This window comes from Exiguobacterium sibiricum 7-3 (genome assembly GCF_000620865.1).
GTDB lineage: Bacteria > Bacillota > Bacilli > Exiguobacteriales > Exiguobacteriaceae > Exiguobacterium_A > Exiguobacterium_A sibiricum_A.
Window position 1 is genome coordinate 954,026 of sequence record NZ_KK211190.1, and the last position, 57,671, is coordinate 1,011,696.

The following is a 57,671-nucleotide window of genomic DNA, read 5'->3' on the forward strand; positions in this document are numbered from 1 at the left end:
CAGCGAGTGTCTGACGAAGGATGAAGCGAAAGCTCTTTACGGGGAACGAACATTTCATTACTTTGGCGGCACGGCCCGAAGTGGGCATGTCGTAGATGTCGAAGGGTCGATCGTCGTCATTGGCGACATCAATCCGGGAGCCGTCGTTCACGCAACCGGCAGCATTTATTGTCTCGGTGCGTTACGGGGGACCGTTCATGCAGGAAAAGGCGGGAACGAACAGGCTGTAATTGCGGCAAGTATCCTGCAGCCGAAATGGATTTCGATTTCCGATTTCGTCCATGAAGATCCGGATGATGCGCCGATCAAGGCGTTAGACATGGGTTGTGCTTTTGTAGGGGAAACAGGAGTCGAATTTTCTCGTCTTCAAACCGTTCCGCTTGCGCGGATGGATCAATTTGCGATTGATAGTGAAAGAGGGTGACAGATATGGAACAAGTGAAAGAACAGGTACATAAAGATGCGAAAACGCATGTAGGACGTGCCATCGTCGTCACATCTGGTAAAGGTGGAGTCGGTAAGACGACGACGACTGCAAACATCGGGACAGCACTTGCGCTGATGGGGAATTCGGTTTGTCTCGTCGATACAGATATCGGTCTTCGGAATCTGGATATCGTACTTGGCCTCGACAACCGGAGTATCTATAATATCGTTGACGTCGTAACCGGACAATGTAAACTGCATCAAGCCCTCGTCCGTGATAAACGTTTTGAAGAAATGTATCTGTTACCTGCTGCTCAGTCTAAGGATAAATCATCCGTCACACCGGAACAGGTAAAAGGCATCATTGACTCATTAAAATTAGAGTATGACTTTGTTTTGATTGACTGCCCGGCAGGAATCGAACAAGGCTTCATGAATGCGATTGCCGGTGCAGACGAAGCCATTATTGTCACGACACCGGAAAAAGCTGCGGTTCAGGATGCAGACCGAATCATCGGGATGCTGGAGCGTTCGGAGCGTCAAATCGTGCCGAAGCTCGTCGTTAACCGTGTCCGCTCGCATATGATGGCGGCTGGAGATATGCTCGATATCGACGAAATCATGCGTATCTTGTCGATCGATCTGCTTGGTTTGATCGTCGATGATGAAGAAGTCATCGCAGCGTCTCACCGCGGTGTGCCCGTGACGATGAATCCGGATAATCGGGCTGGTCTCGGCTACCGGAACATCACGCGACGGATTCTCGGAGAGTCCGTTCCGTTGCTCGACATCATGGAACAGCCGCAAAAAGGATTTTTCGTGAAACTGAAAAAAATGCTTGGCATGAAATAAGATGGGGAAAAATAGACTAGAAGGGTTTTATGCTTCTAGTCTATTTTTCATGGAGGAATGAAGATGAAATGGATTAGTGAACAGACTCCGTCTCTGGAACGGGTCGCGTTGGTCGAAGGGGGGCGCGTCGTCGAATACCACGAACGAATGCGGGATGAACTTCGTGTCGGCACCTTGCTGCATGCGAAAGTTGACAGGTTGCACCCGACGCTCGAAGCGGCATTTTTGATTGCGACGGACGGGACGCCGCTTTATTTACCGATCAATGAAACGCTGGAGACGTTACGCCGTTATCCGGAAGTTCCGACGATCGGGCAAGCTGTTCAAGTCGGTCAGACCGTACTCGTACAGGTCGTAAAAGAAGGGGCAGCCCCGAAACAGCATAAAGTGACACAAAACATCACGTATGGTGGACGGTTCCTCGTCTATTTCCCATACGGACGCCGCGTGCGTTTCAGCCGGAAGCTGGATTTGGTCGTTCAACAGCAACTGGCTAAAGTGATTCCGGTGGCGGAAGAGGAAGGGATTTTATACCGGACAGAAGCGGCGCAAGCCGAGGTCGGGGTGTTGATGGCGGAATTGAAGCAACTGCGGGCACGTCATCAACATATGTTACAGCAGACGACACTTGAACAGGATGAGCCCTTGATCATTCAAGAAGCGAAGCGGTTGAGTCATGTCACAGAAGCGCTCGTCACGAACAGAATGGAGAAAGAACGGCTGGAGCAGATGGGGTTTCAGGTCGAACGTCCCGTCATCAAAGGCCGCCTGCCGATCATGGAACAGGTGGACCGGGCGATTGAGAAGGCGCTGGACCGGGTCGTTTGGCTCGACGGTGGGGCTTATCTGCTGATTGAAGAAGTCGAAACGATGACCGTGATTGATGTCAACAGTGGGAAAACAGTTTCCGTCAAGGAACAAAAACGGACGTTTGATCAAATCAATGAAGCGGCAGCAGTTGAAATCATGCGTCAGCTCCGTCTGCGAAATATCAGCGGGATGATTGCCGTCGATTTTTTGAGGGGGTCCAGTAAAGGACAGACACGGGTGACACAACTGTTGAAGGAACGGGCAGCGCACGAGTCGAAACAGATCGAAGTATACGGTTTTACGAAAATGGGCTTATGTGAACTGACACGTCAGCGACACGGGAAGTCCCTGTTCGAACGGTCACAGGATCATGGTCAGTTGTCCCGGGTCGCGATCCACCGTCAACTCGAGCCACGGTTGATGGAACTCGCGACACACGCGGAAGCAGCGGTCGTTCGCGCTCCGCTCGCTCTGCTCAGTCCATTGCTTCTCGCCGAAAGTCCTCTTGAATTACTTCTGATAGAAGGTGAACCGGGCATTCTGTTTACCGGTACGAAAGCCGACTGTGACAATTTTGTCAAAAGACATTGAGAATCCGGCAGAACGTTATTGACAACAGTCAACTTCGTTTGGTATTCTGAATAACGTTAGTTCGTTTGGAAAGCACCCAAATGACTACAACCGCACAGACCGGGTTTTAAAGCATCCGCTGCCCGTGATGGCGAGTCTGAGTTCCTAAGAGGAGGTGCACGTAATGTACGCAATTATTAAAACTGGTGGTAAACAAGTTAAAGTCGAAGCTGGCCAAGAGATCTACGTTGAGAAATTAAACGCAGACGTCGACAGCACAGTAGAATTCGGCGAAGTCTTGATCCTTGGTGGTGACGATGTTAAAGTCGGCGCTCCACTCGTAGAAGGTGCGAAGGTCGTAGCAACGGTCATCAAACACGCTCGCGCGAAAAAGATCACAGTCTTCAAAATGAAAGCTAAAAAGAACTACCGTCGTAAGCAAGGTCACCGTCAACCTTACACGAAGGTCCGCATCGAGAAAATCGAAGCGTAAGCCATGATACGTGTCAAGATTCGACGAGATGAAGCGGAGTTGATCCGTTCCATCGAAGTGACAGGACATGCCGAGTTCGCTGAGCCTGGTTTGGATTTAGTCTGTGCCGGCACATCAAGTGTGATCTTCGGGGCATACAATGCCATCGAATCACTGCTCGGGCAGGTCCTGCTCCTTGAAATGGCAGAACAACAAGAAGGTGGCTACTTTTATGTAGAACCGTATGCTGACTTAGCACCGGATGTCAGTGAACGCACCCAATTGTTACTGGAAGCGATGTTGGTCCAGCTTGGAACCATCGCTGAAAGTTACGGTGAGTTTATCCAACTTGAACAAATATAGGAGGTGGATTCCACATGTTGAAACTTAATCTTCAGTTCTTCGCATCGAAAAAAGGGGTAGGTTCGACAAAGAACGGTCGTGACTCGCAATCGAAACGCCTTGGGGCGAAACGTGCAGACGGTCAAACTGTTTCTGCTGGTTCAATCCTCTACCGCCAACGCGGTACGAAGATTCACCCAGGTATGAACGTCGGACGTGGTGGCGATGATACACTTTTCGCAACTGCAACTGGTGTCGTTCGTTTCGAACGTCTCGGACGCGACAAAAAACAAGTCAGCGTTTACCCAGCATAAGTGATCGATGAAGCAGACTCTAGCCACTTTCAGGGGTTAGGGTCTGTTTTTTTTAGGAGGGAACGGACTGATGAAGGATGAGCAGGTACTGGATCTTTTGAAGTCACTTCGTCACGAATGGTTGAATCGATTATAACTTGTTCGTTCATATAGCGCGATGGGTGACGAGGCGGCTGTTGAATCGATTTGTTCAATGTATCGGGAACAAGCGTCACGAGAAGGACGACTTTCCCTGATCGGACTACCGAAAACGGCACTCGCACTGCAACGAGCAGATTGGACAGGCCTAACTGTCGAATATGATGTAATCGAAACACCAAAGCAGATCGAGGATTCACGCGTAGCGTCTATTCTTGAAGCTGCGCTTGACATGATAGAAGTGGGGAATGGAGAAGTATCCGTGACCTTCCATGAGGGCGTGACCATCGAGATCTATCGGGATCTACTAGATATGTCGCGCCTTAAAGATCTAGTGACGCCGATGGAGATCGAGTCACAGACAGAGTATGAGTGTGTGATTGAAATCGAAAGTCTTCCTGCAGAGGAAGAAAAGTAATAGGAGGGATCTGACATGTTTGTCGATCAGGTAAATATTTATGTAAAAGCAGGAGATGGAGGACGCGGGCAAGTGGCGTTCCGTCGCGAGAAATACGTTCCAGACGGCGGTCCAGCCGGAGGAGATGGTGGGCATGGTGCTCACGTCGTTCTCGAAGTGGATGAAGGACTCCGGACGTTGATGGACTTCCGTTACAAACGTCACTTTAAAGCAGTTCAAGGTGAAAACGGAATGTCGAAAGGGATGCACGGACGTAAAGCCGAGCACCTCGTCGTCAAAGTCCCACCCGGCACTGTCGTCTATGATGATGATACGGATGCCGTCATCGCTGACCTTGTCCATCACGGACAACAGGCAATCGTTGCTAAAGGTGGACGCGGCGGACGTGGGAACTCACGTTTCGCAACACCGGCAAACCCAGCTCCGGAACACGCAGAGAATGGTGAACCGGGTGAAGAGAAGTATTTGAAACTTGAATTGAAAATGCTCGCAGATGTCGGACTCGTCGGTTTCCCGAGTGTCGGGAAATCAACGATGCTGTCGATCGTCTCAGCAGCTCGCCCGAAAATCGGGGCATACCACTTCACGACGATTACACCGAACATCGGTGTCGTTGAAACGGAAGACAGCCGCAGCTTCGTCATGGCCGATTTACCGGGTCTGATTGAAGGGGCAAGCGAAGGTGTTGGTCTTGGTCACCAGTTCCTCCGTCACGTCGAGCGGACGAAAGTCATCGTTCATGTCATCGATATGAGTGGCATGGAAGGACGCGATCCGATTGAAGATTACAATATCATCAATAAAGAGCTTGCGGACTATAACCTTCGTTTGACAGAGCGACCACAAGTCGTTGTCGCAAACAAAATGGATATGCCAGATGCGGAAGCGAATCTCGAAGCGTTCAAAGAAGCGTTCCCGGGTCTTGAAGTGTTTGCCATCTCGGCAGCTACACGTCAAGGATTACGTGACCTCTTATTCCGCATTGCTGATCTTGTTGATGCGACGCCAGAATTCGGTCTCGAAGAACTTGAAGAAAAAACAGCGACACCACGTGTCGTTTACGGATATGAAGCACCGGAAGCCGGATTTACGGTTTCGAAAGATGAAGATGATTGCTTCGTCATCAAAGGACCACGGATCGAGAAGCTATTCACGATGACGAACTTCATGCGTGAAGAGTCAATCAAACGTTTTGCCCGGACGTTGCGTCAAATGGGTGTCGACGAAGAGCTTCGTAAGATGGGTGCGATTGACGGTGACGTCGTTCGAATCCGCGACTTCGAATTCGAATTCATCGAGTCTTCGTTCTAAGAAAAAACAAGTTCATTTGAGAAATGGAGTGTGAGAGCATCGTGGACCCACTTCCCGCGATTCAGTTCATCTGGTTTTTCGTCTTGCTTGTCATCTCGTCATTTTTCTCATCGTCCGAAACCGCCTTGTCGAGCGCGAACCGGTTACGGATTTTGCATCAGTCGGAAGAGGGAAGCCGTCGTGCGACCCAAGCACACCGTCTGTTGCAACGGTATGAGGAAACGCTGACAGCCATCTTAATCGGAAATACCCTGTCCAATTTAGGTGTAGCGATGATTGGGGGGTGGTTGGCGATGACGGTATCAACGGATTTATTGGTTCAAATCGGTATTGTCTTCCTGACGTTTCTGTTCATTCTGTTATTTGGGGAGCTTATTCCTAAATCCTATGCCCGGGAACATGCGGAAACCTATGTGTTTTGGATCAGTGGTCCGCTTCATGTCTGTCTGATACTCTTCAAGCCGGCGATCTTCTTGTTTCTGAAATTACGACAGGTTGCGTTGATGCTGATCGGGGCCGATCCGAAAGGACCGCTTGTCACCGAACAGGAATTACGGGCTCTTGTCGACATCAGTGAAGAAGAGGGTGTTATGGACGAGGCGGGAGCGGAAATCGTGCACCGGGCGGTTGACTTTAAGAATGTCACCGTCGAAGAGGCATTGACACCGCGAACGAACATTCAGGCAATTGACATCGATGCCGGTTTTGATGAAATTTTACGTGAAGTGCAAAAAGGCGGATTTTCGCGATTGCCGGTCTATAAAGATTCGATTGATCATATCATCGGTGTTTTATCAGAACGTGACTTTTTAAGGGAATTCGTCAAGCACGGACGTGTGGAGATTCGTGAATTGATTCGTCCGGTCTCATTTGTTGTTCCACAAACACATATCATCGATTTGTTGCCGGAATTAAAGGTTAAACAGTCGCATATGGCTGTTGTGCTGGATGAGTTTGGCGGGACAGCCGGTTTGATTACACTCGAGGATATTCTTGAGGAACTGGTCGGGGAGATTTGGGATGAACACGATGAATCGCTCGAATATACGAAACAAGTCAGTCCGAACCGGTATGAATGTTTGGCTGAGTACGACATTGAAGATTTTTGTCATCAATTTGACTTGGCAATGCCGGAAACGGAAGCCCAGTCACTCGGAGGATGGATCATGGAAGATGTCGGTCATATTCCGGAAGTGGGGACTCAGATGGTGTATGGACCGGTGACCTTAACCGTCCTGCATGTCGAAAACCGACGTGTTCAAACCGTCTCAGCTGTGTTCTCGCAAAATGAACGATCAGAAGGATCGGACGATACAACCGTCTGATTCCGATTACACAAAAAGGTCCATTCCGTTAAAACGGGATGGACCTTTTTGGCATGAAAGGATGTACTGAAAAGGAGTATTCAGGGCTAGACATCAAGTTCTGAAACAAGAATCCCTAACCGGTCGAGGGCATCGATTGCGGCATGTAATGCCTCTTCATTATCGGCTTCCAGCGTATGAATATGGACACCATCTGTCAAAGTAGATAAAGGTGTCGCCTGTGTTTCTTCCAGTTGTTCAATCAGGGCTCGAACATCGCGGCGGCTTTTCAGCATCAATTCCCCAGTCAAAAATCCATAGACGGGATGTTCGACGATGACATCACGGATAATGACACCTTCGTCGACGACTGCATCACACTCTGCCTTCAATTGATCACTGCCATGCCGACAGACGACTTTTCTGATATGGCGGGATCCGTCAAGCTCGGGGTGATTTAACAAATATCCCCGGGCCGTCGCGACGACAGGATGTCCTTTTGCTTTTAGCAACGATAAGTCTTGTACGATGACTTGGCGGCTGACACCTGCCTGTTTCGCTAACTTCGTACCTGTGACGGGTCGATCGCTTTGTTGAATCATCTCTAATAACTCTTGCCGGCGTTCTTCCCCGGACTGTCTTCTTCCCATGACCATTCCTACCTTTCTAGTTCATCTGATTCCTCCAACGAACAAAGGACATCGATACATCGCTCTACTTCCTCAGCTGTCGTCATCCGACCAAAACTGAGTCGAATCAATCCGTGAGCCGCTGCTTCATCAAAACCAATCGTACGTAAAGTCGAGTTGGGTCCGTTTTCACCTGCACGACAAGCACTTCCCGCCGAGACGGCAATTCCGGCACGATTCAGGGCGAGGAGGACGAATTGACCATCCCGTTGTTTCGTATGAATGGCACAAATCGAGTTAAGTTGCTGAGGTGATTCGATGATTTGATAACATGCAGCAGAGAGCCTTTTTTTTAGCATACCACGAAATCTTTTACTCGATGTCTGGATATGCTGATTTTCCTCAAGATAACGATGACATGCCATCAGGAAAGCCGCGATACCGGGAACATCAACGGTTCCCGGCCGAATCCCGAATTCATGGTGTGCCTCATAATAGGGACTGAACAGGGGACGGCGCAAATAGACGGCACCGAGTCCTTTCGGTCCATACACTTTATGGCTGCTGATTGTATATGCCTCGACGTCTTTCAAATCCACCGGATCTTTCAAAAATCCTTGGATTCCGTCGCAGTGAAACAGAATTCCTTTTTTTCGGCAAAAGGCAGCGATGGCGGCAACCGGAAAGATAAATCCTGTTTCTGAATTGACTTGCTGGATCGAGACGACGCCTATTTCTTCTGTGCACGCTTTTTCGAACAGGTTCCAATCAAATTCACCTGTCGTTTGTAAATCGATGGCCTGCCAGTTCGTCTTCCATCGCTTCAAGGGCAACAAGACAGAATCGTGTTCTGACTTTAGTGTCAAGACAGTTGTCTTATTGGTTTGACGGAGGAGATGGCTTAAAGCAATGTAATTGGCTTCGGATCCACTGCCTGTAAACACAATCGTTCCTTCCGTCACACCAAGCCATTCCATTAATTTATTCCGTGCCTGCTCTAACAATCGGAGAGCGGCATCTCCCGTGTCATGAAGCGAAGAACTGTTGCCGTAGACCTGTTCTGCTGTATATCGATACTGTTCAAGGGCGTCGGGGTGCATGGCTGTTGTTGCCGCATGATCTAAATAAATCATTCATTATCGTATCCTTTCGTCTTGTCACTCAGCTAAAAATATGCCAAACTTATTGTCAAGTCAATAGTAAATATTTAAGTATAGAGGTGTTTATCATATGTCTTTACATATTGTGGAGGAAGTTGATGTCTTAATCATCGGTACAGGATTAGCGGCCGCTTCGGTTGCGCTCCATCTCCCGAGTAATCTGAACGTCGTCCTTGTCTCAAAAGGGACAAGGACAGAAACGAATTCGATGCGGGCACAAGGCGGGATTGCGTCGGCATATCTGGAGGAGAACCATTTCAGTCATCAAGTTGACACGGAGCAGGCCGCGAAGGGGCGGACAGATGAAACGATGATTTCATTTATCACCGCGACCGGAAGGCAGGTCATTCAAGAACTCGAAGCGTTTGGTGTCATGTTTGATCGTGAAGTGACGGGAGCATATGCCTTGGGTCAAGAAGGGGCACACTCGAGACCACGTATTTTTCACAGTGGAGGAGACCGAACGGGCGAACGTATCATGACGCAACTGCTTCAGCAACTCGTTCATCCCGTCATCGAGGATACCGTCATTACAGAATTGTTGACGAACAGACAACAGGTCGTCGGCGCACGGGGATATCGGGGTCAAAAGCCGGTCGTCTTTTCAGCCCGGGCTGTCATCCTGGCGACAGGCGGAATCGGCGGATTGTTCACGGCCTCGACGAATGAACCAAACCTGACAGGTGACGGTCTGGCACTCGCTGCTCAAGTCGGAGCCCGTTTGTCGGATTTAGGTTACATCCAGCATCATCCGACAGTACTGTTGCACGACGGTGTCAGTCAGGGCTTGATCACAGAAGCATTACGGGGAGCGGGTGCTTTTTTGATGACAGCAGACGGTCGTCGTGTGATGGCGGATCATCCGCAAGGGGACTTGGCTGCCCGGGATGAAGTCGCAACGAGAATTACGACGGTACGTGAACGGGAACCCGTTTATCTTAATACGACTTTTGTCGAACAAATTCAAACACGCTTTCCGACGTTTGTTAAAAAATGTGAAACATTGAACATATCACCTGATGTCGTCGAAGTGACGACCGGTGTTCACTTTTTAATGGGCGGGATTAAAACGGATCGTCTCGGACGGACGACTGTTCCGGGACTGTATGCAGTTGGAGAGACGGCATCAACGGGATTGCATGGGAAAAATCGATTGGCCTCCAACTCACTCCTTGAATGTTTCGTGATGGGCAAAGAATTGGCATTACGGCTTCAGTTGCCAACACGTCAGCCGTTACCTGAAGTAGACATCACACAAGAGGGAGAGCAGCGGCCGCTCGATTCATCTTGGACAGAAGCGTTAAGCGTTAAGCTTGATGAAATCATACTGAAACAAACACTGGAAACCTTCAAAAATCAACCGGATGAACAAGGATCCGGACGGGACGCTGAACTGAGGCGCCTGCATCTGATGACGGCTAAGCTGTTACTTGAAGGAGCAATTCAACGACTAAAAGGAGAACAACCACATGAACAGATGGTACCTACGACGACAGCTTGAAGATTTTTTAGTGGAGGATATCGGTCATCAGGATGTGACGAGTGAAGTTTGTCTGACTGGCGCTGAACACGGAACCGGTCAATTCATGGCAAAAGAGTCCGGTATTTTTTGCGGCGAAGCTGTATTGGTCGAATTAGCGCGACTGCTCGAGGTCGAACACGAAACAATCGTCCGGGATGGACAACCAATTTCCCGCGGACAAGTGGTCGCAAAATGGTCCGGCCGCCTACAAGCGATTTTGACGGGAGAGCGCGTCGCTTTAAATCTCATTCAACGAACGTCAGGAATTGCGACATTGACGCACCAGGCCGTTAGTCTCGTCAGTGGGAAAGTCCGGATTGCTGATACCCGAAAAACAACACCGGGACTAAGGATGCTGGAAAAACATGCGGTTCGAGTCGGAGGCGGATTTAATCACCGCGGTCGACTCGATGATGCCGTCATGATTAAAGATAACCACATTACCGTCGCCGGTTCGATTACAGCGGCAGTCAATCGAGCGAAGGCGCAAGTCGGTCATACGACACCGATTGAGGTGGAAGTCGAGACCGGTGAAGAGGTAAAGGAAGCGGTCGCAGCCGGTGTCGACATCATCATGCTTGATAACCGGACACCGGAAGAAATCAAGCTGTTCCGGTCATGGATCCCTCAATCGATTACGGTTGAATTGTCGGGTGGCATCACGCTTGATACGTTACCGGCATATTGTGAATGCGGGGCAGATTATATCTCGCTTGGTGCATTGACCCATTCGGCACCAGCGTTAGACATCAGTATGAAAATTGCGGGAGGAAAAAAAGATGAGTCTTAATTTATTTACAGAGCAGGGGATTCCAAGAACATATTTAGAAAAAACAGATGCAGAATTAGTGTCAATCATCGAAGGTGTCAAACAGCGGATGGGGCCGCGGTTATTTTTACCGGCGCATCATTATCAAAAAGATGAGGTTGTTCAGTTTGCCGATGCAACAGGAGATTCGCTCCAACTCGCCCAATTGGCGAAACAGATGACCGATGCGGACTATACCGTTTTTTGTGGTGTCCACTTCATGGCGGAGACAGCAGATATGCTGACGGATCAAAATCATACGGTCGTCTTACCGGATATGCGGGCCGGCTGTTCAATGGCTGATATGGCGAACGGCTTTCAGACGGAACGGGCATATGACGTGTTGACGAACCGGCTGGGACGATCGATTCTCCCGTTGACGTATGTCAATTCAACGGCTGAAATCAAAGCGTTTGTCGGTCGTCACGGTGGAGCGACCGTCACGTCATCAAATGCTGTTCAAATGGTCGAGTGGGCACTTGCAGAGCGCGAGATTCTCTTTTTCCTGCCCGATCAGCATCTCGGGCGAAATACGGCACATGCCTTGGGGATTCCGCTCGAACAGATGGCTGTCTGGGATCCGATTGCGGATCAGTTGGTGTTTGACGGAGCGGATGAGGACATCCGGGTCGTATTATGGAAGGGACACTGCTCCGTTCATGAGAAGTTCACGGTCGGACAGATTGAGCAGTTCCGTCAAGCAGATCCCGAACGGAAAATCCTCGTTCATCCGGAGTGTTCCTTTGAAGTCGTCGCAGCGTCAGATTTGAATGGTTCGACAGCGTATATCATTGATCAAATCAGACAGGCGGAACCGGGAACGAAATGGGCAATCGGAACAGAAATGAACTTAGTCCAACGACTGGCGAAAGATTATCCGGAACTCGACATCGTGTCCTTGAATCCATTCATGTGTCCGTGTCTGACGATGAACCGGATTGATTTATCACATCTCGCCTGGTCACTGGAACAAATTGAATCCGGTCAGCCGGTCAATGTCATCACCGTCGATCCGGAAACGACCCGGTATGCGGTCCTCGCGCTCGAACGGATGCTGGAACGTTCATAAAGGTAAAGTTGAATCAAATAATAGATACACAACGAAACAGGGCGACGGAATGCGACATCCGTTGCCCTGTTTCGTTTTTTTGAGGGAAGGAGAGTTCTTAAATTTCCACCATGACCGTCTTGGATATGAAGAATTACGTTTTGAAGAGCCTCCTCGTTATATGCTACAATAACACGAGAGTTTGTTAATGGATGGGAGCGTTCTAAAGTGATAGAATTCGTACGCGGCGAAGTCGCTTATGTCTGTGCGGAATTCGTGACGATCGAGGTCGGGGGGATTGGCTACAAAATCGTAGCACCGAACCCGTTTTTTTATCGGACCGGAGACGAACAGGTTATCGTATATACGTATCATTATGTCAGAGAAGACCAGGAAGTCTTGTTCGGATTCCGTTCAAGACGTGAACGGGCGCTGTTTACGAAATTGCTTGGCGTAACAGGGATTGGTCCTAAAGGATCACTTGCCATCGTGGCGTCAGGAGATGTCGATGCGCTTGTTGAAGCAATCGAGCAGGAGAAGGAAAGTTATTTGATTAAATTCCCGGGTGTCGGTAAAAAGACAGCGAAGCAGATGACGCTTGATTTAAAAGGCAAGTTGGCTGAACTCGCACCGGATTATATTCCGAGCGAAGGGTTATTTGCCCAAGGAAATGCGGAATTGAATGAAGCATGTGAAGCCTTGACGGCACTTGGTTACAGCGACCGGGAAGTCGAGAAAGTCAAAAAAGCACTTCAAGGTGAAGTGTTGTCGACGGATCAATACGTGAAGCGGGCGTTGCAGTTGTTATTGAATGTGAGGTGAGAACGTGGAAGAACGGATTTTGTCAGAATCCGCACATGCGGAAGATCAAGAAGAGTGGAGTTTACGTCCTCAGACACTGGAACAATACATTGGTCAGGAAAAGGCGAAAGGCAACTTGAGCGTCTTTATTCAAGCGGCAAAAATCCGTCAAGAAACACTGGATCATGTGCTTTTATACGGTCCGCCCGGTCTTGGTAAGACGACACTTGCGACGATCATTGCCAACGAGATGGGCGTCGGCATCAAGACGACAGCCGGCCCGGCGATTGAACGGCCGGGGGATCTCGCGGCAATTTTGTCTTCGCTCGAACCGGGAGACGTCTTGTTCATTGACGAAATTCACCGGTTGAGCCGATCGATTGAGGAGATTCTTTATCCGGCGATGGAAGACTATTGTCTTGATATCGTCATCGGTCAAGGTGAACTGGCGCGTAGCGTACGGATTGATTTGCCACCGTTTACGCTAGTCGGTGCCACGACACGGGCAGGTATGTTGTCGGCACCTCTCCGTGACCGCTTTGGTGTGACGCTGAAACTGGAGTACTATACGATGCCGGAACTGTCGGCGATTGTCACACGGACATCCCGTTTGTTTGGCTTTGAAGCAGACCGGATGGCAGCAGAAGCGATTGCGCTTCGTTCCCGCGGGACACCACGGGTTGCCAACCGGTTGTTACGACGTGTCCGTGATTTTGCACAAGTCGCGCATCAGACCGCAATCGACGCGACACTTGCGACGAGTGCCCTCGATCGTTTACATGTCGATGCGCTTGGACTGGATGATGTCGATCACCGTCTGTTACGTTCGCTTGCCGAACGTTTTGCCGGTGGACCGGTGGGTCTCGAGACGATTGCGGCGACGATCGGCGAAGATGCTCAGACGATTGAAGACGTCTATGAACCTTATCTGCTTCAACAAGGTTTTTTACAACGGACACCACGAGGTCGTGTCTTGACGCCGTTTGCGCGGCAACATTTAGGATTGAAAGAAGGAAACTAAAGATGGATGTAAATTTATTTGATTTTCATTTACCGGAAGAACAGATTGCCCAAGTGCCATTGCTCGATCGGACAAGTTCGAAATTGATGGTCGTCAATCGGGAAACAGGCGCCCTTCGTCATAAAAAGTTTCATGATATCGTCTCGTATTTTAATGCGGGGGATACGCTCGTCATCAATGACACGAAGGTTTTACCGGCACGTCTGTTTGGTGTCAAAGAAGAGACCGGCGGTAAGATTGAACTGTTGTTGCTCAAACAGACAAGCGAAGATGTCTGGGAAACGCTCGCTAAACCGGCGAAACGCGTTAAACCGGGAACTGTGATGTCATTTGGTGACGGGTTACTCCGCGCGGAATGTGTCGAAGCACTCGACGATGGCGGACGGATTTTGAAGTTCTCGTACACCGGGATTTTTTATGAAGTACTCGATCAACTCGGGACGATGCCATTACCGCCTTATATCCACGAGCAACTCGAGGATCAGGACCGTTACCAGACCGTCTACGCCCGGGAACGGGGAAGCGCGGCAGCTCCGACGGCAGGTCTGCATTTTACACCGGAACTGTTGCAAGCATTGACGGATAAAGGTGTTCAGCTTGCACCGTTGACGTTACACGTCGGACTCGGGACATTCCGTCCGGTCTCCGTTGATGACGTAGACAGCCACAAAATGCATAGTGAGTACTACGAATTACCGGAGTCCTCTGCGAAGATTTTGCGTGAGACGCGTAAAAACGGCGGACGGATCATTGCCGTCGGAACAACTTCGACACGGACGCTTGAGACCGTCATCCGGGATCACGGTGATTTCGTCGAAGCATCCGGTTGGACAGATATCTTTATCTACCCGGGTCAGGAAATCAAAGGAATCGACGGCTTGATCACGAACTTCCACTTGCCGAAGTCGACCTTGATCATGCTCGTATCCGCTTTATCAACCCGTGAACATATCTTACATGCCTATGAAGAAGCTGTTGCGCAAAATTACCGATTCTTTAGTTTCGGAGACGCAATGTTCTTAACGAGAGAGGAATTAAACCGATGACAAAACATGCAGTAACGTACGAACATATTAAAACGTGTAAACAATCTGGTGCGCGGTTAGGAATCGTCCATACGCCGCACGGCAGCTTCGAGACACCTGTTTTCATGCCGGTCGGCACACAAGCGACCGTTAAGACGATGGCACCAGAACAGATTAAAGACATGAATGCGAACATCATTTTGTCCAATACCTATCATCTGTGGGTCCGTCCGGGCCATGATGTCATTAAAGAAGCCGGCGGTCTGCATAAATTCATGAACTGGGACGGCGCGATCTTAACCGATTCTGGCGGATTCCAAGTCTTTTCACTCGCTGATTTGCGTAATATCACAGAAGAAGGCGTCAATTTCCGGAACCACTTGAACGGGGATAAACTATTCCTGTCACCGGAAAAAGCGATGGAAATTCAAAATGCCCTTGGATCTGATATCATGATGGCGTTTGATGAGTGTCCACCGTTCCCGGCTTCTCATGAATATATGAAGGCTTCGGTCGAGCGGACAAGCCGCTGGGCGGAACGTTGCCTCGAGGCGCATGAACGGCCGCAGGATCAAGCATTGTTCGGTATCATTCAAGGCGGCGAGTACGAAGATTTACGTCGCCAAAGTGCGCGTGATCTCGCATCACTTGATTTCCCGGGTTACGCGGTCGGCGGTCTGTCAGTCGGAGAACCGAAAGATGTCATGTATCGTGCCCTTGATTTTACGACACCGCTCATGCCGGAAGACAAGCCCCGTTATTTGATGGGCGTCGGTTCACCGGATGCCTTGATTGAAGGTGCGATTCGCGGAATCGACATGTTTGACTGTGTTCTGCCGACGCGGATTGCGCGAAACGGTACGTTGATGACATCAAGTGGACGTCTCGTCGTCCGGAATGCCAAATATGCCCGTGATTTCCGTCCACTTGATGAGAAATGTGATTGCTATGCATGTAAGAATTACTCGCGTGCTTATATCCATCACTTGATCCGGGCGCAGGAAACATTTGGTCTTCACCTCTGTTCGACACACAATCTTCACTTCCTCGTCAAGTTGATGGAAGGCGTCCGTCAGGCGATTCGTGAAGATCGTTTGCTTGATTTCAAAGACGAATTCTTCGAAGAATACGGCTATAATTTGCCGAACGCAAAGAATTTCTGATAAATGGTCTGACAATTCCATTCTTTTTACGGTATAATGAACGTGATTTGAATGAAAAGGAGCTGACTCAGATGCAACAACTATTGACTTTCCTCCCGATGATCTTGATCTTCGTGGTGTTTTATTTCTTGTTGATTCGTCCACAGAACAAACGCCAGAAGCAAGTGCGTGAGATGCAAACCCAGTTATCACGCGGTGACTCGATCGTAACGATCGGTGGCCTTCATGGGGTCGTACAAAAAGTAGATGAGACAACCGTCACATTGAAGTCGGGTAACGCGCAATTGACGTTCAACCGTAGTGCGGTCGCAGAAGTTACGAAAAAAACTACGACTGTCATGGACGACGAAATCGTCGAATAAGGCTCAAAAAAGACGCTTTCCGAATTCGGAAGCGTCTTTTCTGTTTATATATGAGAAAAACGATTGCTAAGATTACCAATTCTTATGTAAGCTAGGATAGGATAAGAAAGTTGTCTGAAAATATACTGGGTTTGAGAGAAAGGACAATGTAGCATGATTAAGAAGGGAAAACTGGCCACGTTCTTCATCATCGTTGCCGCGCTGCTCGTTTTGATTGGCACGACATCGAATTGGCTCTTAAAAGACACAAAACTCGGTCTGGACTTAAAAGGCGGATTTGAAGTCTTGTATGAAGTACAACCACTGAAAGAAGGCGACGTCATCGATGCCAATGCGATGAGCGCGACGCTGACGGCAATCGAAAACCGGGTGAACGTACTTGGTGTTTCGGAACCGGACATCCGCATTGAAGGAGACAACCGGATTCGTGTCCAACTGGCTGGCGTCAAAAATCAGAGTGAAGCCCGTCAGATTTTATCTTCGACGGCCGAACTGTCATTCCGAGACATCAACGACAAGGTGTTACTTGATGGATCAGATTTAAAGGCAAAAGGAGCGAAAGTCGGATACGATCCGCAAACGAACGCACCGCTCGTCGAACTGACGATGAAATCAAAAGAAAAATTTTATGAAGTGACACAACAAGTGTCTAAAATGCAACCTCCTGCAAATCGTCTTGTCATCTGGCTCGACTATGAAAAAGGGGATACGTACGAAAAAGAGATTCAAAAAGAAAATTCGAAAATCGTCTCCGATGCTTCGGTCCAACAGCCGATCAACTCGGATAAAGCCATCATCTCTGGTGGTGACATCACAGCAGAATACGGGAAGCAATTATCGTCGATCCTGAATGCCGGAGCATTACCGGTCAAACTGGATGAAATCTATTCGACGTCTGTCTCGGCCGCGTTTGGTCAAGATGCCCTCGATCAGACTTTGTTTGCTTCAATGATCGGTGTTGCAGCCGTCTTCCTCTTCATGTTGCTGTTTTACCGGGTATCTGGTTTAGTGTCGATCATTACATTGTTGTTCTACATCTATCTCGTCATGATCTTCTTTAACGGAATTAATGCAGTCTTAACGTTGCCGGGTATCGCCGCTCTTGTACTTGGTGTAGGGATGGCAGTTGATGCGAACATCATCACGGCAGAACGGATTAAAGATGAACTCCGAAGTGGGAAATCCGTCTTGTCCGCTTTTAAAGCCGGTAACCGCCGCTCATTTGGTACGATTCTTGATGCCAACTTGACGACGTTGATTTCAGCAGGCGTGTTGTATTACTTCGGAACAAGTACCGTCAAAGGATTTGCCATCATGCTGATGGTCTCGATTGCCGTTACGTTCATCACGAATGTTTTTATCTCACGTTACTTGATGCAACTTCTCGTCAGCAGCCGCTGGTTTGATAAGAAAAAAACCTGGTTTGGCGTAAAGGAGGATGAAATTCGTGAACTTTAATCCAACGAAATTTGATTATGTCAAACATCGGAAAGTTTATTTTGCAATCACGATTGCGCTTTTAGTGATTTCGATTTTATTGTTGGCTTTCCGCGGATTGAACCTTGGAATCGACTTTACAGAAGGAACACGCGTTGAAATTTCTTCAACGAACACGATTAAGGAATCAGAGGTCCGTTCTGTTATTGAAGAGGCTGGAATTGATGCGGCTGAAATCAACGGCGTTCAATTTGCGCAAGGCGGAAAGCTCGCGAACGTGACGTTCGTCGGAGAATTCAGCCAGGAACAAATCTCGAAAATGAAACAAACGATTGAAGCGAAGTATAAGAAAGAACCAAGTATTTCGACGGTATCGGCGCAAGTCGGTCAGGAAATTGCCCGTAACGCGATTTATGCTGTCTTGCTAGCTTCACTCGGAATCGTCATTTACGTCTCGTTCCGATTCCAACCGCTTTACGGAATCGCGACAGTACTTGCTTTACTCCATGATGCGTTGATGATCATCGCCTTCTTCTCGTTGTTCCAGATTGAAGTTAATCTGTACTTCATCGCAGCGATTTTGACCATCATCGGTTATTCCGTCAACGATACGATCGTAACATTCGACCGGATTCGGGAAAACTTGGGTCTTGCTGAAAAAGGTGGCCGTCAAGTGACATTCAGTGAATTGTCGCATATCGTCAATGAATCGATTCAACAGACAATCATTCGTTCGATCAACACGGTCGTCACAGTCATCATGACGGCAGCGGCACTATACATCTTTGGTAGTGAAGCCATCCGTGGATTCAGTCTTGCCTTGCTTGTTGGTCTATTCATGGGCATGTATTCTTCGATCTTCATCGCAGCTCAACTGTGGCTCGTCATGAAAGGTCGAACTTTAAAATCAACTAAACAAGCCTCATGACCTGACCCGTGTTAGCTATCGCTAACGCGGGTTTTGTTTTATAATGATGAAGTTGATTGGAGGGATTAGATGTATCATTCAAAGAAAACATGGATCGATAAGGAAGTCGATTCCGTTAAAATAGACGAATTAGCCGGCCAGGTGGACGTTTCCCGGCAAGTCGCACACTTGCTCGTTCAGCGTGGCTTTGAGACAGCAGATCAAGCCAAAGCATTTTTGGAAACCGATCAAATGGCGTTTCATGATCCGTTTTTGTTCCAGGACATGAACAAAGTGATTACCCGGATCCAGCAAGCAGCCGACGAAGGTGAAATGATTTTGATTTACGGAGACTATGATGTCGACGGCGTCAGTTCCGCTGCGATTTTATGGCATGCGTTGATTGAAATCGGTGCGATGGCGGAATGCTACATTCCGAATCGTTTTACAGAAGGTTACGGACCGAACGAGGCAGCGTTCCGCTGGGCAGCGGAAGAGGGCTTTGGTCTCGTCATCACGGTCGACTGTGGAATTTCCGGTATCGAGGAAGCGGCCGTCTTAAAAGAACTGGGAGTCGACTTAATCATTACCGATCACCATGAAGCAAAAGACGTCTTGCCGGACGCTTTCGCGATGATTCATCCGGGTGTTGATTCCAATTACCCGTATTCGAAGCTTGCCGGTGCCGGTGTTGCCTTTAAGGTCGCCCATGCGTTACTGGGACGTGTGCCGGAAGAATTGCTTGATTTGGCTGTACTCGGAACGATTGCCGACTTAGTCCCGCTCGTCGGTGAAAACCGTTTGCTTGCAGCGAAAGGGATTGAAGCGCTAAATGCCAGTGAACGACCGGGCATCCTGGCGTTACGGAAAGTCTGCAGTCTCGTCGAAGACGAGTTGACGGAAGAGTCGGTCGGATTTGCCTTTGGTCCCCGGATCAATGCGGCAGGGCGACTCGACTCAGCGATGCCAGCACTTGAGATGCTACTCGCGGAAACGATTGAAGAAGCCAGTCTGCTTGCAGAACAACTCGACCAACAAAATAAGCAACGGCAGGATATCGTCAAGAAAATTGCCGAAGAAGCGACTGATCTCGTAGAACAGCATTATTTATCGGACCGAGTCTTAGTTGTCGACTCAAATCAATGGAATCCCGGCGTCGTCGGAATTGTGGCGTCCCGGCTCGTTGAAAAATATCATCGACCGGTCATTCTATTGTGTCATGACGCAGAAAAAGGCACCGCCAAAGGATCGGGGCGCTCGATTGCAGCGTTTGACCTCTTTGCTGAGTTAAATCAGTCGGCTGATATCTTACCGCACTTCGGAGGACATCCGGCGGCTGCCGGGATGACATTGTCATCCGAAAACGTTAAGGTCCTACGGGAACGATTGAATGCCCAAGCGGCAAGTTTACCGGAGGAAGCGTTCATCGCGACGACGGAAATTGATTTACGCTTAAATGTCTCGGATGTGTCGATCGGCTTGATCGAAGAGATGGGACGGCTGGCCCCGTTCGGTATGGGGAATCCGTCGCCGCGAGTTGTCGTCGAAGGCGCAAACATTCGTGACTTGAAACGGATTGGTCGTGATTTGACGCACTTGAAGGTTCTTGTGACCGACGGGAAGACCGAACTGGATGGAATCGGATTTGGGTTCGGAGACGCAGTCGATGAAGTATCGTCACTCGCAGAAGTTTCATTGATGGGAAGTCTGAACATCAATGAATGGAACGGATTCCGTAAACCGCAACTGATGATTCAGGATTTGGCGGTCGTTGATTATCAACTGTTTGATTATCGTGGTGGTAAAAAACCGCTGACAGATGTGTTTGAACTTCCGCATGATACGACGACGTTTGTTGCGTTTTCTGAAGAAACAAAGTCCAAATATGCCGAGCGTCCGCTGAACGGAGAAGCGAAGGCAAATGTTGTCTTTTTGGATATACCGGAAGAAGAAGCGGCTTTCTTGCCGTATTTAAAAGATTCCGAACGAATTTATTGTGCGTTTAAAGACGAAGGGTATTATTTCGAGACGATTCCGTCCCGGGAAGAGTTTAAACATTATTTCAATTACTTTGCGAAATGTCCCCGTGACGAGCTTCGAATTGGGCTCGTTCGTTTGTCGAAATCCCGAAAATGGTCGAAACGTTCGATTAACTTTATGCATTCAGTGTTTTCGGAACTGGATTTTCTTGTTACAATGGAGGACGGGCTGCCGGGTGTGAACCCGAACGCTGAAAAACGAGACTTGACGGAAGCTGCGACGTACAAGCGTCATGAGGAACGTCAACGTCTTGAGCAACAATACATTTATTCGTCACTCGCTCAGTTGAAAGAGCGTTTTGATACTTTGGTAGAAGCGGCGAAGCAGGAGGAAATGACATGGAGTTCAAACAGCATATAAAAGAGGTCGAAAACTGGCCGAAAGAAGGAATCAGCTTTAAAGATATTACATCCCTGATGCAAAACGGTCCTGCTTATAAGCAGTCGGTCGATGCCTTGATCGATTATGCCCGTAAACAAGGCGCAGATGTTATCGCCGGACCGGAAGCACGCGGATTTGTCGTCGGATGCCCAGCCGCATACGCGATGGAAATCGGATTCGTACCTGTCCGTAAAGAAGGGAAATTACCACGTGAGACGGTCCGTGTCGAGTATGGTCTTGAGTACGGAAAAGACGTCTTGACGATGCACCACGATGCGATCCAACCAGGACAACGCGTCGTCATTCTCGATGACCTACTGGCAACAGGCGGAACAATCGAAGCGACAATCAAAATGATCGAGCAACTTGGCGGAACGGTTGCCGGAATCGGATTCTTGATTGAACTTGATGGCTTGGGTGGACGTGAAAAATTAGAAGGATACGACATTCTATCCTTAATTCGTTACGCAGATTAATGAATCGCAAGTACCTTCTCGACAGTGGTCGGGGGGGTATTTCTTTTTATTTTGACATATTATCAAAATTTCACGATAATAGAGGATATATATTAGGGATTCAGCGTAATCAATCCCGGGGACTGGGTGAGGATAAGGGATGACAAATAAACAAATCGTAAATGTAGAAGACCTTCTCGCTCGATGTGCGGAGTACATGACAGAGGCAGAAGTCAAAGATATCGAACGTGCCTATCAATTCGCAAAAGACGAGCATGACGGACAATTTCGTCGATCGGGTGAACCTTACATCATTCATCCCGTTCAAGTAGCGGGGATACTAGTGGATATCGGTTTGGACGCGACAACGATCGTTGCCGCACTTCTTCACGATGTCGTCGAGGACACCGATATTACGCTGGAAGAACTGACAGAACAGTTTGGAGCAGATGTCACGATGCTCGTCGATGGTGTGACGAAGCTTGGTAAAATCAAATACAAATCAAAGCGTGAAGAACTGGCTGAGAATCATCGGAAGATGTTCATCGCGATGGCAGAAGATATTCGAGTCATCTTGATTAAGCTGGCCGACCGTTTGCACAATATGCGGACTTTGCAACATATGGTCAAAGAGAAGCAAGTTCAAAAAGCGGAAGAGACGCTCGAAATCTTTGCACCACTTGCCCATCGTCTCGGGATTTCGACGATCAAATGGGAACTTGAAGACATCAGTCTGCGTTACATCAATCCACAACAGTACTACCGGATTGTCTCGATGATGAAACAAAAACGGACGGAACGGGAAGCGCTCGTCACGTCTGTCATCGATGAAGTGAATGAGGTCCTCGAAGAAGTCGAGATTGCGGCTGAGGTTGATGGTCGTCCGAAACATATCTATTCCATCTACAACAAGATGCAGAACTCGAAAAAAGAGTTCAGTGAGATTTATGACTTGATGGCTGTCCGAATCATCGTCGACTCCATCAAGGATTGTTATGCGGTACTCGGGATCATTCATACGCAATATAAACCGATGCCTGGCCGCTTCAAGGATTATATTGCGATGCCTAAACCAAACATGTACCAGTCGTTGCATACAACGGTCATCGGGCCGAAGGGTGAACCGCTTGAAGTGCAAATTCGGACACGCGATATGCATTTCATCGCCGAGTACGGAATTGCCGCGCACTGGGCTTACAAAGAAGGTAAAGAGCAGGAAGCAAAATCAGGTTTTGAAGATAAGATTGCCCATTTCCGTGAAATCTTAGAATTACAAAAAGATACGGCGGATGCGGAAGAATTCATGGAATCGGTTAAAGTCGATTTCTTCAGCGATATGTTATACGTTTTCACACCAAAAGGGGACGTCATCGAGTTGCCGAAAGGTTCGGTCCCGATTGATTATGCGTACCGGATTCATACGGAAATCGGACACCGCACGATTGGCGCGAAAGTCAACGGACGGATGGTTCCGATCGATTATAAGCTCAAGACCGGTGACATCATCGAAATCGTGACATCGAAGCACAGTTACGGTCCAAGTAAGGACTGGCTGAAGATTTGTGTATCGAGCCAGGCGAAAAACAAAATCCGTCAATGGTTCAAACGCCAGCAACGGGAAGAAAACGTCTCGAAAGGCCGCGAATTGATTGAGGCGGAAGTCAAAAAACTTGGTTTTGAACCAAAAGAAGTCATCAACGAAAAAACACTTGAAGATGTGACGCGGAAGTTCAATTTTTCTCAAGAGGAAGATATGTATGCGGCAGTCGGCTATCATGGATTGACCGCGGCTCAAGTCGCTCATAAATTGACGGAAAAATTGCGCAAAGATAAAGAGTCTAAAAATCTTGAGTTGAACGAAGCCATCAGCGAGATGAAGACGTTTGACCGTCCGAAGAAACAAAATCCGGAAGGCGTTCGTGTCAAAGGCATCGACAATATGCTGGTTCGCATGAGCCGTTGCTGTAACCCGGTTCCGGGTGATGATATCGTCGGGTACATTACCCGCGGCCGCGGTGTTTCGATTCACCGGTCGGATTGTCTGAACGTCATTCATGAACAGAATCCGGAACGGTTGCTTGAAGTCGAGTGGGAACACGAAGGAAAAACAGTGAAGAGTTATAACGTCGAAATCGAAATTTCCGGTTTTGACCGGGCAGGTCTGTTAAATGATGTCCTCCAATCGGTGTCCGCGATGAATACGAATATCGTAGCTGTCAGCGGTAAAGGGGACGACAGCAAACAGGCGAAGATTTCGATGACGATTGCAATCGATAACGTCAATCACCTGCAAAAGGTCGTCGATCGGATTAAACAGATATCAGACGTATATGCTGTGCATCGCGTCATGATGACATAAGGAGCGGATATAAATGCGAGTCGTATTACAACGGGTCAAAGAAGCAAGCGTGACGGTCGAAGGGACAGTTACCGGTCAAATCGATCAAGGATTTCTTTTACTCGTCGGGGTCACGCATGACGATACGCTGGAGCAAGTCAACTGGTTGGCGGACAAGATTGCCGGTTTACGTGTGTTCGAGGATGAAGAAGAACGGATGAACCTCTCGCTTCAGGATGTCGAAGGAAAGATTTTATCGGTGTCCCAGTTCACCTTATACGGAGACGTCAAAAAAGGCCGTCGTCCTGCCTTTACGGAAGCGGCAAAACCGGATCTTGCCAATGAGCTGTATGAAGCGTTTAACGCGCGTTTACGTCAGCAAGGAATTGTCGTAGAGACAGGGCAGTTCGGAGCGATGATGGACGTTGCACTGGTCAATGATGGACCGGTCACGTTGATTCTTGAAAAGTGATTAAAGTCTTGACAGGATCTTTTGAACGAGGCAATATAAAGGATAACAGAACGAATTAAGAACCGATGACGAAGAAGAGTAATTTAGATCTCGGCTGCATAGAGAGTCGCCCCTAGGCTGAAAGGGTGATCAGACGAACTAGATGAAAGACCCTTTTGAGGTATTTTCCTGAAACGAACAGAGTAGGGGAAATCGTAGGCAGGCGTTAACTGCACCGAGTGGCTGAGAATTTTCAGCAACCAGGGTGGTACCACGGGATCTTCAAGTTCTCGTCCCTTTGCGGACGAGGACTTTTTTTGTATTCAAAAAGGAGGAATTAGGATGAAATTACCACGCGGAACGTTTGATGTACTTCCGGGTACAGTGGAACGTTGGCAGTATATTGAAAACCAATTGCGGGAGATCAGTAAACGGTACAACTATAAAGAAATCCGGACACCGATCTTTGAAGAAACAGAGTTGTTCAAACGGGGTGTCGGTGAAACGACGGACATCGTTCAAAAAGAGATGTTCATGCTTGAAAAACGTGGGAAGGAACAATTTACGCTTCGTCCGGAAGGGACAGCAGCCGTCGTACGGTCATTCGTGACGAATAAACTCTACGGCGCCGCCAATCAGCCCGTCAAACTTTTTTATATCGGACCGATGTTCCGCTATGAACGTCCGCAAGCCGGACGATTCCGCCAGTTGCACCAATACGGTGTCGAGGCACTCGGCAGTGAAGAACCGGCAATCGATGCAGAAGTGATCAGTCTTGCGATGAGCATTTACCGCTCGTTTGGTCTGAAAAAACTGAAACTCGTCATCAACTCACTCGGAGACAGCGAAAGCCGTGCCGCGCACAGAGAAGCACTGGTCAATCACTTCAAGCCGGTCGCCCACGAGTTATGCCAGGATTGTCAAAATCGTCTAGAAGCGAATCCGCTCCGTGTACTCGATTGTAAAGTCGACCGCAATCACCCGAGTATGGCGACAGCACCGTCAATCCTCGACTTCTTGAACCCGGCTTCAAAAGAATACTTCGATCAAGTCTTGTTACACTTGGATGCACTCGGGGTCGAATACGTGATTGATCCGACACTTGTCCGAGGGCTGGATTATTACAATCACACGTCGTTTGAGATCATGTCGGAAGCAGAAGGTTTCGGAGCCATCACGACGCTTTGCGGCGGTGGACGCTATAACGGACTCGTCGAACAAATCGGCGGACCGGCAACACCGGGAATCGGATTTGGAATTGGGATTGAACGTCTGTTGATGGCACTTGAAAATGAAGGTGTCCTGCCAGAAATCGATGATACGATTGATGTCTTTATCGTCGCTCAAGGGAATGAAGAAGTCGAAAAAACGGCGACACGCCTGTTGCAACTGATGCGTCTGGAAGGACTTGCCGCTGACCGTGATTATCTCGGACGGAAGTTCAAAGGACAATTCAAAGCAGCCGATCGGCTGAAAGCCCGCTTCACCGTCATTCTAGGAGACGAAGAAGTCGAACGTGGAGCAGCTGCATTAAAAGACATGTCGACTGGTGAACAGATTGATGTGCCATTATCAGCTGTCGCCGATACGATTGTCGCGAAATTAAAGGAGGAAGCATAATGATCGGACGTACACACATGAACGGAACCGTAACAGAAGAAACAATCGGCCAAGCCGTTCAATTAAAAGGATGGGTTCAAAAACGACGTGACCTTGGAGGATTGATTTTCCTCGACTTACGTGACCGGACCGGTATCGTCCAAGTCGTCTTCCAACCGGAAAACGAACAGGCGCATCGCCTGGCGGAATCGATTCGTTCGGAATACGTGCTCGACATCAAAGGGACAGTCATCAAGCGTGAAAATCCGAACCCGAACATTCCGACCGGACAAGTGGAAGTCGTCGCAGACGAAGTCATCATCTTGAATGCTTCGAAAATGACGCCGTTCCCGATCAGTGAAGAAGCGGAACAGACGTCAGAAGATCTTCGTCTGAAATACCGTTACCTCGATCTTCGCCGTCCGTCGTTACAAGAGACATTCCGTTTGCGTTCGAAAGCCTCGAACATCATGCGGAACTTCCTCGACGAACAGGACTTCCTCGAAGTCGAGACACCGATTTTAACAAAATCGACACCGGAAGGCGCACGGGATTATTTGGTTCCGAGTCGTGTCCATCCGGGTGAATTCTATGCATTGCCACAATCACCGCAGTTGTTTAAGCAATTGCTGATGGTCTCGGGCTTTGAGCGGTACTTCCAAATTGCCCGTTGTTTCCGTGACGAAGACTTACGGGCCGACCGTCAGCCGGAATTCACACAAGTCGATATCGAAACGAGTTTCATGGACGTGGAAGACTTGTATGCGATGATGGAGTCGATGATGACACGTGTCATGAAAGAGACGCTCGGAAAAGATATTACGACACCGTTCCCGCGGATGCCGTATGCAGAAGCGATGAACCGGTTCGGTTCAGATAAACCGGATACTCGTTTTGGTCTTGAATTGATCGATGTCGCAGAAGCAGTCACGGGAGCCGGATTTAAAGTCTTTGATATGGCACTTGAATCAGGCGGCGAAGTTAAAGCATTGAACGTCAAAGGGGTAGCAGATCAGTTCTCCCGTAAAGACATCGATAAATTACAAGAATTCACAGCGATTTATGGAGCGAAAGGTCTCGCTTGGGTCAAAGTAACGGCAGACGGACTGAACGGTCCAATCGCGAAGTTCTTTGATGAGACAGCGACAGCACGACTCGTTGAAGCGACGGCAGCGGAAGCCGGTGACTTACTTGTTTTCGTAGCAGCAAAAGCATCTATCGTTGCTGACAGCCTCGGTGCTCTGCGCCAAAAACTCGGTAAAGAACTCGGCTTGATTGACGAAACGGTCTTCAACTTCCTTTGGGTAACGGACTTCCCACTCGTGACGTTCGAAGAAGCAGACGGTCGCTTTTATGCGAACCACCATCCGTTCACGATGCCACGCCGGGAAGATCTCGACAAACTCGAGACAGACCCGGGCAGCGTCCTTGCCGTAGCCTATGACCTCGTCTTGAACGGGTATGAGCTCGGTGGCGGATCACAACGGATTTACGAACGTGATATTCAAGAGCGGATGTTTAAACTGCTTGGCTTCACGGAAGAAGAAGCAAACGAACAGTTTGGCTTCCTGATGGAAGCATTCGAGTACGGGACACCGCCGCACGCGGGTATCGCACTCGGTCTTGACCGTCTGATCATGCTGCTTGCTGGCCGGACGAACTTACGTGATACGATTGCGTTCCCGAAAACAGCTTCGGCAAGCGATCTGCTGACAGCGGCACCGAGCCCGGTTTCAGACGCACAACTGAACGAACTGTCGATTCGGACAGCCGTCAAACAATCATAATACCAACAGATTTCCTTCAGTCATGAGGGGAATCTGTTTTTTTAATGGAGGGGGATTGGAGATGGAACGCACCTTTTTTGAACGGTCACCAGTTGAGGTGGCACCGGAACTGTTAGGGAGTCTGTTGACGGTCGACGAGGTCACGATGCGGATTGTCGAAGTGGAAGCGTATCTTGGACCGCACGATCAAGCCGCCCATTCCTACAGTGGGCGACCGACGAAACGGACTGCACCGATGTTTGGACCGGCGGGACACATATATGTGTATTTCACGTATGGGATGCACCATTGCCTGAACATCGTCTGCGGAGAGATTGGTCAAGGGTATGCCGTATTACTGCGTGGTGCGGAGGTTATCAGCGGACATGATCTCGTTGCCGAACGGCGATTTGCAAAATCATACGCGACATTAACCAAAGCTGAACAAAAAAACTTAGTCAACGGTCCGGCTAAGTTGTGCCAAGCATTTGGTTTGACGACAGAAGATTCGGGTGTGGATTTGTACAGGGATGAACGCTTTCAGATCGAAGTGGGGGAAACGGAGAACATCATTCAGACGACCCGGATCGGAATCCCAAATGCCGGGGAAGCGACGAAATATCCGTGGCGTTTTTACGAATCCGGCAGCACCGGTGTAAGTAAAAAATAAAACATGTTTTGGGAACGAAATGAGGGGGAGCGGATTTGATATCCGCTCCCCCTCATATGTTAGTTTATCGTTTTGGTGTATTGATTGATTTTTTAGCTTGTTGTTTTTTATAAAATTTGTAGACGATCGGTCCGACCGTCGTAGCAAGCGTAATCAGCGTCTTGAGTTTTCCTTTTTTAGCAGCCATGAAATGATTCACTCCTTAGTAAGTTGTATTAATCATATTCCACGAAAACAAAAATTCAAAACCTTTTCAGCACATCGATCGTTTGCGGAGAGGAAGAAGATTGAGATAGTACGGGTAAGGGATAACAAAGGAGTGAGTGACATGGCAGGAGTCGTTTGGTATCGAAATGATTTACGGGTCGACGATCATGAAGCGTTAACACAGGCCTGTTCCGAGCAAGACAAGGTTCGGGCAGTCTTTATTCAACAAGAAACAGAGCAGCGTGGCCAGCAACAAGTCATCTTTGAACAAGAGACGTTGCATGCCTTACGAAATCATTTAGAACAACTCGGCATCGAACTGACGATTTTACAAGGGGAGACAGTAGAACAACTGACATCGTTTGTTCAACAGGATGACGTCGTTTATTTTCACCGAATGACAGGTGAGTACGAAGCACGACAGGAAAACGCAGTGCAAGAACGTTTTACTACACGAATGTATGAGACCCAGACGCTTCATCTCCGGGAAGATATCGGCAGTGACGAACTGAAACGTGTCTTCACGGCGTTCCGGAAAAGAGTTGAGTATGACGGCCGCTTTGCGGATCCAATCGAAGCACCGGGGAAAGTTCGGTATATTGAACCACCCGGTAAGCAAACGGTGGATTCTCGTACGGCATTCCCGTTTGCGGGAGGGGAAACGGCAGGACGTAATCGCTTGGCTGCTTACTTGGAAGGTCCTGTCTTTACCTATAAAGAGACACGGAACGGATTCGACCGTGATGATTCTTCAAAGTTATCCGCTTGGCTGGCAAACGGTTCCCTTTCCCCGCGGAGTGTCATGGCAGAGCTGCAAAGGACGGAACGGGAACACGGCGCTAATGAATCGACATACTGGTTGTATTTCGAATTGTTATGGCGCGACTTTTTCCATTTGACGATGCGCGAGACGGGACACCGACTGTTTCGTTCTAATGGATTACGGGACGGGCATATGACGTGGAAGACGGATCAAGCAGCAATTGATTCCTGGATCGCAGGCGAGACGGGTGAACCGTTTGTTGATGCCTTCATGCGGGAAATCAAGGAGACCGGCTGGATGTCGAACCGGGGACGTCAGATTACGGCCAGTTATCTGATTCATGACTTACAGCAGGATTGGCGGATTGGTGCCCGATACTTTGAACAGCAGTTGATTGATTACGATGTCGCCTCCAATTACGGGAACTGGGCCTACATCGCAGGAGTCGGAAATGCGACCCGGACACCCCGGTTTAATCCTGAATTCCAACAACAAAAATATGATCCGACCAAAGCATTTATCCGACGCTGGATGTCAAGCGAAACGACTGGAAAATGACTAAATTTTAAGAGTCAGAACCAGTTGCATTTCGATAAGGGGAATGCTATATTAAATGCAACAGATGGGGTTCCTGAGATGTACGAGAGCCGCCTTTTATCTTTGAGCCACTCTTTTTTGATAGGGAGTTTGACGTTCCAACTAGTAGTACATGCCTCGTAACACAGCAGGAGGACGTACGAATAGGAATCGGATAAGACACCCACCTGCGCAGCAGGTTCAAAAATAAGGTATCGACACGGCACTTCGGGTCCCATCGTTTCTTTTTTTAGATGAATCACACTATACGTCGCATGACGTTTTTTTTTATGATATAATTCCGAGTAAAACAGTATGAGTATTGTGAGGTTATGAGATGTTAAATCAATTTTCACGTAATGAATTAGCAATCGGTAAGACCGGACTTGACGCATTGGCATCCAAGTCTGTTGCGATTTTAGGAATCGGTGGTGTCGGTTCGTTTTCGGCGGAAGCCCTGGCCCGCAGTGGCGTCGGCCGTTTGATTCTGGTTGATAAAGATGATATTGATATCACAAACGTCAATCGTCAGATCCATGCTTTGTTACCGACAGTCGGCCAGCCGAAAGTCGATGCAATGGCAGATCGTTTGATGCAAATCAATCCGGATTTAGAAATTGTCCGCTTGAAAATGTTCTACAACGAAGAAACGTACGAATCCTTTTTCGCAGAAAATCCGGATTATGTCATTGATGCTTCGGATACAGTATCGTTTAAGATTCACTTGATCAAAGAGTGTAAACAACGTAAAATTCCAATCATTTCGAGTATGGGAATGGCAAATAAGATGGACCCGACACGAATCAAGATCGTTGATATTAAAGATACGAGTTACGATCCGCTCGCAAAAGTGATCCGGACGCGCTTGCGGAAGGAAGGGATTCATAAAGGAGTCCCGGTTGTCTTTTCGGATGAACCACCGGTCAAGATCATCGAAGAAGTCCGTCAAGTCGTTGGTAACGATGAAGCGTTTATTCGGAAAGCCAAAATGCCGCCGAGTTCAAACGCGTTTGTTCCGTCGGTTGGTGGATTGATTGCGGCAAGTTATGTCATCAATGAGATTGTCCGGGAAGCTGGCGTCATCATCGAACGTGTCCGTTAAAAAAAGCGACCTGCTGAGGTCGCTTTTTCTCATCGTTTACGGTTGTTTTTTCCAAAAATCAAGCCGTGCCTGTAATTGTTTTTCGAATCCCCGTGGACTAGGCTTGTAAAAAACCGGTTTGGTTCGTGCCAGGTTTTCCGGCCAATAGTTCTGTTTGACATACGCATGTGGAAACTGGTGTGGGTACTGGTATTCGACACCATTACCAAGCGCTGCGGCACCGGCATGATGCGCATCCCGCAAATGCGGGGGAACCGGACCACCATCTGATCGACGAACGAGTTCAAGCGCCTGATCAATCGCGGTAATGACAGTGTTTGATTTCGGAGCCGTCGCGAGATACAAAACGGTCTCGGCGAGCGGAATCCGTGCCTCTGGGAAACCAATGTATTCGCAGGCCCGAGCACACGCATCGACGATCAGCAGAGCTTGCGGATCGGATAATCCGATATCTTCTGCCGCATGGACGTAGAGTCGACGGACGATGAAACGCGGGCTTTCCCCGGCTTCAATCATGACGGCAAGCCAGTAAAGGGCAGCGTCGGGGTCTGAGCCGCGAATCGATTTGATGAAGGCCGAGATGACATCATAATGCCGGTCTCCGTCTTTATCGTATTTCAACGCTTTTTGTTGAATCGATTCTTCGGCCACGGCAAGATCAATCGTGATTTCGCCGTCAATTTCCGGTGTTGTCAGAACTGCGAGTTCGAGTGCGTTGAGAAGCGCCCGGTAATCGCCATCCGAGAGCTTGACATAATGATCAACGGCTTCCTCGGTGACAGTGACCGGATACTTGCCGAGCCCACGGTCTACGTCTTTTAAAGTCCGGTTTAGGACAATTCGCAGATCGTCCGTCGTCGGTGTTTCAAACCGAAAAACGGTCGCCCGGGATAACAGGGCAGCATTGACTTCGAAGCTCGGGTTTTCCGTTGTCGCGCCGATCAGTGTAATCGTTCCGGCTTCAAGGGCAGGCAGTAAGGCGTCTTGTTGCATTTTATTGAAACGGTGGATTTCATCTAAAAATAAAATAGTTTTTTGTTGGTCAAACTGTAAACGGGATTCCGCTGCTTTTAAGACTTCGCGCAACTGATCAAGTTTTGCCGTGACGGCATTTAATTGTTCAAACGCCGATTTCGTATAACTTGAAATGACACGGGCAAGCGTCGTTTTTCCGGTTCCCGGTGGTCCGTAAAAAATAACGGTCCCAAGCCGGTCAGCGAGAATGGCCCGGCGTAACAAGGTCGATTCTCCGATTAAATGGCGTTGTCCAACGATTTCGTCCAGTGATTGAGGGCGCATCCGATTGGCAAGCGGCCCGGCCGGAGAATGTGATTCAAATAAATTAGCCATAGGTAGCGTTCCTTCTTTCAACTTTTAGCTACTACTATACTAGAAAGGATGTCTTTTCGCATGATGAAAATCTCGACAAAAGGACGTTATGGTCTGACAATCATGATTGCACTCGCCAAAGGAGGCGAGGCAAAGCCATTGTCTTTAAAGAAAATTGCGCAGATGTATGATCTGTCCGAGCACTACCTGGAGCAATTGATTGCTCCGCTCCGAAACGGCGGTCTCGTCAAAAGTGTCCGCGGAGCATATGGTGGATATAAATTAGGCCGTTCAGCCGAAGACATTACAGCAGGGGATATCATCCGTCTGCTCGAAGGTCCACTTGTCGTCGTCGAAGGCGATAACTGTGACGAAGTGACGAAACGGAAATTGTGGGATAAAATTCAAAGTGCCGTCGATCAAGTTCTGGATACGACGACATTAAAAGATTTAGCCGAAGAAGACGACACAGGTTATATGTTTTATATATGAGAGGTGAAAAACGATGATGTATTTTGATCACGCTGCAACGACGCCGATGCGGTCCGAAGTGTTGGACAAGATGACGCCTTACATGCTTGAGCAATTCGGGAATCCGTCAAGCGTCCACGCATTCGGACGAACAGGGCGGGCTGCGATTGATACGGCACGACGAATGATGGCAACGGAATTGAACGCAAAACCAACAGAAATCATCTTTACGAGCGGTGGCACGGAAGCAGATAACTATGCCATCATCGGTGCTGCCATGCAGTACCAGTCGAAAGGCCGTCATGTCATCACGACACGGTTTGAGCACCATGCCGTGCTCCATGCCTTCGAGGAACTGGAGAGACGGGGATTTGACGTGACGTATCTCGAAATTCCTGAGTCCGGTATCGTGACGGAAGAAGCCTTACGTGCGGCTGTTCGGCCGGATACAATTTTAGTATCCATCATGTTCGGAAATAACGAAGTCGGAACGGTCCAGCCGATTGCGGCATGCGGTCGCTTCTTGCGGGAACAACAGATTGTGTTCCATACGGATGCCGTTCAGGTATTTGCGAAGTCACCGATCGATGTGGAAGCGATGCACATCGATTTGTTGTCGGCATCGAGTCATAAAATCAATGGGCCAAAAGGCGTCGGATTGTTATATGTCCGTTCTGCTATCAAGTTAGCTCCTCAATCGTATGGAGGGGAACAGGAACGGAAGCGTCGTGCCGGAACCGAAAACGTCGCCGGCATCGTCGGGTTTGCGGAAGCAGTCCGGTTGACGGCAAAGGAACGGGAGAAGCAGGCTGAACAGTACCAACTGTTACGGACGACCTTGCTCGAACGGCTTCGAACTTCAACGATTGAGTTTGAAGTCAACGGGGCAGAAGGCTTGCCACAAGTCATTAACCTGTATTTCCCGAATGTCGAAATTGAACCATTTTTAATTATGCTCGATATGCGTGGGATTGCCGTTTCAAGCGGAAGTGCCTGTACGGCAGGATCGGTTGAGCCATCGCATGTCTTGTCAGCGATGTATGGTGAAAATCAGCGGACGAAACAATCGGTCCGGATCAGCTTTGGGCGGGGAAATGATGAGGCACAAGTCGAACTGCTCGCACAAGGCCTGATAGATGTCGTAAAATCGTTTCAGAACAATTAAGAGGTGAAAACAATGAACACACGCGCAAAAGCACCGGAGGAAACAACGGTCGTCGTCGGGATGTCCGGCGGTGTTGATTCTTCCGTTACGGCTTATTTATTAAAAGAACAAGGATACAACGTCATCGGGATTTTTATGAAGAACTGGGACGATACAGATGAAAACGGATTTTGTACGGCAACGGAAGATTACGAAGATGTCATCGCCGTCGCCAATCAAATCGGCATTCCGTATTACGCAGTCAATTTCGAAAAAGAGTACTGGGACAAAGTCTTTACGTATTTCTTGGATGAATATAAACTCGGTCGGACACCGAATCCGGATGTCATGTGTAATAAAGAAATTAAATTCAAAGCATTTCTTGACCATGCGATGCGCCTAGGAGCAGACTTTGTTGCGACGGGGCATTATGCTCGTGCCGTGTACGAAGACGGCGAGCATAAATTATTGCGCGGCGTCGATACAAATAAGGATCAAACGTATTTCCTGAACCAACTGTCACAGGATCAAATCGCTAAAGCGATGTTCCCAATCGGACACATGGAAAAATCAGAAGTGCGGAAAATCGCGGAAGAAGCGAACCTTGCGACAGCGAAGAAAAAAGACTCGACCGGCATTTGTTTCATCGGGGAACGAAACTTCAAACAGTTCCTCAGTCAGTATCTGCCGGCGCAACCGGGTGAAATGCGGACACTCGACGGCAAAACGATGGGGCGTCATGACGGTCTGATGTACTACACGATGGGACAACGTCATGGTCTTGGAATTGGTGGAGACGGAGAACCGTGGTTCGTCGTCGGGAAAAACTTAAAAGAGAATATCTTATTCGTTGAGCAAGGATTCCATAATGAATTGCTTTATTCAGAAGGACTGTATGCGTCTGACATCAGCTGGACGGCAACGATGCCGGTCGGAACAGAATTCCGTTGTACGGCGAAGTTCCGTTACCGTCAAACGGATACACCTGTGACGGTTCGTATCCTTGACGGCGGACGTTTAGACGTCGCGTTCGACGAACGGCAACGGGCGATTACCCCCGGACAAGCTGTCGTTTTCTATGACGGCGACGTCTGTCTCGGTGGGGCGACGATTGATGATGCGTACAAAGCAGGTCAAGCATTAACGTATCTTGCGTAAGGGAGAGAGTGAAATGAACTACAATGAAGTCGGGTTCCGACACCTGGAGTCCGGTAATTATGAATTGGCGGCACAAGCTTTTAATGATGCCATCGAAGAACAACCAAATGATCCGACAGGTTACGTCAATTTAGGGACATTGCTCCAATCGATGGACGATGCTGATCGGGCAATCCTGTTTTACGACAAGGCACTGACGATTGATTCGACGTTTGCCAGTGCTCATTATGCCAAAGGGGCATTGTATTTCTCGGCAGATTTATTAGTTGAAGCAGAAGAATCGTTGCGTCTTGCCTTATTACACGGACTCGATGACGCTGACCTTCATTTCATGCTCGGTCTGACGTATCAAAAGCTGGGCGATCCGGTTCGGGGAATTCCACGTCTGAAGCAAGCGACGGAACTGAATGGGGTGGATGTTGAAATCGCCTTCCAGTACGGTCTTGCCCTTGCTCAGAACGAACAGATTGAAGAAGCGGCTGAAATCTTCGAACAAGTATTATTGCTGGAAGAGACACATACGGATGCCCGTTATAACTATGCCATCGCACTGGCCTTTTTAGGTCAGCAGGAAGCGTGTTATACGGAACTTGAAACCGTTCTTGCCTATCAGCCGAACCATACGCTGGCGAAGGATGCGAAAGCGAAGATGGATGCCTTGTTGAACTAAAAAAAAGCGTTGCGACCGATGAACATATCGGTTTCGCAACGCTTTTTTAGTTAATGACCAACTTCACGTACGATCCGTAACGGTGGACCGGAAAAGTCTTCATACGCTTCGTCCATGTTTTTAGTGTACAGTTCGATAACATTTTGTTCCGTATCTTTAAAATAAGCGGAGTATTCCTTGTCATTTGATGTCTGCTGCTCATCCCATTCACGAATCTTGACATCAATTGCAGCAGTACGTAACAGGTCAAGTGCTTCATTAAACTTGTTTTTCTCGATATAAAAGGCGCAATGAACGTGGACTCCGCCCTCATCATACAGGCTGTCCCACTTTGTGACAGGAAGGTGTTTGACTGTCCGTTCTTCCATTGTAAAGTCACGTTTGAGCCAAAGGCCGAGACGGGTATTTCCCCCAATGTACAACCATGTCGCCCAGACCCCGTCCTGCTTTTCCTGTTCATGACTCGGCTCCGCATCTTCCGGCGCCCACTGTTCGACAATCGGGATACCGAGCGTTCCATTCCAGAAGGCAACAGCCCGTTCCATATCTTCAACCTCCAGTACTAATTCACACAATCCGGCAATTGGCAGTCGTCCCATGAATTATTCCTCCATTCAATTATTGATTCAAGAAATGTTTCCCTCATTTAAAATCCCTTAAACGAATGCTATGATTGGAACAGCGTAACGGAGTTCAGACAGAAAGCAGGTGGAGTGATGGAGCACCCCCATCAAGTAGTCGGTCGTATTAAACGTGTGCTTTTTTCCTCCGAAGAAGAAGCCCATTCCATCGTTTTGATGGCGATAAAAGAAAAAAACTTTGAATTAAAAGAAACAGAGCTCGTCGTCACAGGAACCGGTGTCGGAATCGAACTCGGCGGAACGTATCAAGCGTTCGGACGATTGGTTGATCATCCGCGATTTGGTAAACAATTAAAAGCGGAGTTAATCCGGCGATCGGTCCCGATGACGAAACACGCAGCTGTCCGTTTTTTGACGAATGGTTCGTTTACCGGCATTGGTCCGAAAACAGCGAAAAACATCGTCGATGCTCTTGGTGAAGATGCCATCGATATCATCTTAAAAGACAGCAAGGCACTTGACCGTGTCCCTGGACTGAAACAAAAACAGGCTGATGTCATTTTCAGTCGACTCGCGACCTTATACGGTGTCGATCAACTGATGCTTTTTTTAGCCCCGTTTGATGTCACCCCGAAACTTGCGGCAAAGATTTATGCTGCATACGAGGGGGATGCGATGGCGAGAATTCGTGAAAATCCTTATTCTTTGATGTACGAGGTCAGTGGCATCGGTTTTAAGACAGCCGATCAAATCGCCTCGCATCTAGGGCTTGTCGGCTTGCATCCGGAACGGGTCGCAGCGTCCATCATGCATATACTGGAACAGGAAGCGGGAGAGGGGCATGCGTTTGCGACCGTCGAATCGCTGTTGCAACGGGCACCCCGTCTGCTCGGAGAAGATCCGGGCGAACGCCTCGAACAAGCCATCGAACTGTTGTTGACCGAAGATAAGGTGAAACTCGAAGAAGGCTGTTTGTATTTGCCGACGATTTTTTATGCGGAAGTCCGGGCGGCGAAAGAGTTGGCCCGCGTCATGGCAAACGGAGCGGAACAAGAAGTCGATGTCGCAACGATTCTGTCAGCCATCGGTCAACTGGAAGAACGGTTTGGGATGGAATATGCGGTCCAACAACGGGAAGCCATCGAACTGGCTGTCAAAGCCCCGTTGATGGTCTTGACAGGTGGTCCCGGTACCGGGAAGACGACCGTCATCAAAGGGATTTTACACGCGCTTCAGGAAATTCATGATTGGCCGCTTGAGAAAAGTCAGGTCAAGTCGGGTGAGGTCTATCCGTATGTGCTTGTCGCTCCAACCGGCCGAGCGGCAAAACGGTTGTCGGAAGCGACGGACGTTCCGGCGATGACCATCCATCGTTTGTTGAAATATGACGGGTCGAACTTTCAATTGGATGAAGACCAACCAATCACAGGTAAGGTGCTGATCATTGATGAATCATCCATGATCGACATTTATCTGTTATCGAGTCTGTTACGAGCAGTACCTAACGGAATGAAGATTTTATTTGTCGGCGACCGTGATCAACTGCCGTCGGTCGGTCCGGGACAAGTCCTGGCTGATTTAATGGACACAGACGGCATTCCGGTCGTTCGGCTCAATGTCGTTCACCGGCAAGCCGAAGATTCCTCGATTCTTCGACTGGCTCACGATTTGAAAAATCGGGTCACGTCAGCTGACTTGCTTTCACCGTTATCCGACCGGCGGTTTTATTCGCTCGCCCCGCAGGAGTCGTTACGCGGCATCGCCGCCTTTGCGGAAAAAGCGTTGGCGAAAGGGTATTCGAAGTTTGACGTTCAAATCCTGGCGCCGACGTATCGTGGACAGGTAGGGATTGATGAATTGAACATCGTCCTGCAACAGGTCTATAATCCGGAAGCTCCTAAAAAACGGGAAGTCAAACAGGGAACGCGAATTTACAGGAGTGGAGATAAAATTCTTCAGCTCGTTAACAATGCGGAAGAAAATGTCTATAACGGAGATATCGGCGAAATCGTTAACATTTTTTTTGCGAAGGAAAATGTCGACAAGGTGGATAAAATCATTGCCCGGTTTGATCAGACGGAAGTCGAATACAACCGCAGTGAATGGGATCAATTCACGCATGCCTATGCGATTACAATCCATAAAGCGCAAGGATCGGAGTTTCCGATTGTCCTGATGCCGGTCTTTTTCACCGGGGCCTTCAAACATTCCCGCAATCTCATCTATACGGCTGTCACACGGGCGAAAGCCAGTTTGTTGTTGTTCGGAGATCCCCGTGCCTTTTATAAAGCTTCGCAAGAGGAAGAACCACGTCGGCGGACACGGCTTATTGAAAGACTCGGCGGTATGACAAAGACTTGACTGAATGCACCAGATAGGTAATAATCACGGTAGATGAATGGACGCAAAACGTTGATGGAAGATAAGTAAGTCGCAATCTTCATGACCAGAGAGAGATGGATCTGCTGTAACCATCTTCGTGACGATTCGATTGAAGCTCCTTCCGGAGTCGAGTGCAAACACTTGCGGGTAATCTCCGTTAACGGATTTTTCGAGGTAAAGAGAGCACATGTCTTTACGAACGAGGGTGGTACCACGAAAGCGATGCTTTCGTCCCTTTTCAGGGATGAATGTATCGTTTTTTTGCGTTCAGGATAAATTAATCAATGGGGGTATTTTCGATGAAACCATTAAAACCGTTGACGGGTGCACAAATCCGTCAGATGTATCTCGACTTTTTCCAATCTAAAGGACATGCAATCGAACCAAGCGCATCCCTTGTTCCGATTGAAGATCCAACATTACTGTGGATCAACTCGGGTGTCGCTACGTTAAAAAAATATTTTGATGGACGAGTCATTCCGCAAAATCCACGGATTGTCAACGCGCAGAAATCCATCCGGACGAACGATATCGAAAACGTCGGGAAGACAGCACGTCACCATACGTTCTTTGAAATGCTTGGAAACTTTTCTGTTGGCGATTATTTCCGCGAAGATGCGATCAAATGGGGCTGGGAACTATTGACGAGTGACGAGTGGTATGGACTTGATCCGGACCGCCTTTCCGTGACGATTCACCCGGAAGACGATGCAGCACGTCAAATCTGGCTCGAACTTGGTGTGCCGGCTGAACGCATTATTCCACTGGAAGATAACTTCTGGGAAATTGGTGAGGGTCCTTCAGGTCCGAACACAGAGATTTTCTTCGACCGCGGACCGGCTTTCGGCGACGATCCGAACGATTCCGAATTGTATCCGGGTGGCGAGAACGAACGGTATCTCGAAATCTGGAACATCGTGTTCAGTCAGTATAACCATGATGGACACGGCAATTACACGGAGTTACCGCGTAAAAACATCGATACCGGGATGGGTCTTGAGCGGATGGCGAGCGTCATGCAAGATGTGCCGACGAACTTTGACACGGACCTGTTCATGCCGATCATCCATAAGACAGAAGAACTCAGCGGTAAACTTTACCGCGAAGATTCAAAACTGGATGTTGCGTTCAAAGTCATTGCTGACCACATCCGGACAGTTGCCTTTGCAATCGGAGACGGTGCGCTGCCTTCGAACGAAGGACGCGGTTATGTCTTACGCCGCCTGCTTCGTCGTGCTGTTCGTTACGCAAAAATGCTCGGGATCGAACGTCCGTTCATGTACGAACTTGTGGATACAGTCGGTAGCGTCATGGTCGATTTCTACCCACAAGTTCCAGAAAAAGCAGATTTCATCAAACGTGTCATCAAAAACGAGGAAGAACGATTCCACGAGACGTTACATGACGGTCTTGCTATCTTAAACACTGTGGCACAAGCAGCGAAGAGTAACGGCGAACATGTCATCAGTGGAGAAGATGCCTTCCGTTTGTATGATACGTATGGTTTCCCGCTCGAATTGACGGTTGAATATGCAGAAGATCATCAGATGTCTGTTGATGAAGAAGGATTTAAACGGGCAATGGATGAACAACGGAAACGTGCTCGTGCTGCCCGCGAAGACGGCGGTTCGATGCAACAACAGTCGGAAGTGCTCGCGACATTGACTGTTCCAAGCCAGTTCATTGGTTATACGGACCTTGAGACGGATGCTAAAATTATTGCTTTGTTGCATGATGGAGAACGAGTGACGGAAGTCGCTGCTGGAGAAGAAGCACAATTGTTGCTTGATATCACACCATTTTATGCAGAAAGCGGTGGAGAAGTGGCGGACACTGGAACCATTACAGGTCCGGATTTCGTCCTTGATGTCAAAGATGTTCAAAAAGCACCGAATGGTCAAAATCTGCATACAGTTATTGTTCGGACGGGGATTGCTTTGGCAGATGCGACAGTTCATGCGACGGTCGAAGCGTCATCTCGTCAAGCAATCACAAAGAACCATACCGCAACCCACCTGTTGCATAAAGCATTAAAAGATACACTTGGGACACACGTCAACCAAGCCGGATCACTTGTTTCTGCAGATCGTCTCCGGTTTGACTTCTCACACTTCGGAGCAGTCACGGCGGAAGAATTAACAACCATCGAACAGGATGTAAACCAAGCAATTTGGGCATCACTTGCAGTCGAGATTGAAGAGATGAACATTGCTGATGCGAAAGCAAAAGGTGCAATGGCCCTGTTTGGTGAAAAATACGGTGAGACGGTTCGTGTCGTTTCGGCTGGAACATATTCGATCGAATTATGTGGCGGAATCCACGTCCGCAATACGGCAGAAATCGGTCTGTTCAAGATTGTTTCCGAATCAGGAATCGGAGCTGGAACACGACGGATTGAAGCCGTCACGGGCGCTGGAGCATACCATGTGATGAACGGTCACCTGCAGACACTTGAGCAGGCAGCACGTGTCCTGAAAACGAAGACGACTGAGGTGCCGGGACGGATCGAAGCACTTCAAGTCCAACTTCGTGAAACAGAACGTGCGCACGAATCATTACAAGCAAAACTTGCAAACATTGAAGCAGCATCATTGAAAGAGGATGTCGAGCAAATCAATGGAGTGCAAGTCCTTGCGAAGCAAGTCGATGTCTCGGATATGGATGCACTTCGCGGTATGATGGATGAACTGAAGTCAAGTCTCGGCTCGGCGATCATCGTCCTCGGTAGTGCGCAGGGAGATAAAGTCAACCTCGTTGCAAGCGTCTCAAAAGACTTGATCGATCAAGGGTACCATGCAGGTAAATTGATTAAAGAAGTAGCGACGCGTTGCGGCGGCGGTGGCGGCGGTCGTCCGGACATGGCACAGGCTGGCGGAAAAGATCCTGCAAAATTAAACGAAGCTCTTGCGTTTACTTCACATTACGTGCAATCACTGGCATAATAGAGAAGTAGTGTAAATGAAAGAGGTGATTAACGTGAGTCAGATGGATCAAACGATGAAATTTAATTTTCCAGAAGACGATAGCCAAGCGGCAACACGCGAAGTATTGCTGACGGTTTATCATGCTTTAGAAGAAAAAGGCTATCATCCGATCAACCAAATCGTCGGATATCTACTTTCCGGTGACCCTGCTTACATTCCTCGTCATAACGATGCACGTAATATGATCCGAAAGATTGAGCGTGATGAACTACTGGAAGAACTCGTGAAATCTTATCTATCGGAGAGTGGAGACAAAAAATGAAGCGTGCCATCGGACTTGATGTCGGTTCGAAGACGATTGGTGTTGCGGTGAGTGATTTGATGGGCTGGACAGCACAAGGCATTGAGACCATCAAATGGACAGAACCTGAATATCCAGTCGCCTTCAAGCGACTCGAGGCAATTATTAAGGAATACGGTGTCGAAATCATCGTCATCGGACATCCAAAAAACATGAATGGGTCGATTGGTCCTAGAGCTGAGGCGAGTGAAGCGTTTGCGCGTGAAATCGAGACGCAGACAGGGCTTTCGACCGTTCTTGTCGACGAGAGATTGACGACGATGCAGGCAGAACGGATGCTGATCGATGCCGATGTCAGTCGAAAAAAACGGAAACAAGTCATCGATAAGATGGCAGCAGTCATGATCCTACAATCCTATTTGGATCGGGCAAATCGATAAGGAGGAAATGAGATGTCTGAAGAAAAACGGCAGTATCTCTTTCCTGATGAAGACGGTGGCGAACATCTTTTCGAAGAGTGGTACCGTTATGTCAGTGAGCGAACCGGCAAGACCTATCTATTTCTCGAAATGATTGGTCATCCGGAAGAGGGAGCAGATGATTTAATCATTTGTGAAATCGACGAGTTTGGCGAAGGCGAAGATGATTTTGAATTGAGCCTGATTGATGAAGACGATGAGCAGACTTGGGATGAACTTGAGGCTGCATTAAAGGAGCGGATGAATGATGCAACAGAATGAACCTACACATTACGTAATTCCCGATGGAGAAGGTAATGAATTTAAATTTGCCGAGCGTTTACGATATGAAAGCCCACGCTCAAGCAAAACATATATTTTCCTTGAGCCAGTCGGCGCGGATTATGATGAAGCAGAAGAAGTCGATATCTTTGTTTATGAGTTAGAAGAATATGGTGATGGTGATGATGACTTCAACCTCGTTCCGATCGCAGAAGACGATGCAGAAACTTGGGATGAAATTGAAGAAGTTTTCAATACATTAGAAGACGAGCTTGACTAAACCGACTCGTGTATAAGGTGGTGTCGTCAGAGCAATAGCTCTTTCGATATCACCTTGTTTTAAGAGAAGAAGGAGGAACCGATGGAGAATGAATGGAAGAAAAATGCTGAAATCGAACAGAAACGTCGCCGGACATCGCGCCGGATTACGTTAATCATCCTTTCAGTATTGTTCACGATTTTCTTAGTAGCAGGAGCAGCCATCTACATCTTTTTAAAGAGTTCACTCGAGCCGGTCAACGAAGAGGCGACGAAGTCCGTCAAGGTCGAAATTCCTTTAGGCGCCGGAACAAGTACGATTTCAAGCATTCTCAAAGAAAAAGATTTAATCGCGAACGAAACGATTTTCCGCTATTATGTCCGCTATAAGAATGAATCGTCATTCCAAGCCGGGACATACACATTGACCCAAGCGATGACACCAGATGAAATCATCAATGAGTTGAAGACCGGAACCATCATGAAAGCGGCAGATGTTAAAATTACGATCCCTGAAGGAATCACGATGGATCGTCAAATTGCCATCATTGCGAAGGCAACCGGTTTTAAAGCTGACTCCATCCGAAAATCATTGACGGATGAGGCGTATATCAAGACATTGATTGACAAGTATCCGATGTTAACGGATGAAGTGACGAAGCAGGGAGTCCTCTATTCGCTCGAAGGATATCTTTTCCCGGCGACGTACGAATTCGATAAAGGAAAAAGCATCAATCAAATTACTGAAACGATGTTAGATGAGATGGAAAAGATTTATGATGCGAATGCCGATGCGATTAAGAAATCAGGCATGACCTTCCATGAAGTGTTGAGTCTCGGATCAATGGTCGAGCGGGAAGCCGCGACACCAGAAGATCGCCGTGAGATTGCCGGTGTCTTTACGAATCGCCTCAACGACGGAATGAAACTCCAATCGGATCCGACGGTCTGGTATGGCACAGGAGAAAATACGGCATTGACGACGTTAAAGGATTTAGAGAACAATTCGAAATACAATACGTACAAATACGAAGGTATTCCGATTGGTCCGATTTCAACGGTCAGTAAAGATTCAATTCTTGCCGTCCTTAATCCGAAAAAGACGAAATATGTTTATTTCTTTGCCCGACCACCAAGTGATAAAAATCCACGAGGTCAAATTCTTTATGAGGAAACCTATGAGGAACATCAACGTAATGTTGTGAAGTATAAACCGGAATGGGTCGAATACGAAGCAAGTAAAGAGCAATGAACAGGGGGTTGATCGGGAACGGTATGTTCGTTCCCGGTCAACCTGTTTATGCGCAGAAGGAGTGAATTCCGAATGAATGATTTTACAGCGTATGTCGAAGGGATGATTCGACCACGTGATCCCTTGCTACAGGAAATGGAAGCATACGCGAAAGAGCACCACATTCCAATCATTGAACTGACGGGATCGGAAGTTTTATTATCGTTGTTGACGTTACAACAACCGAAACGAATCCTCGAACTCGGAACAGCGATTGGTTACAGTGCGATTCGGATGGCCCGCGCCTTACCGGATGCCCGGATTACGACCGTTGAACGAAATGCGAAACGATACGCTGAAGCTAAGATGTTCATTGAACGTTCAGACGTCGCAGACCGGATTGACATCGTTTTTGCTGATGCAGTAGAATTAGCCGAAACCCTTGAACAGCAGTTCGATGCCGTATTCATCGATGCGGCGAAAGGACAGTATAAAAAATTCTTTAACGGTTATGGGCGATTGGTGCCAATAGGCGGAGTTTTATATACGGATAACCTGTTTTTACACGGGGATGTCCTTGAGACAGATCCCAAGACTTTTGACCGGAGAAGACGACGGCTTGTCCGTCTGGTCAAAGAATTTACAGTATGGATGATGGAGCAAGACCAATATGATACGACGATTTTCCCACTTGGAGACGGTGTGTCCGTCAGTCGGAAAGTGAAGTCAGAATGAATGATGGAGGTACGAATTCAATGCAAAAACCGGTTGTAATTGGTGTGGCTGGAGGTACAGGTTCAGGAAAGACGACGGTCGCACGGTCACTTGTCGACGCATTCCCGAGTGAATCCATCGTCATGATTGAGCAGGATGCTTACTATAAGGATCAAAGTGAATTATCGATGGAAGAGCGTTACCAAACGAACTATGATCACCCGTTTGCCTTTGATAACGATTTGCTGATCGAACATATTAAGGCACTGCGAGAAAATCAGGCTGTTGAAAAACCGGTCTACGATTACGTTGCCCATACACGGGCAACGGAGACGATTCCACTTGATCCACGTGATGTCATCATCGTTGAAGGTATTTTAGCGCTTGAAGACGAACGTTTACGGGAATTGATGGATATTAAAGTCTTCGTTGATACAGATGCAGATGTTCGGATCCTGCGCCGGATGCAACGCGACATGAATGAACGGGGACGGTCGATTGATTCCGTCGTCGAACAGTATACGAAGGTCGTCCGTCCGATGCATCTCCAGTTTTGTGAACCAACAAAACGGTATGCAGACATCATTGTTCCCGAAGGTGGCGAAAACCACGTAGCAATCGATTTACTGGTCACGAAGATTCGGGCGATTCTCGATTATCGGTCTGCACTCGATCAAAGAGGATATTGATTCCAAAAAAGATGTGAATATACTATACTAGTGGAATAAAAAGGAGCGTGACAAAAATGGCAGAAAAACAGTATTACATGACGCTTGAAGGTAAAGCGAATGTTGAAAACGAATTAAACGAACTGAAGTCAGTCCGCCGTAAAGAAGTTGTCGAAAATATTAAGATTGCCCGTTCATTTGGTGACTTGTCGGAAAACGCGGAATATGATTCAGCGAAAGAAGAACAAGCAATGGTTGAAGGCCGGATTGCTCAACTCGAAGAGATGTTACGCAACGTCGCCATCATCTCGGAAGATGAGAAGGATATCTCAGTCGTTGGTATCGGGACGACAGTTACATTCTTGATCCTTGAAGACAATGAAGAAGAAACGTATACGATTGTCGGCAGTGCAGAAGCCGATCCGTTCACTGGAAAAATCTCGAACGAATCACCGATTGCTAAAAGCCTGTTTGGCCATAGCGTCGGGGAGCAAGTATCCGTTCAAGCACCCGGCGGAGATTTCGCTGTAAAAATTACATCAATCAAGTAAATAAGAACGGACAGCAGCCGGAGCAATCCGGTTTTCTGTTTGAATGGGGGAAAAAGACATGCCAATCGCAATCATCGGAGCGATGGAAGAAGAAGTAAACTTACTTCGAAATGAATTATCAGAACGAAAAGATACTGTCATTGCCAACTATCATTTTTATGAGGGATTGTTGAACAGTGTCCCGGTCGTCATCTTAAAATCCGGTATCGGAAAAGTAAATGCCGCAATCGGAACGACGTTGTTGCTTGATCATTTCAAGCCAAGTGCCGTCATCAATACTGGTTCGGCTGGCGGATTCAGAGCCGGTCTAAAAGTCGGTGATGTTGTTGTTTCGACGGAAGTCCGTCACCATGATGTCGACGTGACGGCGTTTGGTTACGAATATGGTCAAGTCCCAGGAATGCCGGCTGCCTATACAGCCGATCCAAAATTGATTGCAACAGCGGAAGCCGTCATTGAACGGATGGACGCGATTCGAGTCGTTCATGGTTTAATCGTGACAGGTGATTCTTTCATTCATGACACAGAACGTTCGAACGTCATTAAAACGAACTTCCCGGATGTCGCGGCAGTTGAGATGGAAGCAGCGCCGATTGCGCAAGTTTGTCATCAATTTAACGTTCCTTTCGTCGTGACACGTTCAATTTCTGACAGTGCTGATGAAGAAGCTTCATTATCATTTGATGAATTCTTAGAGATTGCTTCGATTAATTCAGCGAAGATGGTTATGGAAGTCGTCCGCACATTAGCCGATTCAGAGTAATCTGGATTACGTGAAAGAAGGTCTCTCAATGGGAGACCTTCTTTTGTCTTTGACAAAATCGTTTTAACGCTTTATATTAGTACCAGATACTAATTTTAAAGGAGCAATCATATGAATATCGGAATTGTAGGACTCGGCACATCATTACCCGAACGTCGAATCACAAATGATGATTTAGCAGCGACACTCGATACGAGTGATGAATGGATTCGGACACGTACAGGAATCGGAGCACGACGGATTGCGGACGATTCGGTGGATGTCACCGACCTAGCGACGGAAGCAGCGAAAAAAGCGTTAGCAGATGCCAACTTGACAGCAGACGACATCGGATTGATTGTTGTCGGAACGGCGACCGGACGTGCTTTTCCATCAACGGCATGTATCGTTCAGGAACGACTTGGAGCACTCGGTGCAACAGCTTTTGATATCAGTGCCGCCTGCAGCGGATTCATTTTTGCCTTACAAACGGCTTCGAGTATGATGGCAGCAACGGAATCAAAACATGCACTTGTCATTGGTGCAGAGAAGATGTCAAGTATCGTTGACTGGTCAGACCGGTCGACAGCAATCTTGTTTGGTGACGGCGCTGGGGCTGTCGTGCTCGGTCCAACTGAACAACAGGGATTAAATGCCTTTGAACTTGGAACAGATGGTCGCGGGGCACACCTGTTATTTAAAGAATTGGATGGTCCGATTGAAATGAACGGCCGGGAAGTCTTTAAATTCGCGGTCCGAAAGTTACCGGACATCGTTGAAAAAGTCATTCAAAAGGCTGGTGGAACGCTAACGGAACTTGATTTATTGATTCCGCATCAAGCAAATTTACGAATCATCGATGCAGCACGTGAACGGCTTGGGATTGAAGAAGAGAAAGTGATCGTGACGATTGATGAACATGCAAATACATCGGCTGCGTCGATACCACTTGCATTAGAAGAAGCACGGCGACAAGGAAGACTGTCACCGGGGACAACACTTGTCCTTGCAGGATTTGGAGCAGGTTTGACATGGGGAGCAGCTTATATTACTTGGACTAAAGGGGAGAACACATAAGATGATGAGAAAACGTGTAGTAGTAACAGGTATGGGCGCATTGACACCAATCGGCAATGATGTCGACACATTCTGGAACGCTTTAAAAGCCGGAGAAAATGGTATTCGTCCGATGGAACGTCTGGACATCGATGAATATCCAACGAAAGTAACGGGAGAATTACAGAATTTTGATATCACGGAATTCATTGAAGCAAAAGAAGCGCGAAAAATGGACCGTTTTGTCCATTATTCTCTTGTTGCCAGTATGGAAGCAGTCAAAAATGCTGACCTGGATGTCAAAGCCAACGCTGAACGAATCGGTGTCTGGATCGGATCAGGAATCGGCGGCGTCGAGACGATTGAAAAACAGGCAAAAATTTATTTTGAACGCGGACATCGCCGTGTCAGCCCATTCTTCATTCCGATGATGATTCCGAACATGGCCAGTGGTCAAGTATCGATTTATACAGGGGCAAAAGGACCGAATAACTGTTCCGTCACCGCATGTGCTTCCGGTACAAACGCGATTGGGGAAGCATTACGCGTCATCGAACGCGGTGATGCGGATGTCATGATTGCCGGTGGAGCAGAAGCACCAATTACGAACCTTTCATTTGCTGGTTTTTGTGCCAATAAAGCGATGTCAACGAACCATGATCCGAACACGGCAAGTCGTCCATTTGATGAAGGACGTGACGGATTCGTCATGGGAGAGGGTGCCGGAATTCTGGTACTGGAAGAGTATGAACATGCGATTGCCCGCGGTGCAAAAATTTATGCAGAAGTCAGTGGATACGGATTAACGGCTGATGCGTACCATATCACAGCACCAGATCCAGACGGCGACGGCGGAGCGCGCGCAATGGCGATGGCGATTCAAGATGCAGGTATCGAACCGGCTGCCGTTCAATACATCAATGCACACGGAACAAGTACACCGATGAATGATGTGTTAGAGACGAAAGCAATCCATACTGTCTTTGGCGATCATGCTGAAAAATTAGCAATCAACTCGACAAAGTCGATGATCGGTCATTTGCTGGGCGGTGCCGGTGGCGTCGAAGCCATCGCGACAATTAAATCGTTGCAGGAACAAACCGTTCACCCGACGATTCATTTGGAGAACCCAAGTGAAGGGTGTGATCTTGATTACGTTCGTGAAGGAAGCCGGTCATGGGAAGTTGAGTATGCTCTCAGCAACTCGCTTGGTTTCGGTGGTCATAATGCGTCACTCGTCTTTAAACGTTATCACGCATAAGAGCACATGTGAATAGAAGAAGAAAAAGCGATTTAACGGTTCGGATGACCGTTAAATCGCTTTTTTTAAATAAAGAAATTTAGCTGTATTTTATAACAAGTCTCACAAAAAACTAAAAATTCCACTTATTTTCAAATTGTTTTGAAAAAATATTTAGAAAAATCGGATAAAAGGTTTGCAAAATTATCAGAACATTGTAAACTATTTGTAACGAGAGGTTTTGTTCGAATAAAAGTAACGACTTTTTTTTTCGCTCAAAAACCTTAGATTACTAGCTTTGGAAATTTTAGGGGGGTCATCGTATCATGAAAAAGAAAAGTTTTGCACTGGCTACATCTGTAGCCCTCGTTTCAAGCGCATTCCTTGCAGCTTGTTCGACGACTGATTCAAATGACACATCATCGGGCGACAAAAGTTCAGACAAAAAATCAAGTGAGCAAACGCTAAACTTGATCGAAAGTGCTGATATTCCGACGCTTAACCCAACAACTTCTACGGATGCCGTGTCGTTCAACGTCTTGAACAACACGATGGAAGGTCTCTATCGTTTAGACGACAAGCAACAGCCGACACCGGGTATTGCTGAAAGTCACACAGTTTCTGACGATAAGTTGACGTACACATTCAAGCTACGTGATGCAAAATGGTCGGACGGTACACCAATCACAGCAAAAGACTTTGAATATGCGTGGAAAGAAGTTCTGAACCCTGAAAATGCTTCGCAGTACGCGTATGTCTTCTACAACATCGAAGGTGCTGAAGAATACAATACGAAAAAAGGCGAGCGTGATGCGGTTGGCGTCAAAGCAGTTGATGACAAGACATTCGAAGTTAAATTAAAAGCACCAGCGGATTACTTCCTTGGTTTAACTGGATTCGGTCCATTCATGCCGAAATCAGAAGAACTTTCGAAAAAAATCGGCAAGGACTTCGGTTCGACAGCAGATAAATCACTTTACAATGGACCATTCAAATTAACAGAATGGACACGTGAACAAGGCTGGAAAATGGTTAAAAACGATAACTACTGGGATAAAGATAACGTCAAGTTGAAAACGATCAACGTTAAGGTCGTTAAAGAAACTTCAACAGCAGTTAACCTTTACGAAAAAGGTGATATCGACCGTGCTGGTCTCTCATCAGAATTCGTTGCTCAGTATCAAGATAATAAAGAGTTCAAAACAAAGGGTGAATCTACAATCTTCTACCTTTACTTGAACACGAAAGTCAAAGCATTAAACAACGAAAAAATCCGTCGTGCCATCGACATGGGTTACAATAAAAAAGGAATCACGGACGTCATCTTGGCGAACGGATCACTTCCTGCAAACTATCTCGTACCAAAAGATTTCGCGAAGGATGAGAGCGGAAAAGACTTCCGTGAAAAGTACCCGACATTCAACGAGTACAATGCAGACGAAGCGAAAAAACTATGGGAAGAGGGCTTAAAAGAAATCGGTCAAAAATCGGTTGAACTTGAGCTGCTTAACTACGATAGTGATGACGCGAAGAAAATCGGTGAGTTCTTGAAAGGTGAGCTTGAGAAGAACCTTCCAGGTATGAAAGTCACAATCAAGCAACAACCGTTCAAAAACAAACTTGATCTCGAAAACAAAGGCGACTTTGAGTTCTCATTCGCCGGCTGGGGTCCTGACTACCAAGATCCAATGACGTTCCTCGATCTCTTCTTGACTGACGGACCATATAACCGTGGTAAGTGGTCGGATAAAGAGTACGATAAACTCATCAACGATGCGAAAACACAAACGGATGCTACAAAACGTTGGTCTGAACTACAAGAAGCTGAGAAAATCCTTCTTGATTCAGCAGCAATCTCGCCTGTTTATCAGCGCGGACGTGCATTCATGGTTAAACCATACGTTAAAGGTATTGTCGAACATAACTTCGGCGCAGACTTCTCGTACAAATGGGCTTCAATCGAAGGTAAATAAGTATGATAAGCGTTCCCTTAACCGGGAGCGCTTTTTTTGTTGCGCAAAAAAACCTTTCTTCTTAAAAAAAGAAGAAAGGGAAGAATCGTCAAAAGACGGCTGAAATTATTTTTTTACTTTTGCCCGTTTGCGCTGAAGACCCATCGCTTTTTCGACTTTCGTTAGTTTGCGTGAAGCAACCAGTTCTGCCTTGTCACGACCGTTGTCGAGAATCAGATCAAGTTCTTCTGAATCAATTAAGTCGTAATAGCGTTGTTGAATCGGTTCGAGTTCCGCAACGATGACTTCCGCGACATCTGCTTTAAACACGCCGTAGTTCAATCCATCATACTTGGCTTCCAAGTCTTTGATTGAAATACCGGCCAGCAACGAATAAATTTCGAGTAAGTTTGAAACACCCGGTTTGTTTTCCCGGTCAAATCGAACGATGCCTTCCGAATCGGTGACGGCAGACTTAATTTTTTTCCGGATGACGTCCGGTGCATCAAGCATTGAGATGTACCCTTTTGGATTCGTGTCTGTTTTTGACATTTTTTTATCGGGAGAAGTCAAACTCATGATGCGGGCACCTGTTTCTGCGATGACCGGTTCAGGCATTTTAAATGTTTCATAATAGCGGCTGTTAAAGCGTTGCGCCAAATCACGTGTCAACTCGATATGCTGTTTTTGATCGTCGCCGACGGGAACGAGCTCTGCGTCATATAAGAGAATATCCGCTGCCATCAAGGTCGGATACACAAATAATCCAGCACCAATCCGGTCTTTGCCTTGCGATTTGTCTTTATATTGTGTCATACGCTCCAGTTCACCCATACCGGACAGGCATGTCAGCATCCAACCGAGCTGAGCGTGCGCTTTAACTTCCGACTGGACGAAAATCGTTGATTTTTCAGGATTGAGTCCGCTTGCGATATAGAGTGCAGCAAGCGCCCGTGTGTTGTTCATGAGTTCGACCCGGTCAATTTCGACCGTAATGGAATGCAGGTCGACGATACAGTAATATGCATCGTGTTCGTCCTGTAGATTAACAAAGTGCTTCATCGCACCAATGTAGTTACCAAGCGTTACCGTACCCGTTGGTTTAATACCTGAAAAAATCGTTTTCATGAGAACCCCTCCAAAAAATGAAATAAAAAAAGATGACACATCCCTTGAATCATTCAAGGGACGAGTCATCGCGTTGCCACCCAAGTTGCTAGAAAACTAGCCGCTCATTTGCTGTAACGGGCAGACCCGTCTGATTCTACATGATTTCGAATCAGCCACTCCGAAGTCCATTCCATCTGCGCCAACTGTCCATTTCCACCATCCATGGACTCTCTGTAAGTGGTTATCAGATGTACTACTCTCCATCACTGTGTTCTCGTATAACATTATCTCCACTTTATCACATGTTTCTTCTAATCGTCATCAAAATTCCGTCAAATGAACGATAAGAGTAAAGAGACGCCGATACAGATAAAACCACTCGAAAGATAAGGAGCTGTCCGGTTGGAAGCCCGCTTTTGTCTTGCTTCTAAAAGTTCGCTTTCCTCATCCTCATCTTCATAATAATCCCCGTCGACTTCCCGCAATTTCGCTTCACGTTGCTTTTTGAAGCCTGCGGTGATGCCTTTAAAAAATCCGTTGGCAGACATATTGGAGAAAAAACCGATAGCGAGTAACAGGAAACCGGCAATGAACAAGCCACCTGATAAGTGATAAATCAATGAATGGGTAGAATCTGTGGCGACGGCCCAAATCGTATAAATCGTTGTTAAAATCAAGGCAATTAGAAGCGGGCGAAATAGTTTAACAGACATGATGAACCTCCTACGACAAGATGTTGATTTCATTATACGCAAAGTTAAAGGGAGTTACGACTCTGTACTATTCAGGGCATATAAAATAGCAAATAGTGTGACTATTCACTTGACGTTATTGTTATTCTCACATAAAATCAATTTATCACTTCGTTTAAGTTTTTGAAACTAGGTCAATGCGTTTTGGGGAACGTTGAGGCAGTTTCGACGAGATGTCTAAAAATCGTTTGTAGGAAGCGGTTTTGAAAAAGAAAAGGAGATGACTCACCGATGAATAAAAAAACAGTCGGTCTTGCGTTATCAGTTATGCTTGCAGGAAGCGTTGTGCTTGCAGGTTGTTCAACAACAGGTGACGGAGATAAAGATGCAGGTTCTTCTAAAGGCAAAAAAGTTTTACGTTTAACGGATACGTCTGATATTACGACGGTCGATCCGGCACAAGCGACAGATGCAGTTGCCTTCAACATGATCGGCAACACGATGGAAGGTCTCTACCGTTTAGACAAAGACGGGAAAGCGATTCCGGCACTTGCTGAAAAAACAGATATTTCAAGTGATAACCTCACATATACATTCACGCTACGCGACTCTAAATGGTCCGACGGTACACCGGTCAAAGCACAGGATTTTGAATTTGCATGGAAACGTGCCGTTGATCCAAAAACAGCTTCTGGTTATGCGTACATCTTCGATACAGTCAAAAATGGCGCTGATGTCTCGCAAGGGAAAAAACCGGTTGACGAGCTAGGTGTCAAAGCAATTGACGATAAGACACTTGAAGTAACACTCGAACGTCCGGCACCATACTTCCTTTCGCTTACATCATTCGGAACGTATACGCCAATCAGCGAAGATTTCTATAACAAAAACAAAAAAGACTTCTCGCTCAAACCGGATAAGCTTTTGTACAACGGTCCTTTCGTTTGGACATCTTGGAAAACGGATTCAAAACGTGTTCTGACGAAAAACGAAAACTACTGGGATAAAGATGCCGTCAAATTGGACGAGGTCTCAATCAGTGTCGTTAAAGATAATTCAACGGTCGTAAATCTGTATGATACAGATGAAATCGATTATGCCGGCCTCACTTCAGAGCAGGTTGCAACATATGAATCAAAACCTGAATTCAAGACAGCACTTCGTTCATCGATCGCTTACTTGAAATTCAACAACGAAGACGAAACAATGAAAAACGTCGACGCACGTAAAGCGATCGCACGGGCAATCGATCCAAAAGGAATTACGGATACGTTACTTGCGAACGGTTCGATTCCGACTACAAGCTTCATTCCAAAAGAGTTCATCAAAGATGACGCAGGTAAAGATTACACAAGCGACATCAATTGGTTCGACCGGGATGCAAAAGAAGCAGCTGATCTTTGGAAAAAAGCAAACGGTGATAAGAAAGCAACGATTGAACTCTTGTCATTCGACAGCGAAGACGCGAAGAAAATCAGTGAATACATGAAGGGACAGATCGAGAAAAACCTTCCGAATGTCACTGTTGCAATCAAACAACAACCGTTCAAGAATAAACTTGATCTAGAAGCAAAAGGCGATTACCAAATGTCGTATGCGCTTTGGGGTCCAGACTATCAAGATCCAATGTCGAACTTATCGATCTTTGAATCAACAAACAGTCAAAATGACGTGAATTACAAATCATCTGCCTACGATAAATTGTTGAATGCTGCCAACGAAGAATCAGATGTCACAAAACGTCTTGATCTCTTTAAACAAGCAGAGTCACAATTGATCGAAAAAGACCAAGCAATCGCACCGATTTATCAAGCGGGTGCCGCATTCTTGAGTCGTCCGACGGTCAAAGACTTTAACCGTCAAGTCTTTGGTGCTGACTTCCAGTACAAATATGTTGATGTGAAGTAATTGAAAAACGGAGCGTCCTTGAGAACGTTTTCAAGGAACGCTCCTGTTTTATACGATTTTTTCTGAATGGAAACTCATTTTGTTAGCAGAAATGTGAACTTTTCGTAAAAAATAGGTTCTAATTACTTTGTTAGCAAAGTATAATGGAATCAAACGAAAAATTCTGAAATATTGGTTAACTGTGAAAAAACAGCGGCCAGGGGGCGTCAATCAGTCCGAAATAAAAAAGAATTTTAATTTTTACGACAAAATTCTTGAATGTTCCGACAATTTTGGGTCATACTGATTTTATTGATGTTTCGAAAAAAACAGAAAATCTTTATAGGGGGTGCCATCTATGGGCCGTTATTTAGCTCAACGCCTTGTTTACGGCGTACTGACGTTTTTACTCATCGCTTCGTTCACTTTCTTCCTAATGGATCTGTTACCAGGTTCACCGTTCCAAAACCAGGAGAAACTTTCTCCTGAACAGTTGGATATCCTGCGGGATAAATACAACTTGAATGATCCGCTTCCACAACGCTATGCAGCGTACATGGTCAACTTAGTACAAGGGGACCTCGGCGTATCATTTAAATATGACAGCCGTCCAGTAACAGATTTGATTATGGAACGAATTGGACCATCCGCTCAATTAGGTATTCAAGCCCTTGTTCTAGGTGTATTACTTGGTCTTGTTCTAGGTGTTGTCGCGGCTCTTCGCCACAATACTGCAGTTGACTATGGTGCGATGTTCATTTCGGTACTCGGGATTTCCGTGCCATCATTCGTATTTGCGTCACTTCTTCAATATTATATCGGAGTGAAATGGGGCGTATTGCCAGTAGCCTTCTGGGAAAGTCCAGCACATACGATTCTTCCGACCGTTTCCTTATCGCTCGGCGTAACGGCCTCGATTGCCCGTTTCGTTCGAACGGAAATGCTTGAAGTCACCGGGCAGGATTACGTGACACTCGCTAAGGCAAAAGGCCTAGATGGTCAATCAATCACTTGGAAACACATGGTGCGTAATGCCTTGATTCCAGCAATCACGATTCTTGGACCGATGACGGCAGCCTTGATTACCGGAACATTCGTTATCGAGAAAATCTTTGCAGTACCGGGTCTTGGTGAATTGTTCGTTTCATCCATCACACAAAATGACTACACGGTCATCATGGGGACAACACTGTTCTTCTCAGCAGTCTTCATCTTGATGATCTTGATCGTCGATATTCTGTACGGTGTCGTTGATCCACGGATTCGTTTGGGGGGTAGCAAATAATGGCAGAACAAAATTCAAATGCAAAAGCAGAACAGTTCGACTCATCGCTGTTCCAACCAGTAGAATTTAATGAACAAGCAGGCGAACGAATTGCCGGGAAAAGCTTAAACTTCTGGCAAGATGCGTGGACACGCCTTCGTAAAAACAAAGCGGCTATCCTGTCGCTCGTCATCATCGTCATCATTGCACTGTTATCACTATTCGGACCAATGTTGTCTGGTAGAGATGCTTATACCCAAACAATTACCCAAGCTAAACTACCACCAAAAATCACAGGTCTTGAGTGGGCTGGTTTTGATGGAATGGCAACACTTGGTGAAAAGCCGATCGATTTTTATGAAACGAAACAAGTAAAAGATACATTCTGGTTTGGTACGGACCATCTCGGTCGTGACTTATGGTCACGCGTCTGGGAAGGAACACGGATTTCACTCTTCATCGGTTTTGTCGCAGCGCTTATTGATGTTTTAGTTGGTGTCACGTATGGCGGTATTTCCGCTTACTACGGTGGACGCGTCGATAATATCATGCAACGGATTGCGGAAATCTTGACAGGGATTCCGAACTTGATTTTAATCATCTTGTTCATCTTGATTCTTGAACCGGGAATCACAACCATCATCCTCGCGATGACAATCACCGGCTGGATTGGTATGAGTCGACTTGTACGTGGACAGATCCTGAAACTTAAGAACCAGGAATTCGTTCTCGCAGCACGTACACTTGGTGCTTCTAGCGCACGTTTAGTATTCAAGCATTTGATTCCAAATACACTCGGTACAATCATCATTTCATTGATGTTCACGATTCCAGGTGCGATCTTCTTCGAGGCTTTCTTAAGCTTCATCGGTCTTGGTCTTGCTCCACCACAACCATCACTGGGTACACTGATCAATGAAGGGTACAAAGAATTAAAAACATTCCCTTACTTGCTCGTCATCCCGTCTACAATCCTCGTACTTGTCATGATCAGCTTTAACATGCTAGCCGATGGATTACGTGATGCGTTCGACCCACGTCTGCGTCGCTAACGGAAATAAGAGAGGAGTTCATCCACAATGGAAACTATTTTATCAGTACGCGACCTGACTGTCGCTTTCCATACGTATGCTGGGACGGTTCAAGCCGTCCGCGGTGTATCGTTTGATTTAAAGAAAGGCGAAACACTTGCCATCGTTGGTGAATCTGGTTCAGGTAAGTCGGTTACATCAAAAGCCATCATGCGTTTGATTCCGAATCCTCCCGGTGAGATCACAAAAGGTGAAATCATGTTTGACGGGCGTGACTTGGTCAAACTCTCAGATAAAGAAATGCAAAAAGTCCGTGGTCGTGATATCGCGATGATCTTCCAGGATCCGATGACATCATTAAATCCGACGATGACCATCTTCAAACAG

Annotated in this window: 55 protein-coding genes, 1 other RNA gene, 1 pseudogene and 4 other annotated features (2 of these 61 running past the window's edge); of the genes and pseudogenes, 50 read left to right on the forward strand and 7 right to left on the reverse strand. The window is 47.4% G+C overall.

Annotated elements, in window-relative coordinates; all coding sequences use genetic code 11:
* The 9 genes from P402_RS0105725 to P402_RS0105765 all read left to right on the forward strand — a co-directional run.
* Nucleotides 1-424, forward strand: partial view of a septum site-determining protein MinC gene (locus tag P402_RS0105725; RefSeq protein ID WP_026827816.1) — the 3' portion only. It extends 251 nt beyond the left edge of the window; the window shows 424 of its 675 coding nt (coding positions 252-675); the start codon falls outside the window, past its left edge; its stop codon occupies nt 422-424.
* A gap of 5 nt (nt 425-429) precedes the next feature.
* Complete coding sequence (gene minD / locus P402_RS0105730; protein ID WP_051525125.1) at nt 430-1,278, forward strand: septum site-determining protein MinD; 849 nt, start codon at nt 430-432, stop codon at nt 1,276-1,278.
* A 63-nt stretch (nt 1,279-1,341) separates the two neighbouring features.
* Entirely contained in the window at nt 1,342-2,679 is a 1,338-nt protein-coding gene (locus P402_RS0105735) for a ribonuclease E/G (RefSeq protein WP_026827818.1), read from the forward strand.
* A gap of 78 nt (nt 2,680-2,757) precedes the next feature.
* Nucleotides 2,758-2,827, forward strand: a sequence feature (ribosomal protein L21 leader region).
* A 15-nt stretch (nt 2,828-2,842) separates the two neighbouring features.
* Nucleotides 2,843-3,151, forward strand: coding sequence for a 50S ribosomal protein L21 (gene rplU, locus P402_RS0105740; protein ID WP_012370978.1), 309 nt, complete (start codon nt 2,843-2,845; stop codon nt 3,149-3,151).
* 3 nt (nt 3,152-3,154) lie between these two features.
* The gene (locus tag P402_RS0105745; RefSeq protein ID WP_026827819.1) at nt 3,155-3,493 is read left to right on the forward strand and encodes a ribosomal-processing cysteine protease Prp; all 339 of its coding nucleotides are present in this window, start codon (nt 3,155-3,157) and stop codon (nt 3,491-3,493) included.
* 14 nt (nt 3,494-3,507) lie between these two features.
* A complete protein-coding gene (gene rpmA, locus P402_RS0105750; RefSeq protein WP_012370976.1) occupies nt 3,508-3,786 on the forward strand; it encodes a 50S ribosomal protein L27 in 279 nt (92 codons plus the stop codon).
* A gap of 193 nt (nt 3,787-3,979) precedes the next feature.
* Nucleotides 3,980-4,342, forward strand: a complete 363-nt coding sequence (locus tag P402_RS16265) for a hypothetical protein (RefSeq protein WP_235188827.1) — start codon at nt 3,980-3,982, stop codon at nt 4,340-4,342.
* A 15-nt stretch (nt 4,343-4,357) separates the two neighbouring features.
* Nucleotides 4,358-5,653 carry a GTPase ObgE gene (obgE, locus tag P402_RS0105760; protein ID WP_026827820.1) on the forward strand — a complete coding sequence of 432 codons (1,296 nt, stop codon included), beginning with the start codon at nt 4,358-4,360 and terminating at the stop codon, nt 5,651-5,653.
* 41 nt (nt 5,654-5,694) lie between these two features.
* Nucleotides 5,695-6,978 carry a hemolysin family protein gene (locus tag P402_RS0105765; protein WP_026827821.1) on the forward strand — a complete coding sequence of 428 codons (1,284 nt, stop codon included), beginning with the start codon at nt 5,695-5,697 and terminating at the stop codon, nt 6,976-6,978.
* Between the two features lie 86 nt (nt 6,979-7,064).
* On the opposite strand, the gene P402_RS0105770 is transcribed toward P402_RS0105765, so the two are convergent.
* Entirely contained in the window at nt 7,065-7,607 is a 543-nt protein-coding gene (locus P402_RS0105770) for a transcription repressor NadR (protein WP_051525190.1), read from the reverse strand.
* Nucleotides 7,608-7,615: 8 nt separating this feature from the next.
* The gene (locus tag P402_RS0105775) at nt 7,616-8,719 is read right to left on the reverse strand and encodes a cysteine desulfurase family protein (RefSeq protein ID WP_026827823.1); all 1,104 of its coding nucleotides are present in this window, start codon (nt 8,717-8,719) and stop codon (nt 7,616-7,618) included.
* A 97-nt stretch (nt 8,720-8,816) separates the two neighbouring features.
* On the opposite strand from P402_RS0105775, the gene P402_RS16270 reads away from it, so the two are divergent.
* The 16 genes and pseudogenes from P402_RS16270 (at nt 8,817) to P402_RS0105855 (ending at nt 28,540) form a co-directional block, all read left to right on the forward strand.
* Complete coding sequence (locus P402_RS16270) at nt 8,817-10,247, forward strand: L-aspartate oxidase (RefSeq protein WP_026827824.1); 1,431 nt, start codon at nt 8,817-8,819, stop codon at nt 10,245-10,247.
* Nucleotides 10,216-11,058 carry a carboxylating nicotinate-nucleotide diphosphorylase gene (gene nadC, locus P402_RS0105785; RefSeq protein WP_026827825.1) on the forward strand — a complete coding sequence of 281 codons (843 nt, stop codon included), beginning with the start codon at nt 10,216-10,218 and terminating at the stop codon, nt 11,056-11,058. The genes P402_RS16270 and nadC overlap by 32 nt, the downstream gene beginning before the upstream one ends.
* Nucleotides 11,048-12,145 (forward strand): quinolinate synthase NadA, encoded by a 1,098-nt coding sequence (gene nadA, locus P402_RS0105790; RefSeq protein WP_026827826.1) that lies wholly within the window; start codon nt 11,048-11,050, stop codon nt 12,143-12,145. Before nadC ends, nadA begins: the two co-directional genes overlap by 11 nt.
* Nucleotides 12,146-12,352: 207 nt before the next feature.
* The gene (gene ruvA / locus P402_RS0105795; RefSeq protein ID WP_026827827.1) at nt 12,353-12,946 is read left to right on the forward strand and encodes a Holliday junction branch migration protein RuvA; all 594 of its coding nucleotides are present in this window, start codon (nt 12,353-12,355) and stop codon (nt 12,944-12,946) included.
* A gap of 4 nt (nt 12,947-12,950) precedes the next feature.
* A complete protein-coding gene (gene ruvB, locus P402_RS0105800; protein ID WP_014970894.1) occupies nt 12,951-13,946 on the forward strand; it encodes a Holliday junction branch migration DNA helicase RuvB in 996 nt (331 codons plus the stop codon).
* A 2-nt stretch (nt 13,947-13,948) separates the two neighbouring features.
* Nucleotides 13,949-14,992 carry a tRNA preQ1(34) S-adenosylmethionine ribosyltransferase-isomerase QueA gene (gene queA / locus P402_RS0105805; protein ID WP_026827828.1) on the forward strand — a complete coding sequence of 348 codons (1,044 nt, stop codon included), beginning with the start codon at nt 13,949-13,951 and terminating at the stop codon, nt 14,990-14,992.
* Entirely contained in the window at nt 14,989-16,134 is a 1,146-nt protein-coding gene (gene tgt / locus P402_RS0105810; RefSeq protein WP_026827829.1) for a tRNA guanosine(34) transglycosylase Tgt, read from the forward strand. The genes queA and tgt overlap by 4 nt, the downstream gene beginning before the upstream one ends.
* Before the next feature lie 71 nt (nt 16,135-16,205).
* Complete coding sequence (gene yajC, locus P402_RS0105815) at nt 16,206-16,496, forward strand: preprotein translocase subunit YajC (protein ID WP_012370963.1); 291 nt, start codon at nt 16,206-16,208, stop codon at nt 16,494-16,496.
* Nucleotides 16,497-16,649: 153 nt separating this feature from the next.
* Nucleotides 16,650-18,861, forward strand: a pseudogene (gene secD / locus P402_RS17150) (protein translocase subunit SecD).
* 69 nt (nt 18,862-18,930) lie between these two features.
* On the forward strand, nt 18,931-21,240 hold the full coding sequence (recJ, locus tag P402_RS0105825) for a single-stranded-DNA-specific exonuclease RecJ (protein ID WP_026827830.1): 2,310 nt from the start codon (nt 18,931-18,933) through the stop codon (nt 21,238-21,240).
* Nucleotides 21,219-21,737 carry an adenine phosphoribosyltransferase gene (locus P402_RS0105830; protein WP_012370959.1) on the forward strand — a complete coding sequence of 173 codons (519 nt, stop codon included), beginning with the start codon at nt 21,219-21,221 and terminating at the stop codon, nt 21,735-21,737. The genes recJ and P402_RS0105830 overlap by 22 nt, the downstream gene beginning before the upstream one ends.
* 139 nt (nt 21,738-21,876) lie before the next feature.
* A complete protein-coding gene (locus P402_RS0105835) occupies nt 21,877-24,075 on the forward strand; it encodes a RelA/SpoT family protein (protein WP_026827831.1) in 2,199 nt (732 codons plus the stop codon).
* Between the two features lie 13 nt (nt 24,076-24,088).
* Nucleotides 24,089-24,526 (forward strand): D-aminoacyl-tRNA deacylase, encoded by a 438-nt coding sequence (dtd, locus tag P402_RS0105840; protein ID WP_026827832.1) that lies wholly within the window; start codon nt 24,089-24,091, stop codon nt 24,524-24,526.
* A 56-nt stretch (nt 24,527-24,582) separates the two neighbouring features.
* Nucleotides 24,583-24,806 (forward strand) — a binding site (T-box leader).
* Between the two features lie 41 nt (nt 24,807-24,847).
* Nucleotides 24,848-26,125, forward strand: coding sequence for a histidine--tRNA ligase (hisS, locus tag P402_RS0105845; RefSeq protein ID WP_034769787.1), 1,278 nt, complete (start codon nt 24,848-24,850; stop codon nt 26,123-26,125).
* Nucleotides 26,125-27,891, forward strand: coding sequence for an aspartate--tRNA ligase (gene aspS, locus P402_RS0105850; protein WP_026827834.1), 1,767 nt, complete (start codon nt 26,125-26,127; stop codon nt 27,889-27,891). Before hisS ends, aspS begins: the two co-directional genes overlap by 1 nt.
* Nucleotides 27,892-27,952: 61 nt before the next feature.
* A complete protein-coding gene (locus P402_RS0105855; RefSeq protein ID WP_034769789.1) occupies nt 27,953-28,540 on the forward strand; it encodes a DNA-3-methyladenine glycosylase in 588 nt (195 codons plus the stop codon).
* A gap of 64 nt (nt 28,541-28,604) precedes the next feature.
* Here the strand turns inward: P402_RS0105855 and P402_RS17215 are convergent, their stop codons facing one another.
* On the reverse strand, nt 28,605-28,727 hold the full coding sequence (locus tag P402_RS17215) for a hypothetical protein (protein WP_255415516.1): 123 nt from the start codon (nt 28,725-28,727) through the stop codon (nt 28,605-28,607).
* A gap of 141 nt (nt 28,728-28,868) precedes the next feature.
* On the opposite strand from P402_RS17215, the gene P402_RS0105865 reads away from it, so the two are divergent.
* The 3 genes from P402_RS0105865 to P402_RS0105870 all read left to right on the forward strand — a co-directional run bounded on the left by P402_RS0105865 (nt 28,869) and on the right by P402_RS0105870 (nt 31,188).
* Complete coding sequence (locus tag P402_RS0105865; protein ID WP_026827836.1) at nt 28,869-30,068, forward strand: DASH family cryptochrome; 1,200 nt, start codon at nt 28,869-28,871, stop codon at nt 30,066-30,068.
* A 67-nt stretch (nt 30,069-30,135) separates the two neighbouring features.
* A non-coding RNA gene (gene ssrS, locus P402_RS16830) (6S RNA) lies at nt 30,136-30,325 on the forward strand.
* 98 nt (nt 30,326-30,423) lie between these two features.
* Nucleotides 30,424-31,188 carry a tRNA threonylcarbamoyladenosine dehydratase gene (locus P402_RS0105870; RefSeq protein ID WP_026827837.1) on the forward strand — a complete coding sequence of 255 codons (765 nt, stop codon included), beginning with the start codon at nt 30,424-30,426 and terminating at the stop codon, nt 31,186-31,188.
* Nucleotides 31,189-31,224: 36 nt separating this feature from the next.
* On the opposite strand, the gene P402_RS0105875 is transcribed toward P402_RS0105870, so the two are convergent.
* A complete protein-coding gene (locus tag P402_RS0105875) occupies nt 31,225-32,538 on the reverse strand; it encodes a replication-associated recombination protein A (RefSeq protein WP_026827838.1) in 1,314 nt (437 codons plus the stop codon).
* A gap of 63 nt (nt 32,539-32,601) precedes the next feature.
* Between P402_RS0105875 and cymR the strand changes: the two genes are divergently transcribed.
* Genes cymR through P402_RS0105895 form a run of 4 tightly spaced genes read left to right on the forward strand, consistent with a single transcriptional unit; the run spans nt 32,602 to nt 35,960 of the window.
* Nucleotides 32,602-33,009, forward strand: coding sequence for a cysteine metabolism transcriptional regulator CymR (cymR, locus tag P402_RS0105880; protein ID WP_026827839.1), 408 nt, complete (start codon nt 32,602-32,604; stop codon nt 33,007-33,009).
* 13 nt (nt 33,010-33,022) lie between these two features.
* Nucleotides 33,023-34,153: a cysteine desulfurase family protein gene (locus tag P402_RS0105885; RefSeq protein WP_026827840.1), complete on the forward strand. Its 1,131-nt coding sequence runs from the start codon at nt 33,023-33,025 to the stop codon at nt 34,151-34,153.
* 12 nt (nt 34,154-34,165) lie between these two features.
* Nucleotides 34,166-35,290, forward strand: a complete 1,125-nt coding sequence (mnmA, locus tag P402_RS0105890; protein WP_026827841.1) for a tRNA 2-thiouridine(34) synthase MnmA — start codon at nt 34,166-34,168, stop codon at nt 35,288-35,290.
* A gap of 13 nt (nt 35,291-35,303) precedes the next feature.
* Nucleotides 35,304-35,960, forward strand: a complete 657-nt coding sequence (locus P402_RS0105895; protein WP_026827842.1) for a tetratricopeptide repeat protein — start codon at nt 35,304-35,306, stop codon at nt 35,958-35,960.
* A 50-nt stretch (nt 35,961-36,010) separates the two neighbouring features.
* Here P402_RS0105895 and P402_RS0105900 read toward each other — a convergent pair whose 3' ends face one another.
* Nucleotides 36,011-36,559 (reverse strand): VOC family protein, encoded by a 549-nt coding sequence (locus P402_RS0105900; protein WP_026827843.1) that lies wholly within the window; start codon nt 36,557-36,559, stop codon nt 36,011-36,013.
* A 117-nt stretch (nt 36,560-36,676) separates the two neighbouring features.
* On the opposite strand from P402_RS0105900, the gene recD2 reads away from it, so the two are divergent.
* The 14 genes from recD2 to P402_RS0105970 all read left to right on the forward strand — a co-directional run bounded on the left by recD2 (nt 36,677) and on the right by P402_RS0105970 (nt 51,321).
* Nucleotides 36,677-38,902: an SF1B family DNA helicase RecD2 gene (gene recD2, locus P402_RS0105905; RefSeq protein ID WP_026827844.1), complete on the forward strand. Its 2,226-nt coding sequence runs from the start codon at nt 36,677-36,679 to the stop codon at nt 38,900-38,902.
* A gap of 42 nt (nt 38,903-38,944) precedes the next feature.
* Nucleotides 38,945-39,162, forward strand: a binding site (T-box leader).
* A 60-nt stretch (nt 39,163-39,222) separates the two neighbouring features.
* Nucleotides 39,223-41,865 (forward strand): alanine--tRNA ligase, encoded by a 2,643-nt coding sequence (gene alaS, locus P402_RS0105910; RefSeq protein ID WP_026827845.1) that lies wholly within the window; start codon nt 39,223-39,225, stop codon nt 41,863-41,865.
* 34 nt (nt 41,866-41,899) lie between these two features.
* Nucleotides 41,900-42,169, forward strand: a complete 270-nt coding sequence (locus tag P402_RS0105915) for an IreB family regulatory phosphoprotein (RefSeq protein WP_026827846.1) — start codon at nt 41,900-41,902, stop codon at nt 42,167-42,169.
* Nucleotides 42,166-42,588: a Holliday junction resolvase RuvX gene (ruvX, locus tag P402_RS0105920; protein WP_026827847.1), complete on the forward strand. Its 423-nt coding sequence runs from the start codon at nt 42,166-42,168 to the stop codon at nt 42,586-42,588. The genes P402_RS0105915 and ruvX overlap by 4 nt, the downstream gene beginning before the upstream one ends.
* Nucleotides 42,589-42,600: 12 nt before the next feature.
* Complete coding sequence (locus P402_RS0105925; protein WP_026827848.1) at nt 42,601-42,888, forward strand: DUF1292 domain-containing protein; 288 nt, start codon at nt 42,601-42,603, stop codon at nt 42,886-42,888.
* Entirely contained in the window at nt 42,875-43,168 is a 294-nt protein-coding gene (locus P402_RS0105930) for a DUF1292 domain-containing protein (protein ID WP_026827849.1), read from the forward strand. The genes P402_RS0105925 and P402_RS0105930 overlap by 14 nt, the downstream gene beginning before the upstream one ends.
* Before the next feature lie 81 nt (nt 43,169-43,249).
* Nucleotides 43,250-44,398 (forward strand): endolytic transglycosylase MltG, encoded by a 1,149-nt coding sequence (mltG, locus tag P402_RS0105935; RefSeq protein WP_026827850.1) that lies wholly within the window; start codon nt 43,250-43,252, stop codon nt 44,396-44,398.
* A gap of 72 nt (nt 44,399-44,470) precedes the next feature.
* A complete protein-coding gene (locus P402_RS0105940) occupies nt 44,471-45,112 on the forward strand; it encodes an O-methyltransferase (protein WP_026827851.1) in 642 nt (213 codons plus the stop codon).
* 20 nt (nt 45,113-45,132) lie between these two features.
* Nucleotides 45,133-45,780: a uridine kinase gene (gene udk / locus P402_RS0105945; protein ID WP_026827852.1), complete on the forward strand. Its 648-nt coding sequence runs from the start codon at nt 45,133-45,135 to the stop codon at nt 45,778-45,780.
* Between the two features lie 56 nt (nt 45,781-45,836).
* Nucleotides 45,837-46,310: a transcription elongation factor GreA gene (greA, locus tag P402_RS0105950; RefSeq protein ID WP_012370935.1), complete on the forward strand. Its 474-nt coding sequence runs from the start codon at nt 45,837-45,839 to the stop codon at nt 46,308-46,310.
* Nucleotides 46,311-46,368: 58 nt separating this feature from the next.
* Nucleotides 46,369-47,073: a 5'-methylthioadenosine/S-adenosylhomocysteine nucleosidase gene (mtnN, locus tag P402_RS0105955; RefSeq protein WP_026827853.1), complete on the forward strand. Its 705-nt coding sequence runs from the start codon at nt 46,369-46,371 to the stop codon at nt 47,071-47,073.
* 111 nt (nt 47,074-47,184) lie between these two features.
* Complete coding sequence (locus tag P402_RS0105960; protein WP_026827854.1) at nt 47,185-48,129, forward strand: beta-ketoacyl-ACP synthase III; 945 nt, start codon at nt 47,185-47,187, stop codon at nt 48,127-48,129.
* 1 nt (nt 48,130) lies between these two features.
* The gene (gene fabF, locus P402_RS0105965; RefSeq protein WP_026827855.1) at nt 48,131-49,369 is read left to right on the forward strand and encodes a beta-ketoacyl-ACP synthase II; all 1,239 of its coding nucleotides are present in this window, start codon (nt 48,131-48,133) and stop codon (nt 49,367-49,369) included.
* A 305-nt stretch (nt 49,370-49,674) separates the two neighbouring features.
* Nucleotides 49,675-51,321, forward strand: a complete 1,647-nt coding sequence (locus P402_RS0105970) for a peptide ABC transporter substrate-binding protein (RefSeq protein ID WP_026827856.1) — start codon at nt 49,675-49,677, stop codon at nt 51,319-51,321.
* Between the two features lie 105 nt (nt 51,322-51,426).
* Here the strand turns inward: P402_RS0105970 and trpS are convergent, their stop codons facing one another.
* Together trpS and P402_RS0105980 are read right to left on the reverse strand one after the other, a co-directional pair.
* Nucleotides 51,427-52,428, reverse strand: coding sequence for a tryptophan--tRNA ligase (gene trpS / locus P402_RS0105975; protein WP_026827857.1), 1,002 nt, complete (start codon nt 52,426-52,428; stop codon nt 51,427-51,429).
* A 53-nt stretch (nt 52,429-52,481) separates the two neighbouring features.
* Nucleotides 52,482-52,686, reverse strand: a binding site (T-box leader).
* A 56-nt stretch (nt 52,687-52,742) separates the two neighbouring features.
* Nucleotides 52,743-53,123, reverse strand: a complete 381-nt coding sequence (locus P402_RS0105980; RefSeq protein WP_026827858.1) for a DUF3899 domain-containing protein — start codon at nt 53,121-53,123, stop codon at nt 52,743-52,745.
* Nucleotides 53,124-53,393: 270 nt separating this feature from the next.
* On the opposite strand from P402_RS0105980, the gene P402_RS0105985 reads away from it, so the two are divergent.
* The 4 genes from P402_RS0105985 to P402_RS0106000 form a co-directional block, all read left to right on the forward strand.
* The gene (locus P402_RS0105985; protein ID WP_026827859.1) at nt 53,394-55,010 is read left to right on the forward strand and encodes a peptide ABC transporter substrate-binding protein; all 1,617 of its coding nucleotides are present in this window, start codon (nt 53,394-53,396) and stop codon (nt 55,008-55,010) included.
* A 337-nt stretch (nt 55,011-55,347) separates the two neighbouring features.
* On the forward strand, nt 55,348-56,274 hold the full coding sequence (gene opp3b, locus P402_RS0105990) for an oligopeptide ABC transporter permease (RefSeq protein WP_026827860.1): 927 nt from the start codon (nt 55,348-55,350) through the stop codon (nt 56,272-56,274).
* Nucleotides 56,274-57,305 carry an oligopeptide ABC transporter permease gene (gene opp3C, locus P402_RS0105995; protein WP_026827861.1) on the forward strand — a complete coding sequence of 344 codons (1,032 nt, stop codon included), beginning with the start codon at nt 56,274-56,276 and terminating at the stop codon, nt 57,303-57,305. Before opp3b ends, opp3C begins: the two co-directional genes overlap by 1 nt.
* A gap of 27 nt (nt 57,306-57,332) precedes the next feature.
* Nucleotides 57,333-57,671, forward strand: the 5' end (the start) of a protein-coding gene (locus tag P402_RS0106000; RefSeq protein WP_026827862.1) for an ABC transporter ATP-binding protein. 735 nt of this gene lie beyond the right edge of the window; only the first 339 of its 1,074 coding nucleotides appear in the window; the start codon lies at nt 57,333-57,335; its stop codon lies beyond the right edge, outside the window.

Bases quoted from the DNA above. Each gene is read 5' to 3' on its own strand.
- recJ (WP_026827830.1), top strand. From the start codon at position 18,931: ATGTATCATTCAAAGAAAACATGGATCGATAAGGAAGTCGATTCCGTT.
- rpmA (WP_012370976.1), top strand. From the start codon at position 3,508: ATGTTGAAACTTAATCTTCAGTTCTTCGCATCGAAAAAAGGGGTAGGT.
- P402_RS0105830 (WP_012370959.1), top strand. From the start codon at position 21,219: ATGGAGTTCAAACAGCATATAAAAGAGGTCGAAAACTGGCCGAAAGAA.
- opp3C (WP_026827861.1), top strand. From the start codon at position 56,274: ATGGCAGAACAAAATTCAAATGCAAAAGCAGAACAGTTCGACTCATCG.
- minD (WP_051525125.1), top strand. From the start codon at position 430: ATGGAACAAGTGAAAGAACAGGTACATAAAGATGCGAAAACGCATGTA.
- P402_RS0105885 (WP_026827840.1), top strand. From the start codon at position 33,023: ATGATGTATTTTGATCACGCTGCAACGACGCCGATGCGGTCCGAAGTG.
- P402_RS0105745 (WP_026827819.1), top strand. From the start codon at position 3,155: ATGATACGTGTCAAGATTCGACGAGATGAAGCGGAGTTGATCCGTTCC.
- P402_RS0105735 (WP_026827818.1), top strand. From the start codon at position 1,342: ATGAAATGGATTAGTGAACAGACTCCGTCTCTGGAACGGGTCGCGTTG.
- hisS (WP_034769787.1), top strand. From the start codon at position 24,848: ATGAAATTACCACGCGGAACGTTTGATGTACTTCCGGGTACAGTGGAA.
- fabF (WP_026827855.1), top strand. From the start codon at position 48,131: ATGATGAGAAAACGTGTAGTAGTAACAGGTATGGGCGCATTGACACCA.
- P402_RS0105775 (WP_026827823.1), bottom strand. From the start codon at position 8,719: ATGATTTATTTAGATCATGCGGCAACAACAGCCATGCACCCCGACGCC.
- trpS (WP_026827857.1), bottom strand. From the start codon at position 52,428: ATGAAAACGATTTTTTCAGGTATTAAACCAACGGGTACGGTAACGCTT.
- dtd (WP_026827832.1), top strand. From the start codon at position 24,089: ATGCGAGTCGTATTACAACGGGTCAAAGAAGCAAGCGTGACGGTCGAA.
- P402_RS0105875 (WP_026827838.1), bottom strand. From the start codon at position 32,538: ATGGCTAATTTATTTGAATCACATTCTCCGGCCGGGCCGCTTGCCAAT.
- P402_RS0105900 (WP_026827843.1), bottom strand. From the start codon at position 36,559: ATGGGACGACTGCCAATTGCCGGATTGTGTGAATTAGTACTGGAGGTT.
- P402_RS0105970 (WP_026827856.1), top strand. From the start codon at position 49,675: ATGAAAAAGAAAAGTTTTGCACTGGCTACATCTGTAGCCCTCGTTTCA.
- tgt (WP_026827829.1), top strand. From the start codon at position 14,989: ATGACAAAACATGCAGTAACGTACGAACATATTAAAACGTGTAAACAA.
- udk (WP_026827852.1), top strand. From the start codon at position 45,133: ATGCAAAAACCGGTTGTAATTGGTGTGGCTGGAGGTACAGGTTCAGGA.
- P402_RS0105960 (WP_026827854.1), top strand. From the start codon at position 47,185: ATGAATATCGGAATTGTAGGACTCGGCACATCATTACCCGAACGTCGA.
- P402_RS0105930 (WP_026827849.1), top strand. From the start codon at position 42,875: ATGCAACAGAATGAACCTACACATTACGTAATTCCCGATGGAGAAGGT.
- P402_RS0105940 (WP_026827851.1), top strand. From the start codon at position 44,471: ATGAATGATTTTACAGCGTATGTCGAAGGGATGATTCGACCACGTGAT.
- mnmA (WP_026827841.1), top strand. From the start codon at position 34,166: ATGAACACACGCGCAAAAGCACCGGAGGAAACAACGGTCGTCGTCGGG.
- P402_RS0105895 (WP_026827842.1), top strand. From the start codon at position 35,304: ATGAACTACAATGAAGTCGGGTTCCGACACCTGGAGTCCGGTAATTAT.
- P402_RS0105770 (WP_051525190.1), bottom strand. From the start codon at position 7,607: ATGGGAAGAAGACAGTCCGGGGAAGAACGCCGGCAAGAGTTATTAGAG.
- P402_RS17215 (WP_255415516.1), bottom strand. From the start codon at position 28,727: ATGGCTGCTAAAAAAGGAAAACTCAAGACGCTGATTACGCTTGCTACG.
- P402_RS0105870 (WP_026827837.1), top strand. From the start codon at position 30,424: ATGTTAAATCAATTTTCACGTAATGAATTAGCAATCGGTAAGACCGGA.
- ruvX (WP_026827847.1), top strand. From the start codon at position 42,166: ATGAAGCGTGCCATCGGACTTGATGTCGGTTCGAAGACGATTGGTGTT.
- alaS (WP_026827845.1), top strand. From the start codon at position 39,223: ATGAAACCATTAAAACCGTTGACGGGTGCACAAATCCGTCAGATGTAT.
- P402_RS16270 (WP_026827824.1), top strand. From the start codon at position 8,817: ATGTCTTTACATATTGTGGAGGAAGTTGATGTCTTAATCATCGGTACA.
- mtnN (WP_026827853.1), top strand. From the start codon at position 46,369: ATGCCAATCGCAATCATCGGAGCGATGGAAGAAGAAGTAAACTTACTT.
- opp3b (WP_026827860.1), top strand. From the start codon at position 55,348: ATGGGCCGTTATTTAGCTCAACGCCTTGTTTACGGCGTACTGACGTTT.
- P402_RS0105985 (WP_026827859.1), top strand. From the start codon at position 53,394: ATGAATAAAAAAACAGTCGGTCTTGCGTTATCAGTTATGCTTGCAGGA.
- P402_RS0105865 (WP_026827836.1), top strand. From the start codon at position 28,869: ATGGCAGGAGTCGTTTGGTATCGAAATGATTTACGGGTCGACGATCAT.
- queA (WP_026827828.1), top strand. From the start codon at position 13,949: ATGGATGTAAATTTATTTGATTTTCATTTACCGGAAGAACAGATTGCC.
- P402_RS16265 (WP_235188827.1), top strand. From the start codon at position 3,980: ATGTATCGGGAACAAGCGTCACGAGAAGGACGACTTTCCCTGATCGGA.
- rplU (WP_012370978.1), top strand. From the start codon at position 2,843: ATGTACGCAATTATTAAAACTGGTGGTAAACAAGTTAAAGTCGAAGCT.
- nadC (WP_026827825.1), top strand. From the start codon at position 10,216: ATGAACAGATGGTACCTACGACGACAGCTTGAAGATTTTTTAGTGGAG.
- P402_RS0105855 (WP_034769789.1), top strand. From the start codon at position 27,953: ATGGAACGCACCTTTTTTGAACGGTCACCAGTTGAGGTGGCACCGGAA.
- P402_RS0105925 (WP_026827848.1), top strand. From the start codon at position 42,601: ATGTCTGAAGAAAAACGGCAGTATCTCTTTCCTGATGAAGACGGTGGC.
- yajC (WP_012370963.1), top strand. From the start codon at position 16,206: ATGCAACAACTATTGACTTTCCTCCCGATGATCTTGATCTTCGTGGTG.
- P402_RS0105835 (WP_026827831.1), top strand. From the start codon at position 21,877: ATGACAAATAAACAAATCGTAAATGTAGAAGACCTTCTCGCTCGATGT.
- obgE (WP_026827820.1), top strand. From the start codon at position 4,358: ATGTTTGTCGATCAGGTAAATATTTATGTAAAAGCAGGAGATGGAGGA.
- P402_RS0105980 (WP_026827858.1), bottom strand. From the start codon at position 53,123: ATGTCTGTTAAACTATTTCGCCCGCTTCTAATTGCCTTGATTTTAACA.
- aspS (WP_026827834.1), top strand. From the start codon at position 26,125: ATGATCGGACGTACACACATGAACGGAACCGTAACAGAAGAAACAATC.
- greA (WP_012370935.1), top strand. From the start codon at position 45,837: ATGGCAGAAAAACAGTATTACATGACGCTTGAAGGTAAAGCGAATGTT.
- nadA (WP_026827826.1), top strand. From the start codon at position 11,048: ATGAGTCTTAATTTATTTACAGAGCAGGGGATTCCAAGAACATATTTA.
- recD2 (WP_026827844.1), top strand. From the start codon at position 36,677: ATGGAGCACCCCCATCAAGTAGTCGGTCGTATTAAACGTGTGCTTTTT.
- cymR (WP_026827839.1), top strand. From the start codon at position 32,602: ATGAAAATCTCGACAAAAGGACGTTATGGTCTGACAATCATGATTGCA.
- mltG (WP_026827850.1), top strand. From the start codon at position 43,250: ATGGAGAATGAATGGAAGAAAAATGCTGAAATCGAACAGAAACGTCGC.